Here is a 57,669-nt window from a genome sequence, read left to right as displayed (position 1 = left end):
TGTCATAGTCGTCGCGGTGTTCCCGGACCAGTCGCACCGCTCTGGCCTTGGTGTTCTCGTCGTACTTGCTCGGCATCGCGCCATCCTTCCCAACAAAGGAAGTGCGCATAAAACCGGGGACGGTTCAATCTTTTGAAAGCCGATCCAGCCGCGTTCGGCCGTCAATGTGATCCACTCATGATCGCTGACACTCTGAGCCGTTACCTCGCCGTAGTGCTCACGCATTGTTGTCAGCCGGAATCCGGCCTCACGGAGGAGTTTCGGTACTTGCACCGCGCCCAAACTGCGGTCGACAAAGAAGTGATCGAGGTCGGCTAGCAGCCTGCGGATCAGGCTGCAATGGCGTCGACTGCGTCTTGAAGCTGGGCCACCGTCACACCGTAATCATCGGCGACTGCTCGAAACGTCGCCCCGGCGCGTAACGGGCCTAGCACGTCAGCCACCCGGACGCCACTCCCGTCGAATAACGGTTGCCCATAGCCGCGGCAGGGATCGAGGACGACATTGGCTTCACCGTATTGCGGCAACCTGATCATTGACGCGAGGCGGTCGTCTGCGAAGCTGATCTGCTTGAGGTAGTGTTCGACGATCTCCTTGAAGACGTACTGGCCAGATCGAGGGACAATCAGTCCTCTGACGACCTGATCATCGGGGCTACCCTCCCCTGAACGCTCGGCAAACCGCCAGAGTACTTCTGCGCCGTCCGTGCACAAGTCCTGCGATGCAAGAGCATGCGGCCCGACATTCTTGATCAGCCAGTCGAGGGATGGCCGGATGCGTTGCATCGGGACACCGGCTCGGCGGAAGGCGTTCAACACGTATGCCTCGGCGATCCCAACGAACGGCAGCCTGGCATAGCTACCCGCGCGGTGAGGAAGAGCGGTGATGATTGGCTGGCCCTTCACGGTTGGCGCGTTGGCCGGTCTACGTTCGTACCCGTCAGCCCAGGTCGCCAAGGTTGCGCGGGAAACCAGGAGGTATCGGGATGCCTCGGTAAGCGTGTAGAGCGGAACGTCGAACCGCAGATCCGGTAGTTGCTTGCCGGTCATCAAGTTCACCTCCCGAGCTTTCCGAACCTACCCCGCAAGAGTACGCATGTTGCTTACGCCATTGGCCTCACTTCGCGACGCCGGCAAGTCAGCCTACGACCAGTGACCGACGCTTGGCGCCGCCAACCATTCAATCCGCCGGATGGGGCTTGCGCCAGACTGTTCCATGCCAACGGCGTATGCGGGTGGGTCCAGTCATCAATCCGACACGGGGGAATGATTTCCTCCTCGGCGGTGGGGTTGGGTCCCAGATCGCCAACGTCATGGCCGGCCCGTTCGCGGCGATGCTGGACCGGGCACGCGACGCGATCGTCGGGAAAGGCTGACCGGCGTCCTGATTACGCGCTGACCGGTTTGGTTGCCGGTGCTTCGACCTTCATCACTTCCATCATGTTGCCGCCCATGATCTTTGCGACATCTTCCTGGTCGAAACCGGCAAGTTCGTCGACGAACGAAATCGGGTCCTTCAGGCCTTCGGGGTGCGGCCAGTCGGAACCGAAGACCACCCGGTCGGTGTCCACCATCTTTGCGATTTCGGAGAACCGGTCCTCCCAGAACGGGCTGACGTAGACGCACCGCTTGAACGCCTCGATCGGGTCTTCGCTGAACGCGTTCGGCATCTTCTTGTAGACGCCCTTGAGTCCTTTGAACAGGTGCGGCACCCAGTCCGCGCCGTTTTCGATGGACAGGATGCGTAGCTCCGGATTGCGGGACAGCGCGCCATGGCAGACCAGCGCACCCATGGCATCCTCGATCGGCCGATGTCCCATCGCCAGGCTCCGGAAGGCGGTCGGCTTGAACGGCAGGAACTCGTCGCCGGGTTCCCACACGTTCATGAATTCTGAATAGCCGCTGTCCGATGCGTGCATCGAAACCGGGATCTCGGCGCGGATGCAGGCTTGCCAGAACGGGTCGAACTCCTCGAAACCGAACGAGCGGCTGCCGCGGTAGCCGGGTACCGGGGCCGGGCGGACCAGCACCGTGCGAGCGCCACGCTCCAGGCACCACGCGAGCTCTTCGAGCGCCCGGTCCACGATGGGCAGGGTGATCACCGGGGTGGCGAAGATGCGGTCTCGGTAGTTGAACGACCAGGTCTCGTACATCCATTGGTTGAGCGCGTGGATGACGTCGTGAGTCATCTCCGGGTCGTCCTTCATCCGCTCCTCGACCAGGCTGGCCAGGGTGGGGAACATCAGGGCGTAGTCGATGCCCAGCTCGTCCATGACTTCCAGCCGGGGGCCCGGTTCCCGGAAGGCCGGGATCGCCTTCATCGGCTCACCCATCACTTCGCGGTAGCTCTTGCCTCCGCTGCCGTGCCGGAAGTACTCCTCCTGGGCGCCCGGGCGGGCCACCACTTCGAACGTCGGGTTGGGGATGTATTCGCTGATATGGCCGCGCACCACGATCTTGGTGCGCCCGCGGATCTGCACGTAGTCAATCACGTGCTTGCGCTTGTCGGGCAGGAACTTGGTCAGCGCCTCCTGCGGCTCGTACATGTGGTTGTCGGCATCGAACACCGGAAAGGGAAGCTCGCGAGACGGCATGGCGATCTCCTTGTAGAAGTCTCGGTTCTCAGCATGTGGTAATGACGTTACCACCTAGCGCAAGGGTTCCGCTAACCGCTGTCGGGGCTGTCGTGGCGCTCGACAATGGCGAAATTCACGGTTGCTGTTGCCGCGACGTCGCTGTCGCTGTCACCGAAGATGTCGACCTGCATGACCAGCGATCGCCGCCCGGCCCGCAGAACTCGCGGCACCGCGAGCGCGCAGCCCTGCCTGATCGGGCGCAGGTAGCGGATGAAGAGGTCGGCTGTCGTCATGGCGGTGCCCGGCGGCAGGTACTCCAAGCCGAGTTGCCCGCCGGCCACGTCGGCGAGCGTGGCGATCAGGCCGCCCTGCAGCGCGCCGGAGGTGTTGACCACCTGCGGGCTGACCGGCATGGTCATCGCGAAGTCGCCGTCGTGTGCGGTGGCGGGGCGCATTCCGATTTGGGCGAACAGTTCGGCCAGCGAGGACACCGGCTGGTCGTCGATGTCCCGAATGCCGAGGGCTCGGCTGCAGAAGTCGTACAGTTGGCCGGAGTCGATCGGCGTTCCGTTCAATTCGGTTCCCAGCCAGTGCAATCGGAGCGCTCCGAGCACCGTCTGCATGATGATGGCCGCTGCGGCCCCGACGTCGAGGCCGGGGTTGAACACCCCCTCGGTGATGCCCTGCCCGACGATGTCGCGCAGCAGTCGATGCAGCGGCGAAAGCACCCGCGCGTATTCGCGGGGCCGGTTCTCGGCCAGGTATTGGTTGTAGAGACTCAGCGCCCGGTTGAGGCTGTCCTGGGTGGTGGACTCCGGTCGTGCGCTGATGCGGTCGATGACCAGCTTCAGTGCGGCGGTGCTGTCGAGTCCGGCGGTTTCGGTGCGCCACAGCTGTGCCGTCTGCGCCATAGTCCTGTCGAAGAGGGCCAGCAGTAGTTCGTCCTTACTGCCGAAATGCTGGTAAAAAGCCCGCAACGAGGTCTTGGAGCGCGCCACGACCTCTTGCACGGTGAAGTCGGTGCGGCCGGTTTCGCCCAGAATTTCGACCGCCGTCTTGATGAAGCGGTCGGCGCGCGTTATTTCCGCTTCCTCGTTAGGGGCGGTCATAGGCGTTTGTCTCCTCACTTTGCCCGCTGACAACAACGGCGAGAATGAGGTTACCGTGTATTGGCGCCGCTGTCGTCAAGCGCGTCACCAGAACCGCATCGGCCTCATTTGTCACAGCTCGGCGTGGGTCGTCGGTCATGTCGGTGGTCGCGGGTACCGTCCTGCGCAAGCAAATGCCAACCTGGTCGCCGGGAGGCCTCATGACTGTCACGATCGCCGCGGAAGAGACGTCCACATCAGAGCTGACCGCCTACCTGCCATTGCTGGCACGGCTACGCAATGGCGCACGGGAGCAACCGGATTGGCCGGCGATCGTCGATGACGCGGTCAAGGTCTGGGCACGGCCGGGGTTTGACACCTTCCTTGCGGTGCCTCGGTTGCGGTTCGAGCCGTTCGACTATCAGCTGCGGGCCGCGCGCACCGTGCTGCAGCGGATGCGCGGCCGGGGGATCCTTGCCGACGAGGTCGGGCTCGGCAAGACGATCGAGGCCGGGTTGGTGGCCTCCGAGTTGCGCATGCGCGGGCTCGCCGACCGCGTGCTGGTAGTCGTTCCGGCGGGGCTTGTCGACCAGTGGCGTGACGAACTCGAGCGGAAATTCGGGTTGCCGACCACCATCGTCCAATCCGGGTCGACACCGGCCGCCGAGCTTGGGATGGACCGGCCGGTCACCATCGCGTCGCTCGCCGCCGCTCGTCGCGATCCCCTGTTGGGCAGGCTGACCGAAACCGATTGGGACCTGGTGATCTTCGACGAGGCGCACCGGCTCCGCAATCCCCGAAGCGCGTCTGGCAAGCTCGCGCGCTGTTTGCGCGCCCGTTATCTGCTGATGCTGACGGCGACGCCGGTGGAGAACAAGCTGTCGGACTTGTACCAGCTGGTCAGCCTGGTCGCACCGGGACTGCTCGGCACACCGGCCCAGTTCCGCGCCAAACATGGCGCGGCATCGGTCGATTCGAGACCGCACAACTTGGAGGAGCTGCGCGTACGGACCAATGAGGTGATGGTCAGGCATCGCCGCAGCGAGGTCGCCGTGATGTTGCCGCCTCGGCTGGCCGAGACGATCTTGGTGACGCCCGGCGCCGACGAGGCCGGTCTCTACGCCGACATCGTCCGGCGAGTCAGGGCAGCGGCGAGGCGGTTCCCGGATGGGTCCGGACTCAACAGGTTTGCCTTGCGCGGGCTGACCCGGCTGGCCGGTTCCAGTCCCGGGGCCGCCGCACCCACGCTGGCGAAGCTCGGCTGGAACGACCTCGCGGAACGGGCCCGGGCCATCCGCGAACCGGACAAGGTGCGGGTGCTCGTAGAACTGCTCGCGCGCCACGTCGGCAGGGGCGAAAAGGTGTTGGTGTTCACCGGGTTTCGGCAAACACTGGACGTGCTCACCGCTGCGGTGAAGGAGGCCGGCCTGTCATCGGCGCTGTATCACGGCAGCCTCACCCGCTCGGAGAAGGAGGCGGCCATCGCGGCGTTCCGCGCCGAAACGCCGATCCTGCTGTCGACGGAGTCGGCGGGTGAGGGTCGCAACCTGCAGTTTTGCCATGTGATGGTGAATTTCGACCTGCCATGGAACCCGATGCAGATCGAGCAGCGGCTCGGCCGGCTGCACCGCGTCGGGCAGGAACACGACGTGACGCTGACCAACTTGGTCTGCCGGGGCAGCGTCGAACAAAAGATCATGTATGTGCTTGAGGCAAAGATCAACCTGTTCGAACTCGTCGTCGGTGAACTCGACATGATCCTCGGCCGGATCGACGATGACTTCGATTTCGAGAACGAGGTTTTCGACGCGTTCGTCGATGCCGTAGACGACGACGAGTTCGAGCGAAGACTCGACGTCCTCGGCAACGCGCTCGCCGAGGCGGGACGCAGCTATGTGAAAAGCCGGGAAGATGTCGACCTCCTCGTGGCGACCGCAAGCGCGGCGCAGCCGGGCGCGGCGGGTCGCCGCTCAGCGAACGCAGGTGCGGCGTCGTGACGAGCACCGATGTGGGACTCGGCTTTTGGCTGCGGTATGTCGAGGCAAGCGGCGGGCTCACCGAGTTGGGCGGCGATACGACGCTGGTGGTGCTCCCACCAGACTTGCAGACGATGTTGGAGCTGCCGGAGGTGCTGCGGGTCACCGCCGATCCCGATGTCGCCCGCGAGGACGGTGCGACCCTGCTCTCGGCGGGGCATCCCGCGCTGGGTCGCTGCGCCGACGAGGTGCTGGCCGTGGGTGACGTCGCCGCGCTGACCGTCGCGGTGGCTGCCGCGCTGCCGCCGGCGGCCGAGCAGCTGCAGGCGATGGCCCGCGACCAGTTCACCGTCGAGCATGGGCGGATCGACGCCACCGGCGCACCGACCCGGTCGGTTCGCGCGATTCTGCGCCTCGGCGTGCTGGTCGACTACACCTTGTCCAGTGACGACCACTACCAGGAATGCGCCGAGTGCTGGGTGGATGTGCAGTCCCGGCGCCAGCTCCCGACCCACGTCACTACCAGGCTCGCCGCCATCCCGACGGTGCCGAAAGATGGTTCGCCTTCCCTCAACGGCCTGGCCGCGGCGGTCAGATTCGCGGATCAGGTTATCGAGCAGTGCGCGCAGCGGCGGCGATCCCAGCTCGCGGATGACGTCGTCAAGGCGCGCGACGAGGAGCTGGAACGTGTCGAGGCGTACTACCGTGATGCGCTCGCGACGATCGAGCGTCGGCGCGCAAACGCGCCTGCCGATCGCTGGGAGCTGTTGGACGCACGCGCCGACAGTGTACGCATCGAGCGTGGCCGACGGATCGGCGAGACTCGGGAGAAGTACCAGGGGAGCCACCAGATTCGGCCTTATCGGCTGCACATCTACGAGGTGCCGGTATGGCGGTTGCCGGTCGACGTTCGTCGCGGCGACCGGCGCTACCCGCTGACTCTCGATTGGCTCATTCCACTGGCCCGGTTCGCCGACATCGCCTGCCCACACTGTGGTGCCGATGAGCGGCTGGCGGCGACGAAAACGGGCCTGCGGTGCGCTGGCTGCGTCCCGCGGCCGACGGTGCGGGTGGTGCCTGAGCCCGCGAGAGCGTCGGCTAAGCCAGCGGTGAAGGCGAAACCGGTTGTTGCACAACCGCAGACGCCCACGCCGCGATCGTTGCCGGTGCGCGCCGATTCCGGCCCGGCCCCGGAAAAAATTCCGAAGCTCGGCGACAAGCTGACCGGAAAAGTGTGGGAAGCGGTGGTCCGCAATGACCGGCGGCTGGCACGGATGTGTGCGCCGGATTCGCCGGCGGCGGCTGCGATCCGGCTGTACGGTCCCTCGGGCGCCGCGTGGGCGGTGGGGATTATGCCGACCGAGGGCCTGTTCGCCGTCGCCAGCCACAGCACAATCGCCTCGTCGGGGGTGCACCATGCGTCCCATGGCTACGTGGAAACCGCAGCGGGACTGCGCTTTCCCTTCCTGCTGCGGTGGCACGTGGTTGGAGACGCCGCACAGATCGACGAGATTCTGCCCTACGACCGGCCGTTCGAGACCGCGCGCCTGAGGCGATGGGTGCTGGGACCGGGCGGCAGGGCCGTGCACGCTCCGCCGCAACCCTGGTTGCCCCTCGGCCCTGTCGGCGAATTGCTCTGGCGCAGCGTGATTCCCGTGTTCGGTTTGCCCGCCGTTCTGCGCTGCCTTGCCGCGCTGTGGCGGCTGCCCGACGAGGGCGCCTTGGTCGAATCACATGGCCCGGTGGCGATCGCGGCCGGAATCGAACGAATGGTGTGCCAACGCGCGAACCTGACAACCGGCCGCTTCGCCGATATCGCTGCCGTCTACCGCATCGAGGAAGCCGCGGTGCGCGCCGCCGACGCTGCCCTGCAGAAGTGCCTGCGACTGGGCCCGCAGCGGTGGTGGTAAGTGCTTGCCTTGGTCGTCGCCGCCCCGGACAAGGTTAACTATGCTCGACGTGCGCGGCCGCTGGGTTGTCGCCGCGTCAACCGTGCAGCTCAATTGCCGCGGCGACGATCGGCTTGGCCCACCCGGGTGTCGACGACAGATCCGATGGACCCACGATCTGTCCCCGCACAACGTGCATCACGAGCATGAGGCGGGGAGCCTTGGCTTCGGCCGGGTCGGCGTCGTGCGAGTTGTCGTATATGCGCACTTCGGTCAGCACGGGCAGCAGCCGCACCAGATTCAACCTGCTGTGCCGCCACCGACGCCGGATGTCGGCTTCGGGAATGTCATGGCCACCCGCGTCGACCCGCCGCCGCACTCGCTCGATGTGGGCTTCCGGGCTGGCCAATCCCACATACCAGATCCGCACCTCAATGCCTTGTGATGCCGCCTCGGCGAGCAGCCGGGGCATGGTGCTTCCTCCGAGTGTGGTTTCGAGCGCGAGATCCAGGCGTTCGTTGATCGCCCGTTCCAGCAGCCGCTTACCCTGACGCCACGCCGTCGCGTTGGCCGTGGTCTGATCGAGTCCCGGATTCGCCGCGATCAACCTCCGCGCCGCCTCGTCGGGGTTGTAGTAGTCGGCGCCGGACGCGCGGAACATCGCGCCGCCGATGGTGCTCTTGCCCGCGCCGTTGACACCGGCAAGGACGTACAGCCGGCTCAGTCAGCGCCGCCGCTTCGCGCGGGCCGCCTTCACCGCGACCTGCCCCAGCTGTTCCGGGCTGGCATCGAAGGCCGAGGCCATCGCGGCCTTGGATTTTGGCGTCTGCATGCGTTCCAGCAGGCGGTCGAATTCTTCGGTCAACTCGTCCAGAGCAGGGGTAGCCGCGCGGGTCAGCACCTCGAACTCGGCGTAGGACACCAGTACCGCCTTCGGCGTGTTGTGCTTGGTGATCGCGACCGCACCCTCGGCAATGGCCTTCTCGAGGACCGCGCCGAACTGGTTCTTGAACCGCGTGGCGGCGACGGTCGGCACGTCGACGAGTTCCCCGGTGCGGTTTCGGTAGGTCAGAGTGGGCATGTCACCAGTATAGCCAAAGTGGCCAGAATAGTTATTTTGTCCGTTTCAGCGCGGACCTCGAGATGGTGCCTCGCATCGCGATGCCGCAGACCCGTGAACGTTTCGACCAAGCTGGCCAGCGGGAGGCCCGGCGCTGCTCTAGTGCCCCAAGTTGTAGGACGCAACCGCGGCTTTTCCATCGGCAACATCAGTCTCCACGGGTTTGTAGTGTCTCGTTTCGCCCGCCTGTCAGCGACAAATTCATTGTGCCCATTGGCTTGTCGCCGAAGAGCGGGCATGTTTCCATGAGTCAACGCGCACGCAGAGGTCAATTCCACTGGCGCTGAGGCGTTCTGGTGCTGCGCGCAGTGCTTGACGTCACCGCGAATTCGGCGGCCGCGGCACTCGCAGTGATGTCAGGCTCGAAATGGACCTTTCGCGAGGGTCACCCGAACAGAACAGATCACCGTCGGTGGTTCAGAACCGCCGAGGGTGCGCTGGCCGGGCACCAGCTGGTCCGGCTCATCGACCGCCCGGCCCACTGAGCGCAGCGGCTAAACGAACTGACTGGTTATCCCCAAGAACGACCTGAGTTGGAAGCCGGCTAAGAGGGTACCCAACGCGATGTCAGCCGCTATGGGAGCGCCAAACGCGTAGACCAGCCCACCGGCGGGGTCGCCGGTGAATGCCTGTTCCATCCCGCTGAGGAACAGGTTGACGTTGTAGGACGGCACCGTGGTGAAGACCGCATTTGCGATGTCGGCTGTCGGAAGCAGCGCCGCGTAGGTGGTCGCAGCGGTCCTGGTGATGAAGTTGGTGACCGTCGTGTTCGTTGACTGCAGAAAGTGGATGAAGTCGGTCGGGGAGAACGCCGCCGGCGAGAGCCCGGACAGCAGCGACGGTGAGCCGGCCGCGCCCAGTGGAGCCGCCAGCAGCGCGGCCGGGAGGTCGGGAAACGTCGCCATCCCGGCGCTGATGTCGTTCATGAACGCGCTGATTCCCTGCTGGGTTCCGATCGCCAAATAGCCTGGCAGGGAAGTGGTGGCACTGAGCGGCGGCAGCACTCCGAACGGGGTGGGCACATTCGGCGGCGAGGTCGACCAGCCATAGGCGGGATCGCCGTAGCCCCAGTTGATCAGATACCTCAAGTTCGGCTGGACCAAATCTGCGATGGGCTTCCCGACGAATGGAATTGCCCGCACCGGGTCCAGCAGCGGCAAATTATCGGTGGGAATCATGTAGTAGCTGGTCGAGGTGGGGCCCACCGTGTTGGTCAACGGAATTGCCGTAGCAAGCTGCTCGGGGGTCAGAGTCGCATATTGGCCGTGCAGGGATTGGATGCCCATGAAGGCGTTGAGGTCCGCCAGGAAATTGATCGGGTATCGGGGAAAGTCGGCGGCGCCATCGTATTCGATTGTGTAGATCGTGGTCGGGAAGGAATTGTCTGGGGTTGCGCCGTACATCTCTATCCCCAGGCTTGGGAGGCTGAGCCCGACGAAACGCTCGAACAGGCCTCCGTTGGGGTTCATCGGATTACCGACCAACGTGAAGTTCAAATTGTTGAAGTACGGGCTTCCGGCGGCCCCCGAGTTGGTGGGGTTGAGCGCCCGCATTACCAGTGAGGAGATCATGGCGCTCTGCGATTCGCCCGACACGTTGACAGTGTTTCCGCTGGTCAGCAGCCCTGCGTAGGGAGGGTTAGTGCCGACGAGCGTGTTGGTCAGGATAGTGACGCCCTGAGCCACCGACACGTTGAGGGGCAAGGTCTTGACACCGGTATCGATATAGAACCCCTCCGGTGTGAAAAAGCTCTGCACCAGGTTCGGATCGACCGTGAAAACGGGCGCGATGTATTTCGAGACAATGTTGTTCACATAATCAATCGAAGGAATCGGGTTCCCACTGCCACCCATGACCAAGGTGATGGGGTTCACCGGTGCCGCCGCTGGAACCGCGGACGCCAGGGTGCCCGGAGCGCCGGGCGCGATACCGCCCAGCAGCACGCGGACGGGTGCGCTGATGGTGGCCAGCGTCTGCGACACGGCGGCGGCGTTCGCGGCCTCGGCCTGCGCGTAGGAGCCCGCCGCGGTGGCCAACGCCTGGGCGAACGCATCGTGAAACGCGCCAGCTTGTGTCATGACGGCTTGGCATTCCTGGCCGTATGTCCGGAACAGGCTCGCGATGAGCTCCGATACTTCGTCGCGGGCCGCGGCTATCACCCCGGTCGTCGAGGCCGCCGTGGCGGCGTTGGCCGCGCCGATCGCCGAGCGGATCTGCGCCACGTCTGCCGCAGCAGTCGCCACGATGTCGGGCCGCGTGAGCATGTGGGTCATCGGACCGTCCTCCTCTACGGTGAGGGCCGGGGGGAGCTACCAGTGAGCGTAGAGCGGTCTCACCGGCGTGTCCGGCGTTTACGCCTACGCATTTCCGCACCGCACGTCCACCGTTTGCGACGCTCAGCCGCCCCGGGCGGCGATCATGGCCGAGCGATTGACCTTGGTTGCCGCCGTGCGCGGAATCTGATCGACGAATTCCACTGTCTTGGGCACTTTGTACGGGGCAAGCCGGTTCTTGGCGTACTCGATCACCTGTTGTTCGGTCAGCGGCGCCGCGGTTTGCACCACGGCATGGACCCGGCGTCCCCAGTGCGGGTCCGAGATGCCGATGACCACGACGTCGGCGATATCGGGGTTGCCGGCCAGTGCGGACTCGACCTCTGCCGGAAAGACGTTGGCGCCGCCGGTGATGATCATGTCGGCGCGACGGTCGGTGATGTAGAGGTAGCCGTCGGTGTCCAAGTGACCGATGTCGCCGGCCGACCGAAACCCGTCTTCGGTCGACGGAAGTGGCGGCGCGCCACCGAGATAGCGGTATCCCGCACTCATCGGCGCGCGCAGGTAGACCTCGCCTTGTTCGCCGGGCGGCAGCGGCTGCTGTTCAGCGTCCAGGATCCGGATCTCAGTGTCCCGGAAGCCGCGGCCGACGCTGCCCGGATGCGTCAGCCATTCGTCGCCGCGCAGCGCGGTGAGCCCGAGATTTTCGGTCATGCCGTAGGCCATCACAATCTGTTCCGGGCTCAGTAGCTCGAACCACGTGTGCAGCAGCGTCGGCGGCATCACGGCGGCGCCCTGCAGGATGAAGGCGATGCTGGACAGGTCGCGCCGATAGATGTCGGGTACCGCGGCGATGCGCTTGAGCATTGTCGGGGTGGCCGTGAAGTTGGTGACTCGGTATTGCTCGACCGTGTCGACAACCGTTGCGGCATCGAACTTTTCCAATACCACCAATTGGTCCCCGCCCATCAGAAAGTGCAGGGTGGCAAAGCCATTGGTGTGGTACATCGGCGCGGGCACCAGGATGGTCTGGGGCTGGGCCACCGGCGTCCAGGCTGACAGAAACGGCTCGCTGTGCTGAGGCGTCCACAGCGACGGCGCCAGGTTGAGGATCACCTTGGGAACGCCGGTTGACCCGCTACTGCAAATTCCATGGGCGGTCGGGGAAACAGCTTCGGGCACTGGGCTTTCCGGCTCCACGGCGGCACGCACATCCAGCTCCCACCGGCTTTTCTCGTCGACCACGACGGCGGCGTCGATCACGTCCAGCACTCGGTTCCGCTCCCACTCGGGTAGGTCCCAGTGCATGGGAACCGGAACCGCGCCGATCTTCCAGCAGGCCAGTATGGTCAGCACGAGGTGCACGGAGTTGGGGATAGCGATGGCGACCAGAGAACCTATCTGGGCGCCACTGGCGTCCAGCGCCCGCGCCCATTGATTGGCACGGGCGTCGAGTTCGGCAAAGGTCAGCGTGCGGGTGCTGCCGTCGGGCGCCACGGTGGTCAGGGCCGCTTCGTCGCTTCGTTGCTTGGCCAGCTCCTGCAACCTGGTCCCGAACGGGATGCCGTCGGCCAGTGGATTGGGGGTGACGGGAGATTCGATGGGACGGCTCATGCGGGTACCGGCCCGGTGAAGAGTGTCTCCAGATAGCCGTCACGGACATCGGAGATCAGGCGGCGGCTCAGTGCTTCGGTTCCCAACGGCAACCGGATCAGCGGTTGGGTGTGCCGGTCCAGCACGCTGACGTCGGACTCGTCGCAGAAGCCCAGCGCGCCGAGCAGTTGGTGCGATGTGCTCAGCACCTGCCGCGCGGTGTCGGCGGCCTTCAGCCGCAGCGCCAATGCGTCAGCCGAACCCACTTGCACCGCAGTCGATTGCGATCGGCTCACGGTGTACTTGGCGAGTTCGAAAAGCCCGCGGACCGCGACGGACGCATCTGCGACGGAAAACCTGACGGCCTGGAAATCGGCCAGCGGCCTGCCGAACTGAACCCGGCTCCGCACGTGGTCGGTGGCGATGTCCAACGACTGCTGCGCCGCTCCCAGTAGCCGCCATGATCCCAGCACAAGATGAAGGTTAATGTCGGCGGCCGAAACCGTGCCATCGGGCGCACCCAAGGCCGCGGGCACCAGAAACGGCCCGAGCTTGGCCGCGGTGCGCACGGCGGGTTGCAGGGGGTAACGAGTGCCGTCGAGGTCGGTGGCGATCCAGTCGCCGGGTAAGTCGCCGTGATCGACGCGGGGTGCTTGCGGATTCACCAGAGCCAGGCGGGCGCCGTCGATCGCCAGCAACTCTTCGACGAGTGGGTAGGGCAGTGCGGCGGCGCCGGCGGCCTGGCACAGCACCGCGGCGGCCAGCAGATCATCGGGTGCGGATCGCACATCCAGCTCGAATGCGCCCAGCTGCACCAGCGCCTCGCGTGCCGCGTCGCGAACGCTGTCGTCGGTCTCGGCCCGCAGCGCCGCCGGCGGCCCGCCCACCCGCGCGAGGCGCTTGGCCGCGATGACTGCGAAGTCGGTAATATCTTGCGGCAGTTCGGTATTCACCGGTGTTCCCCCAAGACGTCACGTGCTACCAGCATTCGCTGTACTTCGATGGTGCCCGACGCCACGGTGGCCGCCTGCGCGTAACGCCAATGATCTTCGATCGCGCCGTGCAGCGGGGCCGTGACACCGCTGTCCAGCGCTGCCGGGCCGAGCACGTCGAAAAGCAGCTCGGCGACCTGTTGATCGCAGGTGGTGGTCGCGATACGGGCGGCACTGGCTGCCGCACCCGCCTCCGGATCATCCTGCAGCGATACCGCCCGATAGGCCAGTAATCTGGCCACCCGTAAGTCGACGAGTGCCCGAACCCAGCGGACGCGAATCGATTCCGGCAGCCGGTCCCAGTCGGCGCCGAGTTCGGTGCGCAGCCGGTGCAGCAACGATTCGCAGCGCGCGTAACGGGCGATGCCGACGCGTTCAAAGGCCAGGGCTTCCCGCATCACCCGCCAACCGTCGCCGGGCTCGCCCAGCACATCGCCGGGGAAGGCCGGCACCGCGTCGAGGAACATCTCGTTGAGGTGATGCGGGCCCAGCATCGACGGAATCGGCCGGACCATGATGCCGGGCCGGTCCATCGGGACCAGAAACAGGGTGAGCCGCTTGGATTTAGGAGCATCCGGGTGGGTACAGGCCGCCAGCACACACCAGGAGGCCATCTGGGCATACGACGTCCACACCTTCTGGCCGGTGATGCGCCAGCCCCGGCCGTCCGGGCCGTCCGGCACGGCGCGGGTGCGCAGCGACGCGAGGTCGGTGCCCGCCTCCGGCTCGGAAAACCCTTGGCACCACACCACTTCGCCGGCGCCGATCGCCGATAGGTGCTTGGCCTTCTGTTCTGCCGTTCCGTATCGCATGATCGCCGGGCCGACCCAATTGATGCCCATGTACTGCGGGCCGCGCGGCTCGTGGTGGGCCCACATCTCTTCGCGCAACACCGTTTGCTGCCAGACCGAACCACCGCCGCCACCATGTTCTTTCGGCCAGGCCAGCGCCAGCAGCCCTTCGGCGGCAAGGAGTTTGCAGAATGACTCGGTGGTGGCCAGGTCCTGGGGGTCGTCGGTGCAGGCGCCGAGGAAGCCGGCCGGCACGTGGTTGGCGATCAACTGCCGCAGCCGGGTTCGCAGTTCAGCGGCGTCATCACCGAGTTCGTAATCCATCGTCGTCATCCCTTCGGCAGCCCGAGCAGCCGCTCGGCGATGATGTTGCGCTGGACCTCGGATGTGCCGCCGTAGATGGTCGCGGCAAGCGCATCCTGGCGTTCGAAGAGCAGGTCGGCGTCACCGGTCGAAGCCGGACCGGCGGCCACGGCGCTCAGTTCCCAAACCCGTTGTAAGGTAACCGATCCAAGCAGCTTGAGGATATCGGCCTCCGGGCTGGGCCGGCCGGCGAGTTCGTTGCTCAGGGCGCGGTAGCCGGTGGCCCGCAGCGCCTCGCCATCGGCTAGTAGCGAGCCCAGCTCGGCGTAGATGTCGGGGTCGCGGGTGCCCCGTACCGAGTCGAGACCACGCTTGATCTCGACCCAGTTCATGATCCAGATCATCTGGCGCTCATGATGCAACGACGCCAACGCCACGTTCCAGCCGCCGTTGCACGGACCCAGAAGGTTGTCGACGGGCACTTCGACGTCGTCGAGGAAGACCTCACAGAACGTCTCGTCGGACGCCGACGCCATCCGGATGGGTTCGATCCGCACCCCGGGCGAGTGCAGGTCGAGAATGAGGCAGGAGATGCCGCGGTGTTTCGGCGCATCGGGGTCGGTGCGGGCATACAGGGTGCACCACCGCGACTCGTGGGCCTGCGTGGTCCAGATCTTGTGGCCGTTGACCCGGAACACCTTGCCATTAGGGCCGTCGCGGTCGGCGCGGGTGCGCAGGCCGGCGAAATCCGATCCGGCTTCCGGTTCGGACATGCCCAGCGCCCACCACTCGTCACCGCGCAGCAGCGGGACCAGCAGCCGGTCGATCTGCTCGGGTGTGCCGAATTGGCGGATGCCGGGTGCGGCGACGTTGGGTCCGGCGATGTTGGGCAGTTTGGGGGCAGAGCGCAGCGCGGCCTCGATCCGGATTTCCATGGCATCGCGCAGGCTCAGTGAACGGCCACCGTGCTCGCGAGGCCAGGTGGGTTGGATCCACCCCGCCTCGAAGGCGGCCCGCTGATACTCGCGTCGCAACCCAACGTCCCAGCGGTACTGGCGATATCGCTGGTAGTAGTCGGCGGGCAGGAACTCGGTCAGCCACTCGGCGAACTCTTCGACATGCGCCGTCATGGGGGCCGTCATGACGCGCCGCCGGCGAAGCGTCGGCCCACCTCGCGGTAGAGCGCGCGGCTGTCGCCCAGCATCGCCGCGCCCTGCCAGGCATGCCGGACATAGAGGTGGATGTCGTGTTCCCAAGTCTGGGCCAGCGCGCCGTGCACCTGGACAGCGGTACGCGCGCAACGGGTCGCGGCCTCGCCGGCGGCTGCCTTGGCCAGCGCTGCTGTGGTCCAGTCGGGGTCGGCTGCCGCCGCATAGCTGAGGCTGCGGGCGCGCTCGAGGCTGACGTAGTTGTCGGCCAGCGCGTGCTTGATCGCCTGGAATGCGCCGATCGGCTTGCCGAACTGACGGCGGGCCTTGGCGTGTTCGACGGCGCGGTGCAGGACCGCGCTCGCCACTCCGACCAGGTCCGCGGCAGCGGCGATCAGCGGTGCGGTCAATGCCGATTCGGTGCTGGCGATCGGTGCGGTGGCTACCGCGGCGGTGTCGATTTCGACATCGGCTACGGGTTGTGCGGGGTCGGTCGACGCGCCGGGTCGGATGACCACGCCGTCGCCGGCGCGCGCGACCGCGGCCACCAAGCCCTGGTCCGATGTCGCCAGCGTGACGATCAACTCGGCCCGGACCAGATTGGGCACCGCGACGGCATGTCCGCGCAGGCGTCCGCGCTGCAGCGTCATGGGTGGCCGCGGCAGCCGGTGTCCGGGGGAGTGGACGGCCAGGGTTGCGACCACCCCTCCGGCGATCTCGGCCAGCACATCGTCGAGACGGCAGGCCCGCAACACGCCCGCGGCCAGGCCGACGCTGCTCAGCAGCGGGATGGGGGCGATGGCCGCACCGCATTCTTGCAGAACCAGTACCAGCTCGAGGGGGCCGAAATCGCCGGACGGATCGGCTATGGCGAGTTCGGTCCAGCCGAGATCGACGACGGTCTTCCACAGCGTGCGCCAATGCTCGGGATCGGCGATTGCCTGCCGGGCGGCGTCGGGTGGGCACTCGGTGCGCAGGATGTCGCGCACGGTGTCGCGCAGCGCCAGCTGCTCTGAAGTCAGACCGACATCCATAACACCCCTAACATAATAAAAATAGTAAACTAGGCGACCCGGCGCAATCGCGCAGGACGCTATGGGACAGGCATGGGTGGATGTATGGTCGAGTGGTATCTGTTCCTGCCGCAGGTCCGGTTGCCGGTAGCAGATTTTGTGGAGCGGGCGCGGGTCGCCGAGGCCAGTGGGTTTGACGGTGTGGCGTTCATCGATCATCTCGAGGCTCCCGGGCAGCCCACTGAAACCATCTGGGAGGCAATGACCGTCGCCACCTGGGTGGCAGCCAAGACGCAGCGGCTGCGCATCGGACACCTGGTGCTCTGCGACGCGTTCCGGCATCCAGCCGTTCTGGCCAAACAGGCCGTCACGCTGTCAGCGGCGTCGGATGGCAGGTTCGAGCTCGGGATCGGTTCGGGATCCTGGCCCGCGGAGTTCGCCAGATTCGATGTCGGTCAGCAGGATCCGGTGGCCCGGGTCGAGCAACTGCGGCGCCACCTCGCGCTGATCACGCAGTACTGGGCGGACGGGGACAAAGCTCAATCGCCCAGACCGGTGCGTCCGATACCGCTGATCTTGGGCGGCAGCGGGCACCGGATGATGGAACTGGTTCGCAAATACGCGGATTGGTGGAATCTGCAGGCCAACCTCCTCGACCGGTTGCCTCGCCTGGCCCCGGCTGCGGGATCGGCCCGTATCTCGGTGCAGCAGATGGTGGGTTTTGTCCGGGCGGGAGCCGATCCGGATGCGGTACGCCAGGCGAGCGTCCGGCGATTCGGTTATCTGGGGCCGGGGCTGGTGTGCGGTAGCGCCGACGAATTGATTGAGCACTTCGTCGGCCTGGCCGCGTACCGGGTTGAGCGCTTCTATGTGTGGTTCGCCGACTTCGCCGCGCCGGATTCGCTGGCCGAGTTCGGCGAATCGGTGATCAAGGGCTTCCCGGAGATCCGGGAGGCTTCAGCGACGCGCGCCGACGGGCCTCGGTAGGCACCACCGGTGGCCGGGCGAACGGACCGCGCTGCACCGCGCTGAGTCGGATCTCCGGTAGGTCGACGGACGAGTCGACGGTATCGAGCCAGGCCACGGTTTCGGCGATGTCGGATACCTGGATCGCATACATCTCGAACGGAACATCCTGCAGCATCTCGGTTTCCACGGGTCCCGGGGTCACCAGGTGGACGCTGATGCCGTCGCGGTCGACCTCGAGCGCCAGTGCGCGGGCAAACGCGTTCATGCCGGCTTTCGATGCCGAGTACGCGGTTCGGGCCGGCATCGGCTCGTGCGCGGCCGACGAGGAGATGAAGACCAGCCGTGAACCTGGCCCCATGCGGGGCAGCACCGCGGAGGTCACCACAAAACAGGAGTCCAGGTTGGCCGAGATGATCGTGCGCCACTGGTCGAAGGTCTGCTTTCGTGCGTAGGTTCCGCCCAGTGCGCCGGCGGCGTGCACGACCAGGTCGATGGTGTCGAATTCGCTTATGGCCGTGGCGAATCCGGCTGGGTCAGTAGCGTCGGCGACAATGTAGCGGGCACCGATATCCTCGGCTGCGGCCCGCAGCGGGCCCTCCCGTCGCGCCACCAGTACCACGTCGTAGTCGAGCTCGCAAAGCTTGCCGGCGCACCCCTTGCCGATCCCACCGCTGCCGCCGGTGACTAATGCGGTTCGCACCGGAATCAGGGGCGCCGGATGTCCCGCGGGCGTGACATTGCCTGCGGTGACAGCGCATAGATCCGTTGTTCACCACCACCGGACAAGACGTAAGTCTGGGTATCGGCGAGGTGTCGGCCCGCGATGCGCCGGGCCCGGTCGACGTCTCCCTCGGCAATCGTCTCGGCCAGCTTGATGTGGGTGTTGAGGACCGCGCGTCGTTTGGCCAACGACGGGTAGGTGCCGCGCGCCGCGCTCTCGTCGGCCCATTGTTGTTCATGGCTGGTCCACAGGGTCTCCAGGCTGCCCACGACCGCGATGATGGTGTGGTTCCCGCAGCCGCGGACGATGAGATCGTGGAATTGACGGCCGATTTCGGTGAACTGTCGCCCGTCGTCGAGGTGCTCTGCCATGGCATCGTTGATCTGCTTGAGCTCGGGCACCAAGTTATCTGCGCGGTCCGGTCGTTGAGCCGCCAGTGCGGCGCAGGCAGGCTCGAGTTCCTGCAACGCGGCGCCCAGATCGCTGACGGCGACGGACTCGCTTTGCAACAGCAGGCCGAGCATGTAGGCGGCGCTGGTCTTGGCCGGCGCGTGCACGACGGCCCCGCCTCGGTTACCGCGGCGGACGGACACCAATCCCTCGGTCTCCAAGATCCGCAACGCCTCCCGCAGCGACACGAGGCTGACGTTGAACTGTTCGACCAGCACTTCCTGGCGGGGTAGCAGATCACCGTCGGCGAGCTCGCCGTCGATGATCTGGCGACGCAACTCATCGGCTACTATTTCGGCGATCCTCGGCGCAGACAGCCTGCGCCGGGTATCAGGGCCAGTTCCCAGTGTGGTCATCCGATCCTCGATAGAACAAGCAGGGGAGCTGACCCCGCCAACTCGACTTGCGTTGTCTATCTTAGCAGTAATGGCACAAATAGGATCTCATTGGCGGTGAGCTTCTCGTGTTGCTCCGCCTTACGACGAATAACCAAGAGCGACAATGATATTACCGGATCAGCTCTTCTCCGGTTCCCTCAGGAGCAGTTTACGAACCAGCGGACGTGGTCCGTACGGCCGAAGCAGCCTGCTGGCAGGGCGGGGGCGCACGCGTTGCGGCCACCAGAACCAGCGTCCCAGCAGCGCCGCGACGGACGGCGTCATGAATGCCCGCACGATCAGGGTGTCGAACAGCAGGCCCAGGCCGATGGTGGTCCCTATCTGGCCGAGCACCCGCAAGTCGCCGAACACGAACGACGACATGGTGGCCGCAAACACCAGACCGGCGGCGGTCACCACCCCGCCGGTGCTGGCCATGGCGCGGATGATGCCGGTGTTCAATCCGGCGCCGATCTCCTCCTTGAAGCGAGAGATCAGCAGCAGGTTGTAGTCGGATCCCACTGCCAGGAGCAGGATGACGGCCAGCGCGAGCACGATCCAGTACAGCCGGATACCCAGGATGTCCTGCCAAACGAGCACCGACAGTCCGAACGACGCGCCCAACGACAACGCCACGGTGCCCACGATGACGATCGCGGCGACCAGGCTGCGGGTGAGCGTCATCATGATGAGCAGGATCAGGCTCAGTGCGGCGATTGCGACGATCATCAGGTCGTACTTGGCGCCGTCCTGGATGTCCTTGTAGGTGGCCGCGGTGCCGGCGAGATAGATCGTGGCGTCCGCCAAGGGAGTTCCCTTCACGGCCTCGTGGGCCGCCTTCCGGATGGGGTCGATATGCGAGATGCCTTCCGGGGTTGCGGGATCACCTTCATGGGAGATGATCATGCGAGCGGCCTTGCCGTCGGGCGAGAGGAACAGTTTCAGGCCACGCTTGAAATCGGGGTTGTTGAACGCCTCCGGCGGCAAGTAGAAGGAGTCGTCGTTCTTGGCCGCGTCGAACGCTCGTCCCATGGCCGTCGCGTTCTCCACCAGGGCCGCCGTCTGGCTGTAAATCCCGGACATGGTCGCGTAGTTGGACAGCGCCAGTTCATGATTGGTCTGCTGGCTGGCGATCTGTTCGGGGATCAGCGCGACGAGCTGCGGCTGGATCGCATCGAGTTTGTCCAGCGTTGCCGTGAGGTCTTCGAACCTCTCGCTGAGCTGGTCGATACCGTCGAGTGCGTCGAATACCGATCTCAACGCCCAACATATCGGAATGTCGAAACAGTGCTTCTCCCAATAGAAATAACTGCGCAGCGGCCGCCAGAAATCGTCGAAATTCGCGATCTTGTCGCGCAGGTCATTGATCGTGGCGATCGTATCGTGAAAGCTCTCGGTCTCGGCGTGGGTAGCGGCGGCGAGTTCCTGCTGCAGGGCATACTGGCGCTGCAAAATGGCGATTGTCTTCCCCAACTCGTCGGCTTGCCTGAGCAGATCGGCCGCGCGGTCTTGCTGATAGGACAGGTTCATCACCTGGCCGACGCTTTGCATGCTGACCTGAAACGGAACCGAGCTGTGGTCGATGGGGGTTCCTAACGGCCTGGTGATGGCCTGCACCTGGGCAATACCCGGGATATGGAAGACGCCTCTGGCCACCCGGTCCAAGACGATCATGTCGGCCGGATTGCGCATATCGTGATCGGTTTCGATCATCAGCAGTTCGGGATTCAGCCGGGCCGGCGAAAAATGCCGCTCGGCAGCGGTGTAGCCGACATTGGCCGGAGCGGTGGCGGGCATGTAAGGACGGATGTCGTAGCTCGTCTGATATCCCGGCAATGCCAGCAGGCCGACAAGGGCCACCGCACACGTCACCGCAAGAATCGGCCCGGGCCAGCGGACGATGGCCGTGCCGATGCGCCGCCATCCTCGGGTCCGCATCGCGCGTTTGGGTTCGAAGAGGCCGAAATGACTGCCCAGGGTCAGCACGGCCGGGGCCAGGGTCAGTGAGGCCGCCAGCGCGACCAGGATGCCGATCGCGGCGGGAACACCCAACGTCTGGAAGTACGGCAGCCGGGTAAAGGTCAGGCAATACACCGCGCCGACAATGGTCAGGCCCGAGCCCAACACGACATGAGCGGTTCCCCCAAACATGGTGTAGAACGCCGCTTCTCGGTCCTGCCCGCCGTGCCGTGCTTCGTGATATCGGCCGAGGACGAAGATTGCGTAATCGGTGCCGGCGGCGATGGCCAATAGCGTGAGCAGATTGGTCGAATACGTCGAAAGTCCGATGACCCCGCTGTTTCCCAGAAAGGCGACGACGCCGCGGGCCGCGGCCAATTGGATGAGGACGGTGAGCAGCACCAGGATCGTGGTGACGACCGAGCGGTAGACGATGAACAACATCACCGCGATCACCAGGAAGGTGATCGCGGTGACCTTCACCGTGCCCTTGCTGCCCACCTGGAACTGATCCGCGATGAGCGGCGCCGCGCCGGTGACATAGGCCTTGATACCGGGCGGCGGCGGTGTCTGCGCCACAATGTCGCGGACCGCGTCCACCGACGCGATCGACAACGCCTCGCCTTGATTGCCGGCGAGATACACCTGGACATATGCAGCTTTGCCGTCGGTACTCTGCGAACCCGCCGCCGTCAGCGGATCCCCCCAGAAATTCTGGACGTGCTGTACATGCTTGGTGTCCTGGGAGAGCCGCTGGATCAGGGTGTCGTAATAGCGGTGGGCCGCGGCGTCAAGGGGCTTGTCGCTTTCCAGCACAATCATGGCCGCGCTGTCGGAATCGAACTCGCGGAACACTTTTCCGATCCGCTTCATCGCCTGCATCGACGGCGCATCGGGGGCGATCAGCGCCACGTTGTGGGCCTTGCCCACGTCTTCCAATTTCGGTACGGCCACGTTGGTCAGGACGGCGAGGCCGACCCAGAACAGCAGGATCGGTACCGAGAGCCGGCGAATGGTGTGCGCCACGGATGGCCTCGGAGCCTGGTGGTTGCTCATGACGACTTGTCCAGGCAGTAGGTGTAGGCGTTCACTTCGTGGACGGTCCTTTCGTCTTTGACGACACCGTTGACGGTGATCCGGCAGCCGATCGAGGAACTGTTGCCTTGTGCCACCACGTTGGCGAACACGGCGGGCTGCGTGGTGGTGATCGTGAACGACCACGGCAGGGTCGCGTCGTCGACTCGCTGCGGTTGAGCATTGACGTCCAGATAGTTGATGGTCGCCACGGTGCCAGGCGCGCCGAAAACTTCGAGAACCACCTGTTTGGGGTTGAACGGGACGATCTCGTTTGACATGCCACTGCCGGCCGGAGTGGTGCTGTGGGAACCGAAGATGCCGTGCAACCGATGGATGCTGAATCCCGCGACCGCGATGATCACCACTGCGACAAGCAGCATCCACCCTCGTCTTACCAGGTGGCCAGGCGAAACCGCGGTCATCTTTCCGGCGCTACGGGCGCGGATCGACATGACCTTGACGGTACGGTACCGGACCGGACACTTCAAGAGCCGGATCGGTGCCTCTGTGGCTGAGGGGTCGGCCGAGGGGCCCTTACCGGGTGGGCCGGGTAAGGCTGGGAATGACGACGTTGTCGACGAGGGCTTGCACGGTGTCCGCGGTGGGCGGCCGGCTCGGGATGATGTGCCGGAAGACGAGGTAGCCGGGCAGTAAATCCCAGAGCTCGTCGTCGATGGCGGCGCCGTCGATCTCGCCGCGGTCGACGGCCTGCTGCAGGATGTGGTGCATCAGGGCCTTTCGATGTTCGAAGAACCCGTGTTGCATGGCATCGCTGAGAGCCGGATTGCGCGACACCTCGACCAGCACCGCACGGATGGTGCTGGTGTGCTGACGGGCCTGCTCGCAGATCACTTCGCCCAGTTGCAGCAAATCGCCGCGCAGCGTGCCGGTATCCGGCGGGACCGCGACTTGGCGGATGCCCTCGATGAACGCGGCCAGTACCAGTTCGGCTTTCGACGGCCAGCGCCGGTACACCGTGGCTTTGCTGGCGCGGGCAGTGGCCGCGACCGCATCCACGGTCAACCGGTCATACCCATGTTCTTGCAGCAGCTGCAGAGTCACGGCCAGCAGCTCGGCCTCCCGTGGTGACCACGATGAAGGCTGCGAGGAATGATCGGCAATCTGGGTCACAGCGCCCACGATAGAGCCATTACTGTAGTACAGACCAGTACCGTACCGTCGGGGGTTGCGCGCGTCCAGTGCTGAGGTCACGCGGGACCGAATTATGCTCGGCAGCGTGAGTCAGGGGTTAGGCAGGCGGCCGACACCGCTTGACGAATTGCGCGTCGTCGAGATCAGTGACCGCATAGCCGGCAGCTACTGTGGCAAGCTGTTGGTCGACGCCGGTGCGTGGGTACGCAAGATCGAACCGCCGCAAGGGGATCCGCTACGCCGGTACTCGCCCAGCTGTTCGCCGGTGCCCGACGGTTTGCCGGCCTCGCCGTTGTACTGCTACCTCAATGCCGGCAAGCAGAGCCTGACCCTGGTCCCGGATTCCGAGCGATACCGTGCCGAACTCGCTGCTGCCGACGTCGTGATCGTCACCTGTGGCCGGTCACGGGCGGCCGCCCTGGGCATCGACCCCCGACGGTTGCTGGCCGAGCATCCGCGGGCGGTGGTGGTCACGATTTCCGATTTCGGCTGGACCGGTCCCTTCGCCGATCGGGCGGCCACCGAGTTCACATTGCAGGCATGGGCGGGTTCGCCCGGCTTCCGGGGCGATCCCGCGGGACCGCCCATCTCGGTCGGCGGTGGCCTGGGTGAGTACATGGGTGGGGTGTTCGCCGCGTTCGGCGCGCTGGCCGTGCGCCGCCGCGTCGAACATGGCGGCCCGGGTGAGCATCTGGATCTGTCCATGCTCGAGGCGATGACCCTGATGCAAAGCAGCGAATGGCTGCATTCGCAGCTGCTGCGGGTACCGCCGGTCCGCCGTACCCTCGAAGTGCCCTCGATCGAACCCACCAAGGACGGCTACGTCGGAATCACCATGGTCACCGGCCAGCAGTGGCTCGACTTCACCGCGATGGTGGAATGTCCGCAGCTCGAGGAGATTCCGCAGTTGCGATTCCAGATCGGCCGGTGGGAATACCGGGATCTCATCCGCGAATCGATCCGTCCGTGGATGGCCGAGCGGACCGTCGAGGAGATCGTCGCACTGGGTCAGCTGTTCCGGCTGCCGATCGCCGCGTTGGGCAACGGCGCCACCATCCGCGACATGGAGTACATGGTCGAACGGGAAGTGTTCGTCGACAACCCCGCCGGCTTTCAACAGCCGCGCCCGCCGTGGTTGATGTCGCGATGCGCGCCCGCGCCGGTTGGCGCGACTGCTGGGCTAGGTACGGACAACGACGAAAGTCCTTGGGGGAAGCAGGATTCTGGGGTTGAGTCGGCCGCGCAGGGGTTGCCGCTGGACGGTGTTCGGATCATCGATTTGACCGCCTTCTGGGCGGGGCCGGCTGCCACTCACCTGCTGGCCGCGTTCGGCGCCGATGTCGTGAAGATCGAGTCGATCCAGCGGCCCGACGGCATTCGGTACTCGGGGGGCATGCGCACCGACGTGGACGACTGGTGGGAGTACGGCTGGGTGTTCCATGCGATGAACACCAACAAGCGTTCGGTCACATTGGATTTGGGCTCTGATGACGGGCGCCGATTGTTTCTCGAGCTGGCTACGGATGCCGACGTGGTGATCGAGAACTTCTCGCCGCGGGTGATGGAACACTTCGGGCTCACCGCCGAGGTACTGCTGACGGTGAACCCCAAACTCGTGGTCGCCCGGATGCCGGCCTTCGGGTTGGCGGGCCCGTGGCGTGACCGGGTCGGGTTCGCCCCCACCATGGAGCAGATCGGCGGCCTGACGTGGGTGACCGGATTGCCGGAGACGCCGCCGGTGACCCCGCGCGGCGCGTGTGATCCGCTGGCCGGCGTGCACGCGGGGTTCGCGGTACTGGCCGCGCTGAACTTCGCCGAACGTACCGGGTCGGGCCAGCAGGTCGAGTTGCCGATGGTCGAGTCGGTGTTGAACACCACCGCAATTCAGCCGATCGAATACGAGGTCTACGGGGTAACGCTTAACCGGCGCGGCAATCGTGGTTTCGGCGGGGCGTTACAGAACATCTACCGGTGCGCCGGCGACGACGACTGGATCGCGGTCAGTATTTGCGACGACGGGCAGTGGCATGCGCTGGTGGAGTTGATGGACCGACCCTCCTGGTGCGACGAGTCGCTGTCGACGGCCGCGGGGCGGCGCGAGCGCGCCGACCAGATCGATGGCCGGCTGCGGGACTGGTTCGCCGCGCAATCGCTGGTGTCGACCGTGGAATCACTTGCCGCTGTGGGTATTCCGGCCGCACCGGTCGTCTCGCCGTCGTTGGTCACCGAGAATCCGCAACTGTGCGAGCGGGGCTATTTCGAGTCGCTGGTCCACTGCCGTATCGGGCAAGCACTTTATCCCACACCGCCGTTCGCGCGGCTGGCCGGCCAGCGGGAATGGTTGCGGCGCCCGCCGCCGACCCTTGGCGAGCACAATGCGGAGATACTGCGCGAGCGGTGCGGGGTGACCGACGAGGAGCTCGCGCGGCTGGCGGCCAGCGGGGTCATCGGGACCCGGCCAAAGGGTGTGTAGACGCGGAGTCCGGGTCGCGGTAATCACATTTGTCACACGAGTCTCTGGCAGAGCGACAATTCATGGCGCGCATTAGCGTTGTCGTTCGTGTCGCTGACGTGCCACTCGCTGTTGAGCGCCGCAACTCGGTCCGCTGCCCTCAGGCGGTGACGCTGGTCGGGGCGGCATTGGCTTTCACCGTGCGCAGGACGTCGAAGATGCCCTGCACGTCGGCATCCGGAAAGATGGCGTCCGGTCCGGTTGGCGCATGGTCGGTGTAGGGAGACTCGTACAGACGTGCCGGGTCCATCACCCCGTTAGCGGTGAGTTCTTCGACGATGAGATTGACGAACCGGATCTGTTCGACCGTGAATTTTGTGCCGTCCAGGTACACCCTTGGTGTCCCGGTCGCCCATCGGGATGGCGTCGAGCATGTCCACCACGCGCGACAACAACTGCGGGGTCGGGAGGTCAAGCGGGCGTCCTTCATGTGCACCGAGTACGTCGAGCTGTCGCCGCCGAGGGTGCGCAAGAACGGGAAGACCTCGTCGGCTACGGTCTTGTGGATCAGCGCGGACTCTTCGTGTTTGAACTTGGACCTCCGCAGGTGCTGCTGATCCGGCCGGAAGATGATGCCTTCCTTGGTGCCGGTGATCCGGGCTTTTTTCTCCGCCAGCGTGTTGAGGTCGTCGAGACGGCGGATGAACAGCAGGTAGGTGATCTGTTCGATCACCTCCAGGGGATTGGAGATACCGCCGGACCAGAACGCGTCCCAGACGCGGTCGATCTTGTTCTTGAGTTCACCGGTGATCACTGCTGGCCCCACCCGCCTGTCGTCGTCTCAAAGCTGAACAGCACTTTATACAGGGCGATACCGACAGAGTTGGGACTCCGAGAATGACCTGCTGGTGGCCCCGGCCCCGCGTTGACGTTCAATGTCTAAAATAGTAAAAATAGATGTCAGTCGTCGAACCGCTGCCAAACGGACGCGGCCTGGTTGCCGCTCGGCCGCGTGGGATACGGAGTGCACGTGACGTATACAGAATCGGCCCAAGATCCGTCGGAACGAGAGTTCGGTGCGAGCGGGATTGCGCTGTCGTCGTACCGGTTCCCGACGGGATGGTTCATCGTCGCGTTCGCGTCTGATCTAGCTGCCGGTGACGTCAAGCGTGCGCATTATTTCGGCGAGGAGCTGGTGCTCTTCCGCACCGCTTCGGGACAGGTGCACGTGCTGGACGCCTACTGTCAGCACCTCGGCGCCAACCTGGCTGTCGGCGGCACCGTGGAGGGCGAAAACATCGTCTGCCCGTGGCATGGCTGGCAATGGCGCGGCGACGGCACCAATGCGCTGATTCCCTACAGCAAGATCGGCTGCAAGAACAACGTCCGAATTCGCAGCTACCCGAGCATGGAGTGGTACGGCTTCATCCTGGTGTGGCACGAGCGTCACGGCCGGGCGCCGTACTGGCAGCCGCCAGTGCTGCCGGAGCTGGAAACCAACGAGTACTACCCGCTGCACCCGCACAGCCGGATGCTCAACCGGGTCAAGGTGCACCCGCAGATGATCATCGAGAACGCCGCCGACCCCTATCACGTTCAATACGTGCACAAGGCCGCCAACCCGGCCACCACCGCGTCGTTCGAGGTCGCCGGGTACCACCTACACGCCACCGTCAATGCCCACTTCGGTGGCGGCAGACCCGCGACCTGGTTGACCCCGAACGGCCCGGTCGACGCCAAGATCGTCTATGACAACTATTCGCTGGGGCTGGGCTTTGTCCGGTTTCCCAGCGAGCTGGTGGGCACCGTCCAGGTCACCGGGCAGACGCCCGTCGACGAGGACTACACCGACTACTTCTACACCCAGGCCTCCCTCCGCGAGCCAGGTGACACCGGCGACGTGCCCACCGGGCGCGCCGCCAAATTCCTGGCCTTGCAACAGGAAGTGATCAAGCAGGACTTCTTCACCTGGGAGAACATGAAGTATCTGGAGAAGCCCAACCTGGCGCCGGAAGAAGCGCACGACTACGCCGCCCTTCGTCGCTGGGCGCACCGCTTCTACCCGGGCGCACAGCCCTGCGCCGACGACTTCGGATACACCGCCGAAGGTAAACCCGACCCCGCGGCTGCGAAGGCTTGATGTGAGCAGCCCCTCCGGGGCCCTCCGATTTCGGAGTCGATCGCTTCACCGTCGCCGATGTGCTCGACTGTCGCGCAGCACAGCATCCCGATCGGGTGATGCTGTCGGTGGCCGGCATCGACGTCACCTTTGAGGACCTGCGACGGCGGTCGTGCGCCGCGTCGAGCATACTGACCGATCTCGGCGTCGGCCGCGGCGACTGCGTGGCGCTCTTCACCGCAACGTGCCCGGAATGGATCTACTTCTGGCTGGGCGCAGCGCGAATCGGCGCCATCAGCGCGGCGGTGAATGCCGCCAACAAGGGCGACTTCCTGTTGCATACCCTGCGGCTCTCGCAGGCCACGGTGATACTCACCGACCCCGAGCGGCAAAACCGCCTCGAGGACATCGCCGACCGCCTGGACACACTGAATGACATTGTGGTGCTGGGTGGTTCGCTGAGTGCGGCGCTGCGCCGCGATGCCGGCCGTCCGCCGCAAGACAACCTGGGCGCGTCGGAGGTTGGGTCGTTGTTCTTCACCTCGGGGACCACCGGGCCGTCGAAAGCCGTTGCCACCAGCTGGCATTGCCTGTTCACGGTGGCCGCCACCGTGGCATCGGCCTGGCGATTCAGCCCAGGAGAGGCGCTCTGGACCGCGATGCCGCTGTTCCACCTGAGCGCGGCGCCCATCGTCCTGGCACCGATGCTGGTCGGCGGAACAACGGTGCTCGCCAGCGAATTTCATCCCAGCGAGGTCTGGGACGAGGTGCGCGCGCATGGCGCCGTCGGTTTCGTCGGCGCCGGCGCGATGGTGTCGATGCTGCAGAACCTCCCCCCGGATTCGCGTGATACCGAGCTGCCGTTGCGGTTCATCTCCGCGGCACCCATTAGCGCGAATGCGTACCGCGAGATCGAAAGGCGTTACGGCTGCCGCATTGTCACGATGTACGGATTGACCGAGGCGTTTCCCCTTACCGTCAAGGGCGTTTCCGACGACGGCGTTCCGGGGACATCGGGCAAGCCCAACCCGAATTTCGAGGTGCGCATTGTTGACGACACGGGCAACCCTTTACCGCCTGGAAAGATTGGAGAAATTACCTGCCGGCCACGATACCCGCACGTGATGAGTGAAGGGTACGTAAGCCACGAGGCATCGGGCTTGCCGGTCGATCTGCATCAGGACTGGTTTCATACCGGAGACCTGGGCAGATTCGACAACGAGCAGAACCTGACCTATGTGGATCGCATCAAGGATTCGTTACGCAGACGCGGCGAGAACATTTCGTCGGTGGAAGTGGAGACCGTCGCGGCAAGCCATCCGGCGGTGCTGGAGGCGGCGGCCATCGGCGTCCCCAGCGACGTGGGCGAGGACGACATCCTGCTGATTGTGACCACTCGCCCCGGCGCTGCCATCGATTACGCCGAGTTGCTCGACTTCTGCGCTGCCCGCATGCCCTACTTCTGCGTCCCGCGATTTGTGGAGACGGTCGATGAACTCCCGAAGAACGGAATCGGGAGAATACGTAAAGATCTGTTGCGTGCCAGGGGTTTAACTCCGGGTGCCTGGGATCGCGAAAGACATGGCTACCGGGTCAGCCGATGAGTTAGCGTAGTGTCACGTCGGTCGGTGTCGGTTCGGTTATCCCCGCGAGTGTGGCTGGAGAGCACAATGACGTTGTCGTATCAGGAACAGCAGATGCTGCACGCTGCGACGGGCCGTGCCGCCATTCTGGATTTGACCGCCCGCCACAACCGGGCCTATTCCGACGGTGACCGCGACGCATGGATCGCCACCTTTCGCCACTCCGGCGCCGGCTATAGCCGTGACGGCGAGCCGTTCGGTGATCCGCGCGCGGCCTTTGACGGCGGCGACGGGCAGCGGCTGGTCACCGTCGACCATGAGATCCACGTCGACGGGGTCAACGCGACACAGCGGTGTGTCGCGCTGCTCTTTGCCCGCGTGCATGGCGACACTACGCTGCGGGCCACCGGGACATTCCGAGATCAGCTGATCTACGAGCGCGGTGGCTGGTATTTCACTTCCCGAGCGCTGCAATGGGATTCGGTACCGAGCCGGCATCCGCTCGTCATGTAACCGGCTGCCCACGTGAACTACCAATTGGCCTTCGGCAGCTATCAGGATGCGCTGCAGATGGTCGGCGCGACAACGGAACCGCGAACCGCCGCGACCGTGGTCAGCGGCGCGCGCATTCAGCTGTTCGCTTCCATGGTCCGCGACGGGAACCTCTCATATTGGGACACCGAATACGCCCAGCGGCGGTGGGGCGGCTTGCTGGCTCCGCCGGCCCTGTTGATGGGCTGGTTGATTCCCCCACCCTGGCAACCGGGAGGTCGGGTGCCCGCGGCGTCGTTGGCGCTGCGGGTACCGTTGCCGGGCACCACATTCATCAACGCGTCCAACGATGCCGAGTTCCTGTTGCCCATCGTCGAGGGTGACCGGCTCACCGTCGTCGAGGAACTGGTGTCGGTGTCCCCGGAAAAGCGGACCCGGCTCGGGGTCGGGCATTTCGTCGAAACGCTGGAGACCTACCGCCGCCAGGACGGCGCGGTGGTCGCAAAGTCGCGAAATACGTTGTTCCGCTTCACCCCCGGGCCGGGATCGTGACCGATCTGGCTTGGAACGAAATCACCGTTCCGCTCGAGCTGCCCGAGGTCGTCGACCGGATCAGCTATCAGCGGGTGGTGGAGAACGCCGGGGCGACCTGGGACTATTTTCCCGGCCATTTCGATCCGGTATATGCCCAAAGCCAGGGGAATCCAACGATTTTCGTCAACACCATGCATCTCGCGGGGTTTGCCGACCGGATCGCGACCGACTGGGCAGGTCCGGGCAGCCGGGTGGTACGTCGTTTCATGCGGTTGGCCGGCTCGATCTATGCCGGCGACACCATGGTGGGCCGGGGCCGGGTGGTGGCCAAGCAGTGTGACGAGAGCGTCCACCCACCGCGTTACCTGGTCGATCTGCGGATCGAGGTGACCAATCAGCACGGTGCGTTGTGCTGTCCGGTCGAGATCACCCTGCAGCTGCCGCAATGACATTGAGCGGTGGCATTTTTCCGTTGCACAGCACCGATTGCAGCTCGACGTATTCGGCTAGGCCCTCGGGCCCGAATTCGCGGCCGATGCCCGACTTCTTGAGGCCGCCGAACGGTGTGCCGATGTCGAGCATGTACATGTTGATGCCGTAGGTGCCGGTCCGGATCCGGGCAGCGATTTCGAGGCCGTGGGCGGTGTCGGCCGTCCACACCGAACCGGCCAAGCCGTAATCGCTGTCATTGGCGATCCGGATCGCGTCCTGCTCGTCGCGGTAGGTGAGAACGGTCAACACCGGTCCGAATATCTCCTCCCGCGCGATGCGCATGTCGTTGGTGGCGTCGGTGAACAGCGTTGGCCGTACGTACCAACCACGCTCGGCCGGGCTGTCGTCGCCGCCGACCACGATGCGCGCCCCCTGCTGCCGCCCGGATCTGATGTAGTACTGAACCCGACGCTGTTGGCGGCGGGCGACAAGTGGCCCGATGTCGGTCTTTTCGTCAGCGGGGTCGCCGACGTGCAGCGCCGCCATCATGTCGGCCAGTGCGTCGACCACTTCGTCGTGACGTCGTTCGCTGACCAGGATGCGGGTCTGTGCGACACAGGCCTGGCCGTTGTTCATCAGGCCGGCCGTCTTCAATCCGGCGACGGTCTTGTCGAGGTCGGCGTCGTCGAGGATGATCGCCGCCGATTTGCCGCCCAGTTCCAGGCTGACCCGTTTCAGTTGCGCTCCGCAGACCGCGGCAATACGGCGACCGGTAGCGCTGGAGCCGGTGAACGCGATCTTGTCCACCCCGGGATGGCGCACCAGCGCCTGGCCGACAGAAGGTCCGCCGGTGAGCACCGAGACGACTCCCTCGGGAAGCTCTGTCTGCTCGATCATCTCGGCCAACCACAAAGCGTCCAAAGGAGTTTCGGGCGCGGGTTTGACGATGACGGTGCAGCCGGCGATCAGGGCCGGAATCAGCTTCGGCATGATCAGGCATTGCGGCACGTTCCACGGCACGATGGCGCCGACCACGCCGACGGGCGCACGACGCAGGTGCGCCTCGCCGAGGACACCCTGCCGGCGTTCCACCCACGGGAAGTCGCGGGCGGCCGCCAGCGTCAGATGGATCATCGACGCCGCACCAGCAGCCTGACCCAGCCTGCTGAAACTGCGCGGCGAACCCATCTCCGCGGTGATCAGGTCGGCCATGTCGTCGAGGTGGCGTGCGTAAATCGCGGCCAGCTGCTCGATTTTGCTCATCCGCTGGTGCGGATCCCACAGCGGCCACGGACCATGGTCGAACGCCTGCCGGGCGGCAGCCACCGCCGCCTCGACGTCGCCCGGACCCGCCGCTGGTGCCTCGCCCAGCGGCTGCTCCGAGTGCGGGGAAATGACGGAGAGCCGTTCCGGCGTGGTGGGTTTGCGCCAGCGCCCGCCGATGAACAGTTCGTCATACCTGTTACGCGGGGATTCTGCCGTCATCGGGGCACCACCTCGGAGCAGGCGACGGTAACTTCACTATTGATGCTAACATAGCTAAAAAGCGTGGTCTGGCGCCCGGAAAGGCCTGACATGAGCAGCGACTGGCGCAGTTACCCGTTTCAACTGGTACCCGGCGACAGCGCGCTGGAGTTTCCCGCAGCCGAAGGCGCACATGCCGACCAGGAGTCCGACACTTGGTTTCTCGCCGGTCAGTTGGACGCAACCGGCACCGGCCGGTCATTTGCGTTCCTGACCATCGTCAACAAGAACCGGCCAGGGGGTTCGCTGATTGCTGACTTCTACACACTGGCGTTGTTCGACCTCGACGCCGGCGAGTACGGCACCTATACCGATTACGACATGCCACCGGCCAGCATGGCGCCCGGTGCCCAGCCCAAGCTATCGGCCGCAACGGGCCATCTCGATATCGAATACCGCGGCGGTGCTGGCATCGCGTCATGGCTCACCTGCCGTGACGCCGCTGGGGACCCGTTGCCCTACACCTACCGGGTCAGTCTGGTGGGAACCGATCAGGCCGGTCGCTTGATGCGGCTGGATCTGGCGGTGACGCCCACGCGCACGCCCACCCCGGTGGGGGCGTCGGCCTACAACGGAAAGATCGTCTGCTTCGGCCAGCCCGATACCCACTCCTACTTCCACACCGGCATGGCGATGGCCGGAACGCTGTGCTGGGGCGAGGCGAATGAACAGGTCACGGGTACGGCCGGGCATATCGACCGGCAGTGGTTTCCCAGGTATGCCGGCGGCGGGGGAGACCCGCGGGGACGGTCGCACGAATGGCGCACCGTCCATTTCGACAATGGCGTCGACATGAGCATCTGGCGACAGTTCGACCGCACGAACGGCAATGCGGTGCAACCGTTTACCGGCGTGACGGCGAGTTACCCCGATCCGGACCGGGTGCCGCGGTGCGCCGAGGACGTCGACGTCACCATCCTCAGCTATGTCCGCTGGCCGGAGGCCGTGCGGCCGCTGCTGCCGCCGATCGCACCGGTCCGCTACCTGCCGGACCGCCACCGGATCACCTGCGCCACAATGCAATTGGACCTGATCGGGGAGCCGCTGGTGGCTGCTCCGGCCCATGGCCTGCCGATCGAATACATGGAGGGCCCCTACCGCTACCGCGGCACGCTGCAGGGTGAGCCGGTGACCGCCTTCGCGTTCTACGAGCGGTCACTGGCGTTGTATCGCGATTGGGAGCTGATCGACGTGCTGGCCGCTACCGTCGCCAATGCTCGGCCACCGGCCCCGGAGTTGGCTGCCCTGGTGGAACGCGTTACCCCATTGGTGCGTTCGGGCCACCGTACGGAGGCCCTGGAGATGTTGCGGACGGAATCAGCAGCGCTTCCAGACGATTGTGATCAGGATTCTCGTGATGTTCTCGAGGCGCTGATCGGCTCGCTGACGCAGGAGACTCCCGCGGCGAAGCTGTAATTTGGCAGGAGTCTTCTCGCCCTTTTGCTGCGAATCTTCAGCCTCGGTGCAACGCGTCGAGCGCGCGCTCCCATGCGAGGTGACGGTGTTGTAGCCCCGGCTCGTTGCGCCCGAACACCAGTCGCTCCCGCGCGCCCGATTCGAGGTTGGCTTGCAACGACTCGGCCAGTCGATAGTCCTCGTCGCGGACCGTCGCGTGTGCGTACTCGAATACGGCCTGCGCGGCGGCGGCCACGGATTCATCGGAGACGTCCAGCGCCGTGGAGTTCTGGTGGACGGTGACGGATCGGCCCGGTTGCTCACCGGGGTAAACGCGGAACAGCTCGCCGTTGGCGATCGTCACCGACAGCACGATGTTGGGAAACAGCGCGTAGATCACGACCATGTGGTGGAACGGATTCCACTGGTCCTCGGGCGCAGTGTCCAGCTCCATGATGGTGTTCAGCGGAAAGATCAATCGGTGGTGTGGTCCATAGGAGTCGAAAACCGTGCAATTGCTGCGGGCGATGGTGGCGAAGGTTTGCTTGTGCACCGTTGCGAAGTGGTAGTTCTCCGAAAATGTGTCGATCGCCAGCTTCCAGTTGATCCGCGAGTCGAGCTCCTTCTCGCCCAGCGGGGACCAGTGCCCGATTCCCCATGAGTCGAGTTCGTCGGCCAGCGGTCCCAGGTGTGTTGCGATGTCCAGGGTGGCGCCGGGGTCCAGGGCAATCCACAGAAAACCGGCGAACTCGGTGGCCGGAAGCCTGGTCAACCCGTCGTCCTTCAACGTCATCTCGGGAAAGCCCTCCCGGCCGGGCAGTCCGACCAATCGCCCGGTGTTGTCATACGTCCAGGCGTGGTAGGGGCAGCTAAACCGCTTCGCGGTGCCACACCCGGTCGCCACCTGCGCCTGCCGATGCAGGCAGACATTGTCGAAGGCCCGCACCGAGCCGTCCGACGTCCTGGTCAGCAGCACGGAGCGCCCCATCACCGTCTTGGTGCAATACGAGCCGGGCCGCGGAAGCTCGGAGACGTAGCCGACCAGCTGCGGGCAGGACATCACCATGGCCCGGTCACGGTCGTGTCGCTCGAGCGAGGTGTACTCCCGCGCGCGGACCGCGTGCTGCGAAGGCGCCAGGTCGGTCGTCTGGTCGCGTGCGAGCTTCAGGGCGCGGCGGGTAAGGTCGATGAGCTGGTTTTGATCCATCGCGGCCCCCGTTGCGATCGAGTGCGGACTGCTCGCCTCTAACTTTACTAACTTTGCATTGACAGCAAGGATCGGCTGCTGACCACGCCCAAACGCACGTTGTGACATTGTGATGTAGATGTGACTGGCGAGCTCAATGAGTCAATTGATGCAGGTGTCGTAATCTGTGGCTTGTGGAGGTCTCGCGGCGGGACGTGCTCAAGTACGCGGCGGCGACGCCCGGCCTGCTGGGCCTTGGCGTCGCGGCCGCGTCGTTGCGTGCCGCACCGGCATCAGCGGGGTCGCTTGGCATCTTGTTGGACTATTCCGCCGGGGTCATCCCCGCCAGTCAGATCAGGGCTGCCGGGGCGGCGGGGGCGATCAGGTACGTATCGGATCGGCGACCTGGGGGTACCTGGATGCTGGGCAAGCCGATCCAACTCGGTGAGGCCCGCGATCTGAGCAGCAACGGGCTCAAGATTGTTTCGTGCTACCAATTCGGCAAAGGCAGCACCTCCGACTGGCTGGGCGGTGCCGCTGCGGGTGTTCAGCATGCCAAGCGGGGCATGGAGTTGCACGCCGCGGCGGGCGGTCCGGCGGGCGCTCCCATCTATGCCTCGATCGACGACGATCCGTCATACGAGCAGTACAAGAACCAGGTCGCGCCGTATCTGCGGTCCTGGGAGTCGGTGATCGGGCATCAGCGCACCGGCGTGTACGCCAACTCCAAGACGATCGACTGGGCGGTGCATGACGGGTTGGGCTCGTATTTCTGGCAGCACAACTGGGGTTCGCCGAAGGGGTTCACGCATCCGGCCGCCAATTTGCACCAGGTCGAGATCGACAAACGCAAAGTCGGCGGAGTCGGCGTGGATATCAACGAGATCCTCAAGCCCCAATTTGGCCAGTGGGGCTAATTTTCCGCCCCGTCAAGCCCCGTCAAGCCCCGTGTGCGGCGCGCTCCAGCAAACACTCGTTCGCTTAGATCGAAGCGGCGCAAAAAGCGGCGATTGCGCGGCGCTACGGCCGATGCGACGTCACGGGCCGAGCACAGCGCAGGATTTCAACATAACGATTTGGTAACAATACTGCCTTGATCTGCGCAGTTAGAGCTACTCGACCGTAACCACCTGCACGCAGGACGTTTGTTACGCCCGCCCGCACCGACGACGAAACCCGATGTTACCGATGAGATGGTTACCCGCGCGTAGAACTCGCCAGTAACCGATCGGCGTCAAAAAAGTGGACTGATCCTTATGACACTCTTATAGAGCCGATGCAGTCCGTCGCGCCGCCCGGTCCATGGGCCGGCCCCGACAACGCACCGGTCAGACGTTTTCCGGCGGAGATTCGATGCGGAATCGGCCGGAGTTCACCAGGCCCTGCAGGGGCCGGTCCGGTCCGGCCGAACCAACCGATACGTACAGACGCATACAGGGAGATAAAGACGGTGACGATCCACGAGCACGACCGGGTGTCAGCTGACCACGACGGGACTGGCCCGCATCGCGCCCACGCTCTGGTCGATCGGCTGACCGCCGGTGAGCCGTTCGCGGTCGCGTTCGGCGGCCAGGGCAGCGCCTGGCTGGAGACGCTCGAGGAACTGGTTTCGGCGGCCGGGATCGAATCGGAGCTGGCCGCGCTGGCAGGTGAGGTGGAGCTGCTGCTCGAGCCGGTTGCCAAAGAACTGGTCGTGGTCCGCCCGATCGGCTTCGAGCCGCTGCAGTGGGTACGTGCGCTGGCCGCCGAAGACGCGATCCCGCTGGACAAGCACCTGACCTCGTCCGCGGTGTCGGTGCCGGGCGTGCTGCTCACCCAGATAGCCGCCATTCGTGCCCTGGCCCGCCAGGGTATGGACCTCGTTGCCACCCCGCCGGTTGCCCTGGCAGGGCACTCCCAGGGGGTGCTGGCGGTGGAGGCACTCAAGGCCGGTGGCGCTCGCGACGTGGAGCTGCTGGCGTTGGCGCAGCTGATCGGCGCGGCCGGAACACTGGTGGCGCGCCGGCGGGGGATCTCGGTGCTCGGCGATCGCCCGCCGATGGTCGCGGTCACCAACGCCGACCCCGAGCGCATCCAGCGATTGCTCGAGGACTTCGCCCAGGACGTGCGCACGGTGCTGCCACCGGTGCTGTCCATCCGCAACGGCCGGCGCTCGGTCGTCATCACCGGCACCCCCGAACAGCTCTCGCGCTTCGAACTGTATTGCCGTCAGATCTCGGAGAAGGAGGAAGCCGACCGCAAGAACAAGATCCGTGGCGGCGACGTCTTCGCGCCGGTATTCGAGCCGGTGCGGGTGGAGGTGGGCTTCCACACGCCCCGGCTGGGCGACGGCATCGACATCGTCGGCAGCTGGGCCGAGAAGGTCGGCCTCGATATCGCGTTGGCCCGGGAGCTGGCCGAATCCATCCTGGTCCGCAAGGTCGACTGGGTCGACGAGATCACCCGCGTGCATGACGCTGGAGCTCGGTGGATCCTTGATCTGGGTCCAGGGGACATCCTGACCCGGCTGACCGCGCCGGTGATCCGCGGCCTGGGCATCGGCATCGTGCCCGCTGCCACCCGCGGCGGTCAGCGCAACCTCTTCACCGTCGGGGCCACGCCCGAGGTGGCCCGGGCCTGGTCGAGTTACGCCCCGACGGTGGTCCGCCTGCCCGACGGCCGGATCAAACTCTCGACGAAGTTCACCCGCCTTACCGGACGGTCGCCGATCCTGCTGGCGGGCATGACGCCGACCACCGTCGACGCCAAGATCGTCGCCGCCGCGGCCAACGCCGGGCATTGGGCCGAGCTGGCCGGCGGCGGGCAGGTCACCGAAGAGGTCTTTCACAACCGCATCCAGGAGATGTCCCGTCTGCTGGAGCCGGGCCGGACCTACCAGTTCAATGCACTCTTCCTCGACCCGTATCTGTGGAAGCTTCAGGTCGGCGGCAAGCGGCTGGTGCAGAAGGCGCGCCAGTCCGGCGCGGCGATCGACGGTGTGGTGATCAGCGCCGGCATCCCGGATCTCGAGGAAGCCGTCGAGCTGATCCACGAGCTCAACGACATCGGGATCAGCCACGTCGTGTTCAAACCCGGAACCATCGAGCAGATCCGCTCGGTGATCCGCATCGCCACCGAGGTGCCCACCAAGCCGGTGATCATGCACGTCGAGGGCGGTCGCGCCGGTGGCCACCATTCCTGGGAGGACCTCGACGACCTGCTGCTGGCGACCTACTCCGAGCTGCGCTCGCGCGCCAACATCACCGTCTGCGTCGGCGGCGGCATCGGCACCCCCGAGCGCGCGGCCGAATACCTGTCCGGTCGCTGGGCGCAGTCCTACGGCTTCCCGTTGATGCCGATCGACGGGATCCTGGTGGGCACCGCGGCGATGGCGACTCTGGAGTCCACCACGTCACCCTCGGTCAAGCGCATGCTGGTCGAAACCCAGGGCACCGGCGAGTGGATCAGCGCCGGAAAGGCCCAGGGCGGCATGGCTTCCAGCCGCAGCCAACTCGGCGCCGACATCCACGAGATCGACAACGCCGCCTCGCGGTGCGGCCGGCTTCTCGACGAGGTCGCCGGCGACGCCGACGCGGTGGCCGAGCGTCGCGACGAGATCATCGCCGCTATGGCCAAGACCGCCAAGCCCTACTTCGGCGACGTCGCGGAGATGACCTACCTGCAGTGGCTGCAGCGTTACGTGGAACTGACCATCGGCGAGGGAAATTCGACGGCCGACACCGCTGGGGTCTTGGGGCAGGGCAGCCCCTGGCTGGCCGACACCTGGCGCGACCGCTTCGAGCAGATGCTGCAGCGCGCCGAAGCTCGGTTGCATCCACAGGATTTCGGCCCGATCGAGACGCTCTTCACCGACCCGGCGCTGCTGGAGAAGCCGACCGAGGCTATCGCCGCGCTGCTTGCCCGCTATCCGGACGCCGATACCGTCCAGCTGCACCCGGCCGACGTTCCCTTCTTCGTCACCCTGTGCAAGACCCTTGGCAAGCCGGTGAACTTCGTGCCGGTGATCGACAAGGACGTCCGGCGCTGGTGGCGCAGCGACTCGTTGTGGCAGGCCCACGATGCCCGCTACGACGCCGACCAGGTGTGCATCATCCCCGGCCCGGCGGCGGTGGCCGGTATCGCCCGCCTCGACGAGCCGGTGGGTGAGCTATTGGACCGCTTCGAGCAGGCCGCCATCGACGACGTGCTCGCTGCCGACGGGGAAGTCAGGGACGTCAGATCGCGGCGGTTGGGCCGCCCCGACGCCAACGGACCCCTGGCCGTCGTGCTCGACGCACCCGACGTGTTGTGGGCCGGCCGCACCGCCATCAATCCGGTGCACCGGATCGCCGAGCCAAGCGAGTGGCAGGTGCACGACGGACCCGAAAACTCCCGCGCCACACACTCTTCCACCGGAGCCCGGCTGCAGATCGACGGCAAGGACGGGGCGGATGTGGTGTTGAGCGTGCCGGTGTCGGGCACCTGGATCGACATCCGGTTCGCCCTGCCGCCCAACACCGTGGACGGCGGTATCCCGGTGGTCTCGACCGAGGACGCCGCTACCGCGATGCGCTCGGTGCTGGCGATTGCAGCCGGTGCCGACGGGCCGGAGCTGCTGCCGCCGGTCACCGACGGGGTGGCCCGGGTGACCGTCGACTGGGACCCGGAAAAGGTTGCCGACCACACCGGGGTCACCGCCACCTTCGGCGAGCCGTTGGCGCCCAGCCTCACCACCGTTCCGGATGCGCTGGTAGGCCGGTGCTGGCCGGCTGTTTTCGCGGCGATCGGATCGGCGGTCACCGACACCGGGGTGCCCGTGGTGGAAGGCCTGCTCAATCTGGTGCACCTTGATCATGCCGTCCGCATGGTCGGCACCTTGCCCGAAGCCCCCGACCAATTGACGGTTACCGCAACGGCTTCGGATGCCCACGACACCGAGGTGGGCCGGGTGGTGGCGGTCTCGGTGACGGTCGCGGGGCCCGACGGCGAACCGATAGCCGTCCTCGACGAGCGGTTCGCCATCCTCGGCCGAACCGGGGCGGCCGAACTCGCCGACCCGGTGCGGGCCGGTGGCGCGGTATCGGAGAACGCCACCGACACGCCGCGCCGCCGCCGCCGTGACGTCACCCTGACCGCGCCGGTCGACATGCGCCCGTTCGCGGTGGTGTCCGGCGACCACAACCCCATCCACACCGATCGGGCGGCCGCGCTGCTTGCGGGGTTGGAATCGCCCATCGTGCACGGCATGTGGCTGTCGGCCGCCGCCCAGCACGTGGTGACCGCCACCGATGGGCAGGCCCGTCCGCCGGCCCGGCTCATCGGCTGGACCGCGCGGTTCCTGGGCATGGTGCGTCCCGGTGACGAGGTGGACTTCCGCGTCGAACGCGTCGGAATCGACCGGGGTGCAGAGATTTTGGAAGTGGCCGCGCGCATCGGTTCGGATCTGGTGATGTCGGCGACCGCGCGACTGGCCGCACCCAAGACGGTCTACGCGTTTCCCGGCCAAGGCATTCAGCACAAGGGCATGGGCATGGAAGTGCGGGCGCGCTCCAAGGCGGCCCGCAAGGTGTGGGACACCGCGGACAGGTTCACCCGCGACACGTTGGGCTTCTCGGTGCTGCACGTGGTCCGGGACAACCCGACCAGCATCATCGCCAGCGGTGTGCACTACCACCACCCCGACGGCGTGTTGTACCTGACGCAGTTCACCCAGGTTGCGATGGCCACCGTGGCGGCCGCCCAGGTGGCCGAGATGCGTGAGCAGGGCGCCTTTGTCGAGGGCGCGATCGCCTGTGGCCACTCGGTTGGCGAGTACACCGCGCTGGCCTGCGTGACCGGCGTCTACGAGTTGGAAGCCTTGCTGGAGATGGTGTTTCACCGCGGATCGAAGATGCACGACATCGTTCCGCGCGACGAACTGGGACGGTCCAACTACCGGTTGGCGGCGATCCGGCCGTCGCAGATCGATCTCGACGACGCCGATGTTCCGGCCTTCGTCGCCGAAATCGCGGCGAGTACCGGAGAATTCCTGGAGATCGTGAACTTCAACCTGCGGGGCTCGCAGTATGCGATCGCCGGCACCGTGCGCGGTCTGGAGGCGCTCGAGGCCGAGGTGGAGCGGCGCCGTGAGCTCACCGGTGGGCGCCGTTCGTTCATCCTGGTTCCCGGTATCGACGTTCCGTTCCACTCCCGGGTATTGCGGGTCGGGGTGGCCGACTTCCGGCGTTCACTGGACCGCGTGATGCCGCGCGACAAAGACCCGGATGTGATCATCGGGCGCTACATTCCCAACCTGGTGCCACGGCTGTTCACCCTGGATCGTGACTTCATCCAGGAGATCCGGGATCTGGTGCCGGCCGAGCCGCTCGACGAGATCCTCGCCGACTACGACAACTGGCGCCGGGAACGGCCCCGCGAGCTGGCTCGCACCGTCCTGATCGAGCTGTTGGCTTGGCAATTCGCCAGCCCGGTGCGCTGGATCGAAACGCAGGACCTGTTGTTCATCGAAGAGGCCGCCGGTGGCCTGGGAGTGGAGCGGTTCGTCGAGATTGGCGTGAAGACCTCGCCGACGGTGGCGGGCCTGGCCACCAACACCCTCAAGTTACCCGAATACGCCCACAGCACAGTGGAAGTGCTCAACGCCGAACGTGATGCCGCGGTGCTGTTCGCTACCGACACCGACCCTGAGCCGGAGCCCGAAGCCGACGAGCCCATTGGGGAGTTGGCTGAGCCGGCCGAAACTGCCGCTGCCGCACCGGCTCCCGCGCCTGCGGCACCTTCGGGTGCCGCTCGGCCGGACGACATCGTCTTCGACGCCGCCGATGCCACGCTGGCGCTGATCGCGCTGTCGGCCAAGATGCGCATCGACCAGATCGAGGAGCTCGACTCCATCGAATCCATCACCGACGGCGCGTCGTCTCGGCGCAACCAGCTGCTGGTGGACCTGGGCTCCGAGCTGAACCTGGGCGCCATCGACGGCGCCGCCGAGGCCGACCTGGCCGGGCTGCGGGCGCAGGTCACCAAGCTGGCGCGCACCTACAAGCCTTATGGGCCGGTGCTTTCCGACGCGATCAACGATCAGCTGCGCACGGTTCTGGGGCCGTCGGGCAGGCGGCCGGGTGCCATCGCCGAGCGGGTGAAGAAGACCTGGGAACTCGGTGACGGCTGGGCCAAACACGTCACCGTCGAAGTCGCGCTGGGAACCCGTGAGGGCACCAGCGTACGCGGCGGTGCGCTGGGCAACCTGCACGAGGGCGCGTTGGCGGACGCAGCATCCGTCGACAAGGCGATCGACGCCGCGGTCGCCTCGGTTGCCGCGCGCCGGGGCGTCGCCGTGGCGCTGCCGTCTGCGGGCGGTGGCGGCGGTGCCACCGTCGACGCGGCCGTGCTGAGCGAATTCACCGATCAGATCACCGGCCCCGACGGGGTGCTCGCCTCTGCGGCTCGCCTGGTGTTGGGCCAGCTGGGGCTCGACGACCCGGTGACCGCGCCCGCGGCGGCCACCGATGCCGAGTTGATCGACTTGGTCACCGCCGAATTGGGCGCGGACTGGCCGCGTTTGGTGGCCCCGGTATTCGACGGCAAGAAGGCCGTCGTCTTCGACGACCGCTGGGCCAGCGCCCGCGAAGACCTGGTCAAGCTCTGGCTGACCGACGAAGGTGACATCGACGCCGACTGGGCGCGGCTGTCCGAGCGTTTCGAGGGCACCGGCCACGTCGTGGCGACCCAGGCCACCTGGTGGCAGGGCAAGTCGCTGGCCGCGGGCCGGCAGATCCACGCGTCGCTGTACGGCCGGATCGCCGCCGGTGCCGAGAACCCGGATCGCGGCCCTTACAGCGACGAAGTGGCGGTGGTGACCGGCGCGTCGAAGGGCTCGATCGCCGCATCGGTGGTGGCGCGGTTGCTCGACGGCGGCGCCACCGTGATCGCGACCACCTCGAAGCTTGACGACCAGCGACTGGCGTTCTACCGCACGCTCTATCGTGACCACGCCCGCTACGGCGCGGTGTTGTGGGTGGTCGCGGCCAATATGGCGTCCTATGCGGATATCGACGCGCTGGTCGAGTGGGTTGGCACCGAGCAGACGGAAAGCCTTGGGCCGCAGTCGATTCACATCAAGGACGCGCAGTCCCCGACACTGCTGTTCCCGTTCGCGGCACCCCGCGTCGTCGGCGATCTGTCGGAGGCCGGCTCGCGTGCCGAGATGGAGATGAAGGTGCTGCTGTGGGCCGTGCAGCGGCTGATCGGCGGCCTGTCGACCATCGGCGCCGAGCGCGATATCGCATCGCGGTTGCACGTGGTACTGCCCGGCTCGCCCAACCGCGGGATGTTCGGCGGCGACGGTGCTTACGGTGAAGCAAAGTCGGCGCTGGATGCCGTGGTGAGTCGCTGGCACGCCGAATCGTCGTGGGCGGTCCGGGTCAGCCTGGCACACGCCCTGATCGGCTGGACCCGCGGCACCGGGCTCATGGGCCACAACGACGCCATCGTCACCGCGGTCGAAGAGGCCCGTGTCACCACCTACTCGACCGACGAGATGGCGGCGATGCTGCTCGGCCTCTGCGACGTGGAATCCAAAGTCGCCGCGGCCAGTTCGCCGATCAAGGCGGACCTGACCGGAGGCCTGGCCGAGGCCGATCTCGACATGGCTGAACTGGCCGCCAAGGCGCGTGAGCAGATGTCCGCCGACGCGTCGGCCGTCGAGGAGGAGACGGCGCCGGGCGTCATCGCCGCGCTGCCATCGCCGCCGCGCGCGCACACTCCGGCACCGCCGACGGACTGGGCCGACCTCGACGTCGACCCCGCCGATCTGGTGGTGATCGTCGGTGGCGCCGAACTGGGCCCCTACGGCTCGTCGCGCACCCGCTTCGAGATGGAGGTCGACGACGAATTGTCGGCGGCCGGTGTCCTCGAGCTGGCCTGGACGACCGGATTGATCCGCTGGGAAGACGATCCTCAACCCGGTTGGTACGACACCGAATCGGGTGAGCTGGTCTACGAGGCCGAGCTTGTCGAGCGCTACCACGACGCCGTGGTGCAGCGCGTCGGCATCCGCGAGTTCGTTGACGACGGCGCGATCGATCCCGATCACGCGTCGCCGCTGCTGGTGTCGGTGTTCCTGGACAAGGACTTCAGCTTCGTGGTGTCCACCGAGGCCGAGGCCCGGGCGTTCGTGCAGTTCGACCCCGAGCATACCGTCGTCCGGCCGGTGCCCAACACCAGCGACTGGCAAGTAATCCGCAAGGCCGGCACCGAGATTCGGGTGCCGCGCAAGACCAAGCTGTCGCGGACCGTCGGGGCGCAGATCCCCACCGGGTTCGACCCGACGGTGTGGGGCATCAGCCAGGACATGGCCGCCTCGATCGACCGGGTGGCGCTGTGGAACATCATCGCGACCGTCGATGCGTTCCTGTCCGCCGGCTTCACTCCGGCCGACCTGATGCGCTGGGTGCACCCGAGCCTGGTGGCCAACACCCAGGGCACCGGCATGGGCGGGATGACCTCCATGCAGACCATGTACCACGGCAATCTGCTCGGCCGGAACAAGCCGAACGACATCCTGCAGGAAGTGCTGCCCAATGTCGTTGCCGCGCACGTGGTTCAGTCCTATGTGGGCAGTTACGGCGCGATGATCCATCCGGTCGGCGCCTGCGCGACCGCGGCGGTGTCGGTCGAGGAGGGCGTCGACAAGATCCGGCTGGGCAAGGCCGAGCTGGTGGTGGCCGGCGGGTTCGACGACCTGACCCTGGAGGCCATCATCGGCTTCGGTGACATGGCGGCCACCGCCGACACGGCGATGATGCGGGGCCGGGGGATCGACGACTCGAAGTTCTCCCGGCCCAACGACCGGCGGCGGCTCGGGTTCGTGGAAGCTCAAGGTGGCGGCACCATCCTGCTGGCCCGCGGCGACCTGGCCCTGAAGATGGGTTTGCCGGTGTTGGCGGTGGTGGGCTTCGCTCAGTCCTTCGGAGACGGTGTGCACACTTCGATCCCGGCCCCGGGCATCGGGGCATTGGGTGCGGGCCGCGGTGGCCGGGATTCGGTGCTGGCGCGTTCGCTGGCCAAGCTGGGCGTGGGGGCTGACGACATCGCGGTGATCTCCAAGCACGACACCTCGACGCTGGCCAACGACCCGAACGAGACCGAACTGCACGAGCGGCTCGCCGACGCGCTGGGCCGCTCCGAAGGCGCCCCGCTATTCGTGGTGTCGCAGAAGAGCCTCACCGGTCACGCCAAGGGCGGCGCCGCGGTGTTCCAGATGATGGGGCTGTGCCAGATCCTGCGTGACGGTGTCATTCCGCCCAACCGCAGTCTGGATTGCGTCGACGACGAGCTGGCCGGTTCGGCGCACTTCGTGTGGGTCCGCGACACCTTGCGGCTGGGCGGGAAGTTCCCGCTCAAGGCCGGGTTGGTGACCAGTCTCGGGTTCGGCCACGTGTCGGGCCTGATCGCACTCGTGCATCCGCAGGCCTTCATCGCCGCGCTGGACCCCGAGCAGCGGGCGGACTACCAACGCCGGGCCGATGCGCGGTTGTTGGCCGGTCGGCGCCGTCTGGCCTCGGCCATCGCCGGCGGTACGCCGATGTATGAGCGGCCCGCGGGCCGCCGTTTCGACCACCATCAGCCGGAGAAGCCGCAGGAGGCCGCGATGTTGCTGAATCCGGACGCCAGGCTTGGCGACGGAGAGGCATTTATCGGATGGCTTTAGTCATCCGATAACGTGGCGACCCATGGGCATCGTCGGTGTGGGGATCGACCTCGTCTCCATTCCTGATTTCGCCGAGCAGGTCGACCAACCCGGAACGGTGTTCGCGACGACCTTCACCCCCGGTGAGCGGCGGGACGCCTCGGACAAGAGTTCGTCGGCGGCCCGGCACCTCGCGGCCCGCTGGGCCGCCAAGGAAGCGGTGATCAAGGCCTGGTCCGGCTCGCGGTTCGCGCAGCGGCCCATGCTGCCCGAGGACATTCACCGCGACATCGAGGTGGTCACTGACATGTGGGGCCGGCCGCGGGTGCGGCTAACCGGCGAAATCGCCAAGCATCTGGCCGATGTGACCATCCATGTCTCGCTGACCCACGAAGGGGATACCGCCGCCGCGGTGGCCATTCTCGAGTCACCCTAGAGTGCGCGAGCAGACGCGGAATCGCACCAAAATCGGAGATTTTGGGCGATTCCGCGTCTGCTCGCGCTGGGTCAGCGAGCCATGCTGCGCGCGTACCCGGCGCCCATGCCCAGCAGCACCAGACCGACGACGATGAACGCCGCGACCCGGAAGATCCCGTCCAGGGTCGCCAGATCGAACACGAACAGTTTGGCGGTGGCGGCGGCGGTGAGCGCCAGCCCCGCAGTGATCGGGGCCGCGCGGCGTTCCGGGCCCGCCAGCCGCAGCGCGTAGCCGAACAACGCCGCCGCCACGCCGATCCAGCACACCGTGGCGACCATGTGCCCGGCCAGGAACCCAACCTCGGTGCCGCCGAGGAGAACACCAGCGGTGACGGTGAACGCGGTGACGGCGTAGACGATCAGCATCCCGCCAGCCGCGCCCAGGATCAATCTGGCGTCACCGTCTTTGACACCTGCGCACGCTCGCGCCATCGCAAACACGGTAGTGATGACGAGCAGGCTGGCGGCCAGGGTGGACACCGCAATCGAAGTCGGCATCGCGGTAGCCGTCAGCAAGGCACCAAGTGGCGCATAGCTGTAGCATAGGCCCGTCCCGATGACACCGAAACCTGCTGCGGCCCAACGCGCTAGCGCATCGCCACGGCCGATAATGGCGACGATGACGGCCAGCGAGAGCAGTACCGGGCCCTCGACGTAGCCGTCGAAGGCGACAGTAACGGCGACCAGCGCCGAAACCGACGACCACGCCGACCAGACCTGTCTGGCGATCTTGGGCAGTTCAGTGCCGGCCAGCACAATCGCCAGCATGGCTGATGCCAGAGCGGCTGCCAGCACCGCGGCCATGACGCGATCGACTGCCATTCGAGCGGCCAGGGCGGGCACGGTCCCGGCCGCCGTCAGCACCGCCAATGCGGCGGTATTGCTGATAGCGGGTAGCACGACGAGGCCGCCGGCGATCGCGAGGATCGCGGCGATTCCGCAGGCGGCGCCGATCACCCAGGCGTCGTCGTGTCGGACCGACACCAGCGCCACGAGCAGGGGCAGCGTGGTAGCCGCGGTCCGGGCAGCGTGCATCCAGATCCAGTTCTTGCCAAGTTGTACCGGCAGCGCAGCGGCCGAGAGCGCCAACATGAAGCTGACCAGCAACAGGTCAACACCGCCGGTGATGACGGGCGCCAGCCCCATCAGTGGCACCAGCACCAGCAGCCCGAGGTGTTCGGAGTCCCACCGCCAAGCCAGCGCCAGACCCGCACCGCCGACCACCGCGGCGAGCAGGAGCCCGGCCGGCGCCGGCACCCACTTGTAGACGGTGGTGATTGCTATGACGTCCAGGTAGGCGGCGGCAATACCGGTGGCCGCCAACGCGATCGCGCCGATCCGCCCGCCGGGTTGGTTGCGCAGCCGGGCGGCCACACCAACGAGCCCGAGCGCCAGCAGGGTGCCACCGGTGACCCGGATCTCCGGCCGCAGCAGGCGCGCCTGCGCGGCGAGGACGAGCAGCAACACCACGCCGATCAGCGTCACCGCCACCCCGGCGACGGCCAACAGCTTTCCGATCCAGCCGGATTCGCGGTCTGGAGCCGGCGGCGTTGGAGGCAGACCAGGGCCAGGTGTGCGCCGAGGTGGTGGCGGAGCGAACTGGCGTGGCGGCGCCGGCGCCGCAGGTTGCCAGTGCTGCCAGTACGGTGCTACGGGCTGCGGTGGTGGCGGGGCGGGCTGGACTGCGGTGGCTGGATCGGAGATCAGCAGGTCAAGTTGACCGAGTTCGCCGGAGACGCGGGCCATTTGGCGGGACAAAGCGTCGAACTCGGCGGCAAGCCGGCTGATCACGGCATGGGGCGATTCGGTCATGGCGGCCACCATGCCGGGTGACGCATCGAAGCGGATGAGTAGGACTACCCGATTCCGGGCTACTCGTCGAGCCCGTGCTCGATGGCGTAGCGGGTCAACTCCACCCGGTTGGCCACCTGCAACTTGCGGAACGTCGCCTGGACGTGGTTTTCGACGGTGCGGTGACTCAACGACAGCCTTTCGGCAATCTGCTTGGCGGACAATCCTTTTGCTACGTATCGCAGTACTTCGGTCTCCCGCTCGGTGAGGCTGGGACGAGCCGGCCCCGAGTCGGGGCTCGTGGCGATGCGCCGGTATTCACCCAGTACCAACCCGGCCAGGCTCGGGGTGAACACGGCACGCCCGGCCGCGGTGGCTCGCACGGCGTCACTCAATTCCGCCTTGGAGGCGCTCTTGACCAGGTATCCCGTCGCCCCGGCTTTGACCGCCTCCAAGACGTCCTCGCGTTCGTCCGAGGCCGACAGGACCAGCACCCGGGTAGCAGGGGACACCTCGAGCACCTCCGTCGTCGCCTGCACGCCATCGCCGTCGGCCAGTCGCATGTCCATGAGCACCACGTCCGGCTTGACGACCGCGGCCCGTCGCCGCGCCGCCGCAACGCCGTCGGCGGTGGCGACTACGTTGAACCCGTCGTCGGCAAGGTCGCGCGCGACCGCGTCGCGCCAGATCGGATGGTCATCGACAACCATCACGGTCGGGAATTGCTGCTCACTCATGACGTCCTTCCCGGCGCGGCACCGTCAGTTCCCACTCGGTGCCCTCGCCCGTGTTCGTGCTCAGCTGCGCGGTGCCGCCCAGCGCCGCCAACCGCCCCACGATCGACTTCGAGACCCCAAGCCGACCCTGGCCGGCGGCCTCTTCGAGGCGCCCCGCGGCGATGCCGACACCGTCGTCGCGAACGCTCACCGTCACCACATCGCCCATATCTTCCAGTAGCACATAGGCGCGGGCGTTCGGCCCGGCGTGCAAGCGAACATTGTCCAGGGCATTGCCCACCGCCGCGTCCAACTCGGTGGCCACCCCACGCGCCAGCGGCACCGGCGTTCCCGGCAAGCTCATGGACACCTGGTCGGACGCCCGCCGCCGCAACAGAGCACCAAGGTCGACCGACTCGCTGTCGCCGTCGTGCTCGGTGTCGGTGGAGATCACCCAACGGCGCAGCGCGCCTTCTTGTTCGCTGGCGAGTTTCGCTAATTCGGCTGCGTCGCCGCCTATTTCGTGACCCCTCTTGGCGACCAGGGCCAACACCTGGATGACCCCGTCATGAACTTGCCGGGACAGCCGTTCCCGCTCGTGCAGCGCTGCCGACAGTTCGGCGGCTCGTTGCAGTTCGTCGTGGGCACGCCGGGCGGTCCGAGCGGCCATCCCCACCGCGAGGCCGACTGCCAGCTCGATGACAATGGTCGCACTGCGACCGAGGTTGACGTTGACGTAACCCTTGACGGCTTCGTTGGCCGCCGTCAGCGCCACACCGGTCAACATGCCGCCGGCCGGACCGGCCTGCAGGGCCGCCGAAATGGTGGCGTTGCTGGCCCACAGGGTTGTCGGCCAGGTCTGGTTATCCAGTGCCCATTGCCCGGTGGCTACCACCTTGGTGGACAGCATCAGCAGCACCACGACTGCAATCTCGGCGATCACCCAGGCAGGCCGGCGGCCGAAGCCGCGGAGGTAGGCGAGCGCGCACGCCGCGCTCCAGCCGATCAGCACCGTGAAGAGCGCCCAGCCCAACGCCGGCAGCCGCAGGTCGGCGTTGACCGCGATCTGAAACCCCAGGGCGTAAACGCAGCTCAATAGCCGGAACAGCTGCGCCGCCCGCCAGAGCGGCGCTGCCGGGTCGGGGCCGCGCGTCGCCATATCGGGCTCAGCATAGCTAGCCTCGTGATCGTGACTGATCTGGTTGAGCGGGTTCGTGCGGTGTTGCCGTCGGTGCGGCGTGATCTCGAAGATCTGGTACGCATCGACTCCGTGTGGGCCGATCCGGCGCGACACGATCAGGTACATCGCAGTGCGCAGGTGGTGGCGGATCTGTTGTCGCAGGCGGGTTTTGACGATGTGCGGATAGTCAGTGAAGGCGGTGCGCCGGCGGTCATCGCGCGGTATCCGGCGCCACCGGGTGCGCCGACGGCGCTGCTGTATGCCCACCATGACGTGCAGCCCGAGGGTGACCGCGATCAGTGGGCGTCGCCGCCTTTCGAGCCCACCGAACGCGACGGACGACTGTACGGGCGTGGCACCGCCGACGACAAGGCTGGTATCGCAACGCATTTGGCCGCATTCCGGGCCCACGGCGGCCGGCCGCCGGTGGGCGTGACCGTCTTCGTCGAGGGCGAGGAAGAATCCGGATCTCCGTCACTGGGCCGATTGCTCGCCGCCCACCGAGACATGCTGGCCGCCGACGTGATCGTCATCGCCGACTCGGACAATTGGAGCACCGACATCCCCGCGCTGACGGTGTCGCTACGCGGATTGGCCGATTGCGTGGTCGAGGTCGCCACGCTCGACCACGGGCTGCACTCCGGTTTGTGGGGCGGTGTGGTTCCCGACGCGTTGAGCGTACTGGTGCGGCTGCTGGCCAGCTTGCACGACGACGACGGCAACGTGGCAGTCGCAGGGCTGCATGAAACCGACGTTGCGGCCCTGAATTTGCCGGACTACCCGCCCGAGCGGGTGCGCACAGGCGCGGGTCTGCTCGACGGGGTATCGGAAATCGGATCCGGTTCGGTGCCCCAGCGGCTTTGGGCCAAACCCGCGATCACCGTGATCGGCATCGACACCACATCGGTTGCGGCAGCGTCGAATACATTGACTCCGCGGGCTCGAGCCAAGATCAGTCTGCGAGTTGCGCCCGGCGGTGACGCCGTCGCGCACCTGGACGCCCTGGAGGCCCATCTGCAGCGCCACGTGCCGTGGGGCGCACAGGTCAGTGTCCGGCGCGGCGAGGTCGGCCAGCCGTACGCCATCGAGGCCAGCGGCCCGGTCTATGACGCCGCCCGGGCCGCGTTCCGGCGGGCGTGGGGTACCGATCCCATCGACATGGGCATGGGTGGGTCGATTCCGTTCATCGCCGAGTTCGCCCGGGCGTTCCCTGCGGCGAAGATTCTGGTCACCGGCGTCGAGGATCCCGCGACGCAGGCGCACAGCGTCAACGAAAGCCTGCACCTGGGGTTGTGGGAGCGGGCCGCGATCGCCGAAGCGCTGTTGCTGGCCAACCTGACCTGATCAGACCGACAGGTCGCGGCGAAGCTTGGCGACGTGTCCGGTGGCCTTGACGTTGTACTGCGCCAGGGCGACCTTGCCCTTCTCGTCGACGACGAATGTGGACCGGATCACACCCCGGACGGTCTTGCCGTACATCTTCTTCTCGCCATAGGCGCCCCAGGCCGTCAATACCGTGCAATCGGGATCGGACAGCAGCGGGAACGTCAGTCCCTCGGCGTCGCGGAACTTGGCCAGCTTGGCCGGCGGGTCGGGGGAGATTCCCACCACATCCAGGCCGGCGTCGTTGAGATCGCGGAGGTTGTCGCGGAAATCGCAGGCCTCTTTGGTGCATCCCGGTGTCGAGGCGGCCGGGTAGAAGTACACGACGACGCGGCGCCCCCGGTAGTCGGCCAGCGACACGGTGTTTCCGTCGGCGTCGGGCAGGCTGAACGCGGGTGCTTTGTCGCCGGGCGCCAGGCGGGTGGACTCGCTCAACGTAGGTCCCTTTCTGTTCACCGGAGCGTTGGGACTCGCACCGGCTCATCTAGGGTAGTTCGTCAGGTGCACCTACTTGGAGGACAGACACGTGGCGGACCGTGATCCCGAGACCATCAAGCAGGAGATCGACCTCGCCCGCGACCAGCTGGCGACAACGGTCGACTCGCTTGTTGAGCGTGCCAATCCCCGCCGCCTCGCCGACGACGTCAAGGCCAAGGTGATCGAATTCGTCACCAAGCCTGCGGTGACCGTGACCCTGGTGGGCGTCGGGTCTGTCGTCGTGATCGTGGTGATCCGCAACATCAGGAATCGGTGAGCGCTGCGGCGACAACCGTCACTGGCCGCGTGGGTGACACGCAACCTTCAGGCTCGCAAGGCATCTGGCGAAAGCTTGACCTGCGGTTACCGGGCGACCGGGGGAAACCAGTGCAGTTCGGCGGTAGATTGCCCACCGAATTCCCTTGTGCGGGTGGTCTTCCCGCGTTGCGCCGGTATCTATCGCAGTGCCGCCCCAAGGTGACCGGTCAACCCGGCGGACCAACGCGACGGGAGGGGTGCGCCGTCAGGGTTTCGAACCCCGGACCCGCTGATTAAGAGTCAGCTGCTCTACCAACTGAGCTAACGGCGCCGTGGACGGCCAGAGACCGCGTACGCGACAATAACAGGCATCGTGGCGCAGTGGGAAATCTCCAGATCAGGACGGGGTGAGGTGCGACACTGAACGACGGCGACAAGCCGACAAATTCTGTCGCGGCCGCGGTCAGACACTACAATACAGGGAACAATCCAGGGTCAGCGGTGACCGAAGTAAGCGAGAGTATCTGGAAGGTCACGTGATGACGCCTTTGCGCAGAAGTCGATCGTGGCTGGCTGCGATCATGATCCCGGTGGCTGTTCTCGCCGTGGCGTGCAGCAGCGGCAGTGCGCCGGCACCGATGAAGGTCATCGTCAACAAGGGCACACCCTTCGCCGACCTGCTGGTGCCCAAGCTGACCGCGTCGGTGACCGACGGAGCCGTCGGTGTCACCGTTGATGCGCCCGTCACCGTCAGCGTTGCCGACGGTGTGCTAGCGGCGGTCACCATGGTGAACGAAAACGGCAAGTCGATCAGCGGCCAGCTCAGCCCCGACGGGCTGCACTGGTCGACCACCGACCAACTCGGCTACAACCGGCGCTACACGCTCAGCGCGAAGGCGCTCGGACTGGGCGGCGCGGCGACTCGCCAGATGACATTTCAAACCAGCTCGCCCGCACACCTGACGATGCCCTATGTGAATCCGGGCGACGGCGAGGTCGTGGGGATCGGCGAGCCGGTGGCGATCCGGTTCGACGAGAACATCGCCGACCGGGTTGCTGCGGAGAAGGCCATCAAGATCACCACCAACCCGCCGGTCGAAGGCGCCTTCTACTGGTTGAACAACCGCGAGGTGCGTTGGCGCCCAGAGCATTTCTGGAAGCCCGGCACCGCCGTCGACGTGGCGGTCAACACCTATGGCGTCGATCTCGGCGAGGGAATGTTCGGCGAGGACAACGTCAAGACGCACTTCACCATTGGCGATGAGGTCGTCGCGACCGCGGACGACAGCACCAAGATACTGACGATCCGGGTCAACGGTGAGGTCGTCAAGACCATGCCGACGTCGATGGGTAAGGACAGCACACCCACCGCTAACGGCGTCTACATCGTGGGCGCGCGGTTCAAACACATCATCATGGACTCGTCGACCTATGGCGTTCCGGTGAATTCGCCCAACGGGTATCGCACCGACGTCGACTGGGCCACCCAGATTTCCTACAGCGGCGTCTTCGTGCACTCGGCGCCGTGGTCGGTGGGCGCTCAAGGCCACACCAACACCAGCCACGGATGCCTGAACGTGAGCCCGAGCAATGCCCAGTGGTTCTACGACCACATCAAGAGCGGTGACATCGTCGAAGTCGTCAACACCGTGGGAGGCACGCTGTCGGGCACAGATGGCCTCGGGGACTGGAACATTCCATGGGATCAGTGGCGCGCCGGTAACGCCAAGGCCTGAGCCTGGCCGGCGCTCCTGCAGTCACACCGGACAGGCGGGGGCGGTCAACTCGACGGCGGCCATTCCCCGGCGTCCCGGCACGACGGCGGCCGGACCGTCGACGATCATATGAAAGCGCTCCAGCCCCGGGATGTGCACGTGTACGACGGTGATCCCGTTGGACAGGCGGTGGGCTTCGTCGAGGTAGACGGTGAATCCCCGGTCGGCAAGTCGCGACAGCAACTGGCTTAAGTGCTCGGCGGGCGAGCAGGGGGCTGCGGTCTCGACGGAGGGCACCAGTCTCGTGGAAGCGGCCGGTGGCCGCAGGTCGAGCTCGGCGCAGGCCTGCAGCACCGGGTGGTCCTTCACAGCTCGATGCCCTCCAAGCGCTGGACTACCCCGCGGTCGGTGAGCTGAACTTCGAGCAGCTCGGTCAAAGCTCGATAGACGCTAGCACCGCGATAGCGACGCGCCGTACCCGCGCAGGTATCGGCCGCGCGGGCCAGGTCGAATACGCCAACGTGCTCGATACTCCGAGGTCGGTGGTGACGTCGATCAGCCACACCTCCCGCCCGATCCGGGTCTGAACCTGCTCGAGCAGCGTGCGTAGCTCGATCGGAAGGGTCTCAGGATCGAGAAACGCCGGCACGGCCCGTGCGGCCGCGACGATGGAGCGAATCAGGAACCGCTAGGAACAGCGTTGTGGCGTCGCGTTCGATGGCCTCGTTGATCACGTGGACGGCCGCCTCTTCCGTGCTGCCGCCGATGGCACTGCCGCTGTTGGACGAATAGCGGGCAAGGGAGCGGTAGTCGACGGTGTCCCCGAGTTCGCTGCCCAGCGGCTCGGTCTGCTCGTCCACCCAGGAGGCGTAGGCCAAGAACAGCGGCACCACCAACGTGTCGTCCCCGCCGAGCTGCTTGTAGACACGGCAGGCGATGCCCTCGGTGGGCTGCTCCTCGAGGAGCACGGCATATGCTTCGCTAGCCAGCGCAGATTGAGCGATGTCGGCGCACGAGCGAAGCATTACCTGACCGCTGTGTCGTTGGGTGCCGGCCGGGGTGCAGTTGCCGGTTGGTCATTGAACAGGGCGTCGCTAAGTACCACCTCTGACCTGTGGGGTGAGTGACGGGACTCGAACCCGCGACACCCAGGATCACAACCTGGTGCTCTACCAACTGAACTACACTCACCATGGCCGCCGGCCAGTCCTCCCAGAGGGCTAACGAGCGGCGACGTCGATATTAGCCGGTCGGAGGCTCCTCGGCCGAATCGATTATCCCCGGTGCGTCGGCTTCGCCTTGAAGATCGGCGGCTACTGCGGCGATTTCGCTGGTAGATGGCCCCGGCGGAGGGACGAACGCGGTGCGCCGGTAGTAGCGCAGTTCGCGAATGGATTCGTGAATATCGGCCAACGCGCGGTGCGCCAGGCCTTTGGGCGGCTGGCCGAAGTAGATACGCGGATACCAGCGCCGGCAGAGCTCCTTGATCGAGCTGACGTCGATCATCCGGTAGTGCAGAAACGCGTCCAGCGCGGGCATGTCGCGGGCAATGAAGGACCGGTCGGTGGCGATGGAGTTTCCCGCCAGCGGCGCCGTCTTGGGTTGCTTGACGTGTTCGTTGATGTAGTCGAGCACCATCGCTTCGGCCATCGCCAGGTCGACGGTGGAAGCCTTGACTTCCTCGATCAGTCCCGAGCGGGTGTGCATCTCGGCAACGACGTCGATCATCGACGACAGCGCATCGTCGTCGGCGTGGATCACCACGTCCACTCCGTCCCCGAGAATGTTCAGGTCGGCGTCGGTGACCAGCACGGCGATCTCGATCAACTTGTCCGAAGCGATATTCAGCCCGGTCATCTCGCAGTCGATCCACACCAGTTCGTCACGCACAGCGCTCAAGAGTAGGCCCATCGCCGCGGTCGTAACCGCAACACCCGGGCAAGTAGTGTGATTGCTTTGCCAAGTGGTACGGGTAACGACGGGGAAGAGGTGGCGCGATGAGCACCGAAGCGGCGGCCGGCGGGCTTGGCGAGCCCGCGCAGCGGATCGCGGCCGGTTACTCCGTGGCAGGCCAGGCGCTGGAATTGGGCACCGTCGTTGTCGACGGCGACGCCGACTCCACTGCGCAGATTCGCATTCCACTGGCCACTATCAACCGGCACGGTTTGGTAGCCGGGGCCACTGGAACCGGGAAAACCAAAACGCTGCAGCTCATCGCCGAGCAGCTCAGCGCTGCGGGCGTGGCCGTGCTCATGGCCGACGTGAAAGGCGACCTGTCCGGACTATCCCGGGCGGGAGAGGCCAACGACAAGGCGGCCGCACGGGCGAAAGATACCGGTGACAATTGGACGCCTACGGCCTTCCCGGTGGAGTTCCTGTCGCTGGGTACCAGTGGAGTCGGTGTCCCGGTGCGCGCGACCATCTCCAGCTTCGGACCTATTCTCTTGTCAAAGGTGTTGGGGCTCAACGCTACCCAGGAATCAACGCTGGGGCTGGTCTTCCACTGGGCCGACCAGCGGGGACTTCCGTTGCTGGACTTGAAAGATCTGCGTACCGTGATCAGCCATCTGACCAGCGACCAGGGCAAGGCGGAGCTGAAAGCCCTTGGCGCCGTTTCGCCGACGACTGCCGGCGTCATCCTGCGAGCATTGGTCAACCTTGAAGCCGAAGGTGCTGACACCTTCTTCGGCGAACCGGAACTGAGACCTGACGACCTGATACGCGTAGATAGCCAGGGCCGCGGCATCATCTCGCTGCTGGAGTTCAGCGGTCAGTCGCTGCGCCCCGTGCTGTTCTCCACCTTCTTGATGTGGGTGCTGGCCGACCTGTTCACCTATCTGCCCGAGGTGGGGGATCTGGACAAGCCTAAGCTGGTCTTCTTTTTCGACGAGGCGCACTTGCTGTTCACCGACGCCTCCAAGGCTTTCCTGGAGCAGGTCGAGCAGACGGTCAAGCTCATTCGCTCCAAGGGTGTCGGGGTGTTCTTCTGCACCCAATTGCCCACGGATCTGCCCAACACCGTGCTGTCTCAGCTGGGGGCGCGGATCCAGCATGCGCTACGGGCGTTCACACCCGACGATCAAAAGGCGCTCAGCAAAACCGTTCGCACGTATCCGAAAACCGATGTATACGACCTGGAATCGGCGCTGACGTCGCTGGGCATCGGTGAGGCCGTCGTGACCGTGCTCTCCGAGAACGGCGCGCCGACCCCGGTGGCCTGGACCCGCATGCGGGTTCCCCGATCGCTGATGGGCGCGATCGGCACCGACGCCGTCGGCGCGGCGGCCCACTCAAGCCCGCTGCAGGCCGTGTATGGCCAGACCATCGACCGGGTGTCCGCCCACGAAATGCTGGACGCCAAGTATGCGCCGGTTCCAGAGGTGCCACCGGTCCAGCCGCCGAGGGGAAAGTACGATCCGCTGCCGTGGCCCGACGATATTCAGGTGCCGCCCATGCCGGCGCCCGTTGAACCCAAGGGCCCCGTCGCGTGGGAAGAGATTCTGAAGAACCCGACCGTGAAGAGCGCCATCAATACCGGGGTGCGCGAAATCACCCGCAGCATCTTCGGCACTGGGCGGCGCCGCCGCAAGTAACGACTAGCCCTGCGCTAAGCCGAAGCGGGACGGGTCCGGCCAGCCGATGGCTGGCGGGTTCGTGGTTCCGAACCGCCACCCGAGTCGGTGCCGTTGAGCTAAGCCGTAGTTCCCCCTATTGAGTGGGCTTCGAATTCTCAATGTTGTTCGTGAGCAGGTGTTTTACGGTCATGCGATGCGGGTGAAGTAGTCATGTATTATCGTATCAGTGTCGGCGTGTTCAGTTGCCA

General features: G+C 65.9%; 42 protein-coding genes, 2 tRNA genes and 3 pseudogenes. 18 read left to right on the top strand and 29 right to left on the bottom strand.

All coding sequences use genetic code 11. The features are described 5' to 3' along the window. Positions 1–129: 129 nt before the first annotated feature. Together EET03_RS31755 and EET03_RS18910 are read right to left on the bottom strand one after the other, a co-directional pair. A pseudogene (locus EET03_RS31755) lies at positions 130–340 on the bottom strand (Rv2019 family toxin-antitoxin system toxin ribonuclease); the annotation flags it as partial. After that, positions 330–1,049: an Rv2018 family toxin-antitoxin system antitoxin gene (locus EET03_RS18910; protein WP_075542769.1), complete on the bottom strand. Its 720-nt coding sequence runs from the start codon at positions 1,047–1,049 to the stop codon at positions 330–332. The gene EET03_RS18910 and the pseudogene EET03_RS31755, both read right to left, overlap by 11 nt. A gap of 173 nt (positions 1,050–1,222) precedes the next feature. On the opposite strand from EET03_RS18910, the pseudogene EET03_RS33090 reads away from it, so the two are divergent. Continuing rightward, a pseudogene (locus EET03_RS33090) lies at positions 1,223–1,375 on the top strand (hemerythrin domain-containing protein); the annotation flags it as partial. Positions 1,376–1,387: 12 nt separating this feature from the next. On the opposite strand, the gene EET03_RS18900 reads toward EET03_RS33090, so the two are convergent. Next, positions 1,388–2,593 (bottom strand): amidohydrolase family protein, encoded by a 1,206-nt coding sequence (locus EET03_RS18900; protein WP_075542737.1) that lies wholly within the window; start codon positions 2,591–2,593, stop codon positions 1,388–1,390. A 71-nt stretch (positions 2,594–2,664) separates the two neighbouring features. Next, positions 2,665–3,684: a hotdog fold thioesterase gene (locus tag EET03_RS18895; RefSeq protein WP_075542738.1), complete on the bottom strand. Its 1,020-nt coding sequence runs from the start codon at positions 3,682–3,684 to the stop codon at positions 2,665–2,667. Between the two features lie 200 nt (positions 3,685–3,884). On the opposite strand from EET03_RS18895, the gene EET03_RS18890 reads away from it, so the two are divergent. Together EET03_RS18890 and EET03_RS18885 are read left to right on the top strand one after the other, a co-directional pair. Further along, the gene (locus EET03_RS18890; RefSeq protein ID WP_167470661.1) at positions 3,885–5,660 is read left to right on the top strand and encodes a DEAD/DEAH box helicase; all 1,776 of its coding nucleotides are present in this window, start codon (positions 3,885–3,887) and stop codon (positions 5,658–5,660) included. Beyond that, a complete protein-coding gene (locus EET03_RS18885) occupies positions 5,657–7,549 on the top strand; it encodes a hypothetical protein (RefSeq protein WP_075542740.1) in 1,893 nt (630 codons plus the stop codon). Before EET03_RS18890 ends, EET03_RS18885 begins: the two co-directional genes overlap by 4 nt. Positions 7,550–7,625: 76 nt before the next feature. On the opposite strand, the gene EET03_RS18880 is transcribed toward EET03_RS18885, so the two are convergent. The 8 genes from EET03_RS18880 to EET03_RS18840 all read right to left on the bottom strand — a co-directional run bounded on the left by EET03_RS18880 (position 7,626) and on the right by EET03_RS18840 (position 16,782). Continuing rightward, positions 7,626–8,243 (bottom strand): ATPase, encoded by a 618-nt coding sequence (locus EET03_RS18880; protein WP_279637717.1) that lies wholly within the window; start codon positions 8,241–8,243, stop codon positions 7,626–7,628. A gap of 9 nt (positions 8,244–8,252) precedes the next feature. Continuing rightward, on the bottom strand, positions 8,253–8,609 hold the full coding sequence (locus EET03_RS18875; RefSeq protein WP_075542741.1) for a type II toxin-antitoxin system prevent-host-death family antitoxin: 357 nt from the start codon (positions 8,607–8,609) through the stop codon (positions 8,253–8,255). A gap of 533 nt (positions 8,610–9,142) precedes the next feature. Next, entirely contained in the window at positions 9,143–10,921 is a 1,779-nt protein-coding gene (locus EET03_RS18865; RefSeq protein ID WP_099193659.1) for a PE family protein, read from the bottom strand. 123 nt (positions 10,922–11,044) lie between these two features. Continuing rightward, positions 11,045–12,535, bottom strand: a complete 1,491-nt coding sequence (locus tag EET03_RS18860) for a class I adenylate-forming enzyme family protein (RefSeq protein WP_075542743.1) — start codon at positions 12,533–12,535, stop codon at positions 11,045–11,047. Then, complete coding sequence (locus EET03_RS18855) at positions 12,532–13,467, bottom strand: acyl-CoA dehydrogenase family protein (protein WP_075542744.1); 936 nt, start codon at positions 13,465–13,467, stop codon at positions 12,532–12,534. Before EET03_RS18855 ends, EET03_RS18860 begins: the two co-directional genes overlap by 4 nt. Continuing rightward, positions 13,464–14,630: an acyl-CoA dehydrogenase family protein gene (locus EET03_RS18850; protein WP_208649088.1), complete on the bottom strand. Its 1,167-nt coding sequence runs from the start codon at positions 14,628–14,630 to the stop codon at positions 13,464–13,466. Before EET03_RS18850 ends, EET03_RS18855 begins: the two co-directional genes overlap by 4 nt. After that, entirely contained in the window at positions 14,627–15,730 is a 1,104-nt protein-coding gene (locus EET03_RS18845) for an acyl-CoA dehydrogenase family protein (protein WP_075542745.1), read from the bottom strand. Before EET03_RS18845 ends, EET03_RS18850 begins: the two co-directional genes overlap by 4 nt. 8 nt (positions 15,731–15,738) lie before the next feature. Then, the gene (locus EET03_RS18840; RefSeq protein WP_075542746.1) at positions 15,739–16,782 is read right to left on the bottom strand and encodes an acyl-CoA dehydrogenase family protein; all 1,044 of its coding nucleotides are present in this window, start codon (positions 16,780–16,782) and stop codon (positions 15,739–15,741) included. 84 nt (positions 16,783–16,866) lie between these two features. Between EET03_RS18840 and EET03_RS18835 the strand changes: the two genes are divergently transcribed. Then, positions 16,867–17,748, top strand: coding sequence for an LLM class flavin-dependent oxidoreductase (locus tag EET03_RS18835; protein WP_075542747.1), 882 nt, complete (start codon positions 16,867–16,869; stop codon positions 17,746–17,748). Here the strand turns inward: EET03_RS18835 and EET03_RS18830 are convergent. The 5 genes from EET03_RS18830 to EET03_RS18810 form a co-directional block, all read right to left on the bottom strand. Further along, entirely contained in the window at positions 17,690–18,430 is a 741-nt protein-coding gene (locus EET03_RS18830; RefSeq protein ID WP_075542748.1) for an SDR family oxidoreductase, read from the bottom strand. The genes EET03_RS18835 and EET03_RS18830 overlap by 59 nt on opposite strands. A gap of 5 nt (positions 18,431–18,435) precedes the next feature. Beyond that, complete coding sequence (locus EET03_RS18825) at positions 18,436–19,257, bottom strand: FadR/GntR family transcriptional regulator (RefSeq protein WP_075542749.1); 822 nt, start codon at positions 19,255–19,257, stop codon at positions 18,436–18,438. Between the two features lie 159 nt (positions 19,258–19,416). After that, positions 19,417–22,293: an MMPL/RND family transporter gene (locus EET03_RS18820; protein ID WP_075542750.1), complete on the bottom strand. Its 2,877-nt coding sequence runs from the start codon at positions 22,291–22,293 to the stop codon at positions 19,417–19,419. Beyond that, the gene (locus EET03_RS18815; RefSeq protein WP_208649089.1) at positions 22,290–22,736 is read right to left on the bottom strand and encodes an MmpS family transport accessory protein; all 447 of its coding nucleotides are present in this window, start codon (positions 22,734–22,736) and stop codon (positions 22,290–22,292) included. Before EET03_RS18815 ends, EET03_RS18820 begins: the two co-directional genes overlap by 4 nt. Positions 22,737–22,848: 112 nt before the next feature. Continuing rightward, positions 22,849–23,457, bottom strand: a complete 609-nt coding sequence (locus tag EET03_RS18810; RefSeq protein ID WP_063469823.1) for a TetR/AcrR family transcriptional regulator — start codon at positions 23,455–23,457, stop codon at positions 22,849–22,851. An 82-nt stretch (positions 23,458–23,539) separates the two neighbouring features. On the opposite strand from EET03_RS18810, the gene EET03_RS18805 reads away from it, so the two are divergent. Further along, positions 23,540–25,939, top strand: a complete 2,400-nt coding sequence (locus tag EET03_RS18805; protein ID WP_099193658.1) for a CaiB/BaiF CoA-transferase family protein — start codon at positions 23,540–23,542, stop codon at positions 25,937–25,939. A gap of 139 nt (positions 25,940–26,078) precedes the next feature. Here EET03_RS18805 and EET03_RS18795 read toward each other — a convergent pair whose 3' ends face one another. Next, complete coding sequence (locus EET03_RS18795; RefSeq protein WP_244232437.1) at positions 26,079–26,744, bottom strand: type I restriction-modification system subunit M N-terminal domain-containing protein; 666 nt, start codon at positions 26,742–26,744, stop codon at positions 26,079–26,081. Between the two features lie 198 nt (positions 26,745–26,942). Here EET03_RS18795 and EET03_RS18790 point away from each other — a divergent pair, with 198 nt between their 5' ends. From EET03_RS18790 to EET03_RS18770, 5 genes are all read left to right on the top strand, one after another. Next, the gene (locus EET03_RS18790) at positions 26,943–28,058 is read left to right on the top strand and encodes an aromatic ring-hydroxylating oxygenase subunit alpha (protein WP_425271537.1); all 1,116 of its coding nucleotides are present in this window, start codon (positions 26,943–26,945) and stop codon (positions 28,056–28,058) included. A gap of 59 nt (positions 28,059–28,117) precedes the next feature. Next, positions 28,118–29,641: an AMP-binding protein gene (locus EET03_RS18785; protein ID WP_075542754.1), complete on the top strand. Its 1,524-nt coding sequence runs from the start codon at positions 28,118–28,120 to the stop codon at positions 29,639–29,641. A 66-nt stretch (positions 29,642–29,707) separates the two neighbouring features. Continuing rightward, entirely contained in the window at positions 29,708–30,133 is a 426-nt protein-coding gene (locus EET03_RS18780; protein WP_036408995.1) for a nuclear transport factor 2 family protein, read from the top strand. A 57-nt stretch (positions 30,134–30,190) separates the two neighbouring features. After that, positions 30,191–30,664, top strand: a complete 474-nt coding sequence (locus EET03_RS18775; protein WP_075542771.1) for an FAS1-like dehydratase domain-containing protein — start codon at positions 30,191–30,193, stop codon at positions 30,662–30,664. After that, positions 30,658–31,095 carry a MaoC family dehydratase gene (locus EET03_RS18770; RefSeq protein WP_075542755.1) on the top strand — a complete coding sequence of 146 codons (438 nt, stop codon included), beginning with the start codon at positions 30,658–30,660 and terminating at the stop codon, positions 31,093–31,095. Before EET03_RS18775 ends, EET03_RS18770 begins: the two co-directional genes overlap by 7 nt. Here EET03_RS18770 and EET03_RS18765 read toward each other — a convergent pair. Further along, a complete protein-coding gene (locus EET03_RS18765) occupies positions 31,073–32,563 on the bottom strand; it encodes an aldehyde dehydrogenase (RefSeq protein ID WP_099193657.1) in 1,491 nt (496 codons plus the stop codon). The two genes, EET03_RS18770 and EET03_RS18765, sit on opposite strands and share 23 nt — an antisense overlap. Before the next feature lie 90 nt (positions 32,564–32,653). Between EET03_RS18765 and EET03_RS18760 the strand changes: the two genes are divergently transcribed. After that, entirely contained in the window at positions 32,654–34,018 is a 1,365-nt protein-coding gene (locus tag EET03_RS18760; protein ID WP_075542757.1) for a secreted hydrolase, read from the top strand. A 37-nt stretch (positions 34,019–34,055) separates the two neighbouring features. On the opposite strand, the gene EET03_RS18755 is transcribed toward EET03_RS18760, so the two are convergent. Continuing rightward, a complete protein-coding gene (locus EET03_RS18755) occupies positions 34,056–35,204 on the bottom strand; it encodes an aromatic ring-hydroxylating oxygenase subunit alpha (RefSeq protein WP_099193656.1) in 1,149 nt (382 codons plus the stop codon). A gap of 173 nt (positions 35,205–35,377) precedes the next feature. Here EET03_RS18755 and EET03_RS18750 point away from each other — a divergent pair, with 173 nt between their 5' ends. The 3 genes from EET03_RS18750 to acpS all read left to right on the top strand — a co-directional run bounded on the left by EET03_RS18750 (position 35,378) and on the right by acpS (position 46,285). Continuing rightward, on the top strand, positions 35,378–36,100 hold the full coding sequence (locus tag EET03_RS18750) for a DUF1906 domain-containing protein (RefSeq protein WP_075542759.1): 723 nt from the start codon (positions 35,378–35,380) through the stop codon (positions 36,098–36,100). A 533-nt stretch (positions 36,101–36,633) separates the two neighbouring features. Further along, on the top strand, positions 36,634–45,870 hold the full coding sequence (locus EET03_RS18740; RefSeq protein ID WP_099193655.1) for a type I polyketide synthase: 9,237 nt from the start codon (positions 36,634–36,636) through the stop codon (positions 45,868–45,870). Between the two features lie 22 nt (positions 45,871–45,892). Further along, on the top strand, positions 45,893–46,285 hold the full coding sequence (gene acpS / locus EET03_RS18735; RefSeq protein WP_023366014.1) for a holo-ACP synthase AcpS: 393 nt from the start codon (positions 45,893–45,895) through the stop codon (positions 46,283–46,285). A gap of 71 nt (positions 46,286–46,356) precedes the next feature. Here acpS and EET03_RS18730 read toward each other — a convergent pair whose 3' ends face one another. The 3 genes from EET03_RS18730 to macS are packed head-to-tail and all read right to left on the bottom strand — an operon-like array spanning position 46,357 to position 49,992. Continuing rightward, positions 46,357–48,138, bottom strand: coding sequence for a DUF2339 domain-containing protein (locus EET03_RS18730; RefSeq protein ID WP_075542772.1), 1,782 nt, complete (start codon positions 48,136–48,138; stop codon positions 46,357–46,359). A 59-nt stretch (positions 48,139–48,197) separates the two neighbouring features. Beyond that, positions 48,198–48,854, bottom strand: coding sequence for a response regulator (locus tag EET03_RS18725; RefSeq protein ID WP_075542761.1), 657 nt, complete (start codon positions 48,852–48,854; stop codon positions 48,198–48,200). Beyond that, entirely contained in the window at positions 48,847–49,992 is a 1,146-nt protein-coding gene (macS, locus tag EET03_RS18720; RefSeq protein ID WP_075542762.1) for a MacS family sensor histidine kinase, read from the bottom strand. The genes EET03_RS18725 and macS overlap by 8 nt, the downstream gene beginning before the upstream one ends. Before the next feature lie 30 nt (positions 49,993–50,022). Here macS and EET03_RS18715 point away from each other — a divergent pair. Next, a pseudogene (locus EET03_RS18715) lies at positions 50,023–51,407 on the top strand (M20/M25/M40 family metallo-hydrolase). Here EET03_RS18715 and bcp read toward each other — a convergent pair. Beyond that, entirely contained in the window at positions 51,358–51,831 is a 474-nt protein-coding gene (gene bcp, locus EET03_RS18710; RefSeq protein WP_075542763.1) for a thioredoxin-dependent thiol peroxidase, read from the bottom strand. The pseudogene EET03_RS18715 and the gene bcp sit on opposite strands and share 50 nt — an antisense overlap. 91 nt (positions 51,832–51,922) lie before the next feature. Between bcp and EET03_RS18705 the strand changes: the two genes are divergently transcribed. Beyond that, the gene (locus tag EET03_RS18705; RefSeq protein WP_063469801.1) at positions 51,923–52,150 is read left to right on the top strand and encodes a DUF3618 domain-containing protein; all 228 of its coding nucleotides are present in this window, start codon (positions 51,923–51,925) and stop codon (positions 52,148–52,150) included. 239 nt (positions 52,151–52,389) lie between these two features. On the opposite strand, the gene EET03_RS18700 is transcribed toward EET03_RS18705, so the two are convergent. Continuing rightward, a tRNA-Lys gene (locus EET03_RS18700) sits at positions 52,390–52,462 on the bottom strand. Positions 52,463–52,670: 208 nt separating this feature from the next. Here EET03_RS18700 and EET03_RS18695 point away from each other — a divergent pair. Next, entirely contained in the window at positions 52,671–53,867 is a 1,197-nt protein-coding gene (locus EET03_RS18695; RefSeq protein ID WP_075542764.1) for a L,D-transpeptidase, read from the top strand. 21 nt (positions 53,868–53,888) lie between these two features. On the opposite strand, the gene EET03_RS18690 is transcribed toward EET03_RS18695, so the two are convergent. The 4 genes from EET03_RS18690 to orn form a co-directional block, all read right to left on the bottom strand. Then, positions 53,889–54,215, bottom strand: coding sequence for a YcaO-like family protein (locus EET03_RS18690; RefSeq protein ID WP_075542765.1), 327 nt, complete (start codon positions 54,213–54,215; stop codon positions 53,889–53,891). Positions 54,216–54,472: 257 nt separating this feature from the next. Then, positions 54,473–54,814, bottom strand: coding sequence for a YcaO-like family protein (locus EET03_RS18680; protein ID WP_167470660.1), 342 nt, complete (start codon positions 54,812–54,814; stop codon positions 54,473–54,475). Between the two features lie 147 nt (positions 54,815–54,961). Continuing rightward, positions 54,962–55,037: transfer RNA gene (locus tag EET03_RS18675), tRNA-His, on the bottom strand. Between the two features lie 51 nt (positions 55,038–55,088). Then, positions 55,089–55,736: an oligoribonuclease gene (orn, locus tag EET03_RS18670; protein WP_063469805.1), complete on the bottom strand. Its 648-nt coding sequence runs from the start codon at positions 55,734–55,736 to the stop codon at positions 55,089–55,091. A 107-nt stretch (positions 55,737–55,843) separates the two neighbouring features. Between orn and EET03_RS18665 the strand changes: the two genes are divergently transcribed. After that, a complete protein-coding gene (locus tag EET03_RS18665) occupies positions 55,844–57,439 on the top strand; it encodes a helicase HerA-like domain-containing protein (protein WP_075542768.1) in 1,596 nt (531 codons plus the stop codon). Positions 57,440–57,669: the final 230 nt, after the last annotated feature.

The organism is Mycobacterium innocens, assembly GCF_900566055.1.
Classification (GTDB): Bacteria; Actinomycetota; Actinomycetes; order Mycobacteriales; family Mycobacteriaceae; genus Mycobacterium; species Mycobacterium innocens.
The sequence above is the reverse complement of the archived record's forward strand: the minus strand, read 5'-3'. Positions and strand labels throughout refer to the sequence as shown.

Bases quoted from the DNA above. Each gene is read 5' to 3' on its own strand.
- EET03_RS18910 (WP_075542769.1), bottom strand. From the start codon at position 1,049: ATGACCGGCAAGCAACTACCGGATCTGCGGTTCGACGTTCCGCTCTAC.
- EET03_RS18820 (WP_075542750.1), bottom strand. From the start codon at position 22,293: ATGAGCAACCACCAGGCTCCGAGGCCATCCGTGGCGCACACCATTCGC.
- EET03_RS18875 (WP_075542741.1), bottom strand. From the start codon at position 8,609: ATGCCCACTCTGACCTACCGAAACCGCACCGGGGAACTCGTCGACGTG.
- EET03_RS18755 (WP_099193656.1), bottom strand. From the start codon at position 35,204: ATGGATCAAAACCAGCTCATCGACCTTACCCGCCGCGCCCTGAAGCTC.
- EET03_RS18850 (WP_208649088.1), bottom strand. From the start codon at position 14,630: ATGACGACGATGGATTACGAACTCGGTGATGACGCCGCTGAACTGCGA.
- EET03_RS18780 (WP_036408995.1), top strand. From the start codon at position 29,708: ATGACGTTGTCGTATCAGGAACAGCAGATGCTGCACGCTGCGACGGGC.
- EET03_RS18765 (WP_099193657.1), bottom strand. From the start codon at position 32,563: ATGACGGCAGAATCCCCGCGTAACAGGTATGACGAACTGTTCATCGGC.
- EET03_RS18900 (WP_075542737.1), bottom strand. From the start codon at position 2,593: ATGCCGTCTCGCGAGCTTCCCTTTCCGGTGTTCGATGCCGACAACCAC.
- EET03_RS18895 (WP_075542738.1), bottom strand. From the start codon at position 3,684: ATGACCGCCCCTAACGAGGAAGCGGAAATAACGCGCGCCGACCGCTTC.
- EET03_RS18805 (WP_099193658.1), top strand. From the start codon at position 23,540: ATGCTCGGCAGCGTGAGTCAGGGGTTAGGCAGGCGGCCGACACCGCTT.
- EET03_RS18775 (WP_075542771.1), top strand. From the start codon at position 30,191: ATGGTCGGCGCGACAACGGAACCGCGAACCGCCGCGACCGTGGTCAGC.
- EET03_RS18815 (WP_208649089.1), bottom strand. From the start codon at position 22,736: ATGACCGCGGTTTCGCCTGGCCACCTGGTAAGACGAGGGTGGATGCTG.
- EET03_RS18845 (WP_075542745.1), bottom strand. From the start codon at position 15,730: ATGACGGCGCATGTCGAAGAGTTCGCCGAGTGGCTGACCGAGTTCCTG.
- EET03_RS18665 (WP_075542768.1), top strand. From the start codon at position 55,844: ATGAGCACCGAAGCGGCGGCCGGCGGGCTTGGCGAGCCCGCGCAGCGG.
- EET03_RS18725 (WP_075542761.1), bottom strand. From the start codon at position 48,854: ATGAGTGAGCAGCAATTCCCGACCGTGATGGTTGTCGATGACCATCCG.
- macS (WP_075542762.1), bottom strand. From the start codon at position 49,992: ATGGCGACGCGCGGCCCCGACCCGGCAGCGCCGCTCTGGCGGGCGGCG.
- EET03_RS18865 (WP_099193659.1), bottom strand. From the start codon at position 10,921: ATGACCCACATGCTCACGCGGCCCGACATCGTGGCGACTGCTGCGGCA.
- EET03_RS18835 (WP_075542747.1), top strand. From the start codon at position 16,867: ATGGTCGAGTGGTATCTGTTCCTGCCGCAGGTCCGGTTGCCGGTAGCA.
- EET03_RS18840 (WP_075542746.1), bottom strand. From the start codon at position 16,782: ATGGATGTCGGTCTGACTTCAGAGCAGCTGGCGCTGCGCGACACCGTG.
- EET03_RS18760 (WP_075542757.1), top strand. From the start codon at position 32,654: ATGAGCAGCGACTGGCGCAGTTACCCGTTTCAACTGGTACCCGGCGAC.
- acpS (WP_023366014.1), top strand. From the start codon at position 45,893: ATGGGCATCGTCGGTGTGGGGATCGACCTCGTCTCCATTCCTGATTTC.
- EET03_RS18730 (WP_075542772.1), bottom strand. From the start codon at position 48,138: ATGACCGAATCGCCCCATGCCGTGATCAGCCGGCTTGCCGCCGAGTTC.
- EET03_RS18825 (WP_075542749.1), bottom strand. From the start codon at position 19,257: ATGACCACACTGGGAACTGGCCCTGATACCCGGCGCAGGCTGTCTGCG.
- EET03_RS18695 (WP_075542764.1), top strand. From the start codon at position 52,671: ATGACGCCTTTGCGCAGAAGTCGATCGTGGCTGGCTGCGATCATGATC.
- EET03_RS18860 (WP_075542743.1), bottom strand. From the start codon at position 12,535: ATGAGCCGTCCCATCGAATCTCCCGTCACCCCCAATCCACTGGCCGAC.
- EET03_RS18890 (WP_167470661.1), top strand. From the start codon at position 3,885: ATGACTGTCACGATCGCCGCGGAAGAGACGTCCACATCAGAGCTGACC.